50 protein-coding genes, 2 tRNA genes and 1 pseudogene (1 of these 53 running past the window's edge) are annotated in these 57,671 nt (G+C 42.0%); 42 read left to right on the top strand and 11 right to left on the bottom strand.

Features of this window, described 5'->3' with window-relative positions; genetic code table 11:
* The 10 genes and pseudogenes from nhaD to DCK90_RS05405 form a co-directional block, all read left to right on the top strand.
* Positions 1-694 carry the 3' portion of a sodium:proton antiporter NhaD gene (nhaD, locus tag DCK90_RS05455; protein WP_108245179.1) on the top strand. It extends 695 nt beyond the left edge of the window, so only the last 694 of its 1,389 coding nucleotides appear in the window; its start codon lies beyond the left edge, outside the window; its stop codon occupies positions 692-694.
* Between the two features lie 56 nt (positions 695-750).
* Positions 751-1,443: a MotA/TolQ/ExbB proton channel family protein gene (locus DCK90_RS05450; protein ID WP_108245178.1), complete on the top strand. Its 693-nt coding sequence runs from the start codon at positions 751-753 to the stop codon at positions 1,441-1,443.
* 9 nt (positions 1,444-1,452) lie between these two features.
* Positions 1,453-1,839: an ExbD/TolR family protein gene (locus DCK90_RS05445; protein WP_100816272.1), complete on the top strand. Its 387-nt coding sequence runs from the start codon at positions 1,453-1,455 to the stop codon at positions 1,837-1,839.
* The gene (locus tag DCK90_RS05440; RefSeq protein ID WP_108245177.1) at positions 1,839-2,717 is read left to right on the top strand and encodes an energy transducer TonB; all 879 of its coding nucleotides are present in this window, start codon (positions 1,839-1,841) and stop codon (positions 2,715-2,717) included. The genes DCK90_RS05445 and DCK90_RS05440 overlap by 1 nt, the downstream gene beginning before the upstream one ends.
* The gene (locus DCK90_RS05435) at positions 2,717-3,928 is read left to right on the top strand and encodes a bifunctional folylpolyglutamate synthase/dihydrofolate synthase (RefSeq protein ID WP_108245176.1); all 1,212 of its coding nucleotides are present in this window, start codon (positions 2,717-2,719) and stop codon (positions 3,926-3,928) included. Before DCK90_RS05440 ends, DCK90_RS05435 begins: the two co-directional genes overlap by 1 nt.
* A gap of 69 nt (positions 3,929-3,997) precedes the next feature.
* Positions 3,998-4,072 (top strand) — tRNA-Val (locus tag DCK90_RS05430).
* Between the two features lie 337 nt (positions 4,073-4,409).
* Positions 4,410-4,946, top strand: a complete 537-nt coding sequence (locus DCK90_RS05425) for a phage integrase SAM-like domain and Arm DNA-binding domain-containing protein (RefSeq protein WP_159075772.1) — start codon at positions 4,410-4,412, stop codon at positions 4,944-4,946.
* A 7-nt stretch (positions 4,947-4,953) separates the two neighbouring features.
* Positions 4,954-5,571, top strand: coding sequence for a site-specific integrase (locus DCK90_RS05420; RefSeq protein WP_108245174.1), 618 nt, complete (start codon positions 4,954-4,956; stop codon positions 5,569-5,571).
* A gap of 324 nt (positions 5,572-5,895) precedes the next feature.
* Positions 5,896-6,480 (top strand): annotated as a pseudogene (locus DCK90_RS17165) (BfmA/BtgA family mobilization protein).
* Between the two features lie 5 nt (positions 6,481-6,485).
* Positions 6,486-7,022: a DUF5712 family protein gene (locus tag DCK90_RS05405; protein WP_199912651.1), complete on the top strand. Its 537-nt coding sequence runs from the start codon at positions 6,486-6,488 to the stop codon at positions 7,020-7,022.
* 190 nt (positions 7,023-7,212) lie between these two features.
* Here DCK90_RS05405 and DCK90_RS05400 read toward each other — a convergent pair whose 3' ends face one another.
* From DCK90_RS05400 to DCK90_RS05390, 3 genes are read right to left on the bottom strand one after another with little or no spacing between them, the layout of a single operon-like run.
* A complete protein-coding gene (locus DCK90_RS05400) occupies positions 7,213-7,947 on the bottom strand; it encodes an MIP/aquaporin family protein (protein WP_108245171.1) in 735 nt (244 codons plus the stop codon).
* Positions 7,948-7,958: 11 nt separating this feature from the next.
* The gene (glpK, locus tag DCK90_RS05395; RefSeq protein WP_108245170.1) at positions 7,959-9,452 is read right to left on the bottom strand and encodes a glycerol kinase GlpK; all 1,494 of its coding nucleotides are present in this window, start codon (positions 9,450-9,452) and stop codon (positions 7,959-7,961) included.
* 20 nt (positions 9,453-9,472) lie between these two features.
* The gene (locus DCK90_RS05390; RefSeq protein WP_108245169.1) at positions 9,473-11,110 is read right to left on the bottom strand and encodes a glycerol-3-phosphate dehydrogenase/oxidase; all 1,638 of its coding nucleotides are present in this window, start codon (positions 11,108-11,110) and stop codon (positions 9,473-9,475) included.
* Between the two features lie 183 nt (positions 11,111-11,293).
* Here DCK90_RS05390 and DCK90_RS05385 point away from each other — a divergent pair, with 183 nt between their 5' ends.
* The 5 genes from DCK90_RS05385 to DCK90_RS05365 are packed head-to-tail and all read left to right on the top strand — an operon-like array spanning position 11,294 to position 20,297.
* Entirely contained in the window at positions 11,294-14,596 is a 3,303-nt protein-coding gene (locus DCK90_RS05385; RefSeq protein ID WP_108245168.1) for a SusC/RagA family TonB-linked outer membrane protein, read from the top strand.
* A 9-nt stretch (positions 14,597-14,605) separates the two neighbouring features.
* On the top strand, positions 14,606-16,171 hold the full coding sequence (locus tag DCK90_RS05380; RefSeq protein WP_108245167.1) for a SusD/RagB family nutrient-binding outer membrane lipoprotein: 1,566 nt from the start codon (positions 14,606-14,608) through the stop codon (positions 16,169-16,171).
* Positions 16,172-16,210: 39 nt separating this feature from the next.
* Positions 16,211-17,440 (top strand): BACON domain-containing protein, encoded by a 1,230-nt coding sequence (locus tag DCK90_RS05375; RefSeq protein ID WP_108245166.1) that lies wholly within the window; start codon positions 16,211-16,213, stop codon positions 17,438-17,440.
* A gap of 10 nt (positions 17,441-17,450) precedes the next feature.
* Entirely contained in the window at positions 17,451-19,439 is a 1,989-nt protein-coding gene (locus DCK90_RS05370) for a calcineurin-like phosphoesterase C-terminal domain-containing protein (protein WP_108245165.1), read from the top strand.
* A gap of 48 nt (positions 19,440-19,487) precedes the next feature.
* Positions 19,488-20,297 carry a glycerophosphodiester phosphodiesterase gene (locus DCK90_RS05365; protein WP_108245164.1) on the top strand — a complete coding sequence of 270 codons (810 nt, stop codon included), beginning with the start codon at positions 19,488-19,490 and terminating at the stop codon, positions 20,295-20,297.
* Between the two features lie 43 nt (positions 20,298-20,340).
* On the opposite strand, the gene DCK90_RS05360 is transcribed toward DCK90_RS05365, so the two are convergent.
* Positions 20,341-21,021, bottom strand: coding sequence for a GDSL-type esterase/lipase family protein (locus tag DCK90_RS05360; RefSeq protein WP_108245163.1), 681 nt, complete (start codon positions 21,019-21,021; stop codon positions 20,341-20,343).
* A gap of 114 nt (positions 21,022-21,135) precedes the next feature.
* A complete protein-coding gene (locus tag DCK90_RS05355) occupies positions 21,136-21,897 on the bottom strand; it encodes a DeoR/GlpR family DNA-binding transcription regulator (RefSeq protein ID WP_108245162.1) in 762 nt (253 codons plus the stop codon).
* 302 nt (positions 21,898-22,199) lie between these two features.
* On the opposite strand from DCK90_RS05355, the gene pafA reads away from it, so the two are divergent.
* The 6 genes from pafA to DCK90_RS05325 all read left to right on the top strand — a co-directional run bounded on the left by pafA (position 22,200) and on the right by DCK90_RS05325 (position 31,500).
* On the top strand, positions 22,200-23,852 hold the full coding sequence (gene pafA, locus DCK90_RS05350) for an alkaline phosphatase PafA (protein ID WP_108245161.1): 1,653 nt from the start codon (positions 22,200-22,202) through the stop codon (positions 23,850-23,852).
* A 464-nt stretch (positions 23,853-24,316) separates the two neighbouring features.
* Complete coding sequence (locus DCK90_RS05345) at positions 24,317-28,102, top strand: ELWxxDGT repeat protein (protein WP_108245160.1); 3,786 nt, start codon at positions 24,317-24,319, stop codon at positions 28,100-28,102.
* On the top strand, positions 28,099-28,806 hold the full coding sequence (locus tag DCK90_RS05340) for a fibronectin type III domain-containing protein (protein ID WP_108245159.1): 708 nt from the start codon (positions 28,099-28,101) through the stop codon (positions 28,804-28,806). The genes DCK90_RS05345 and DCK90_RS05340 overlap by 4 nt, the downstream gene beginning before the upstream one ends.
* Positions 28,807-28,818: 12 nt before the next feature.
* Positions 28,819-29,418: a hypothetical protein gene (locus DCK90_RS05335; protein ID WP_159075770.1), complete on the top strand. Its 600-nt coding sequence runs from the start codon at positions 28,819-28,821 to the stop codon at positions 29,416-29,418.
* Positions 29,358-30,221 carry an outer membrane protein assembly factor BamB family protein gene (locus DCK90_RS05330; RefSeq protein ID WP_108245157.1) on the top strand — a complete coding sequence of 288 codons (864 nt, stop codon included), beginning with the start codon at positions 29,358-29,360 and terminating at the stop codon, positions 30,219-30,221. Before DCK90_RS05335 ends, DCK90_RS05330 begins: the two co-directional genes overlap by 61 nt.
* Positions 30,205-31,500 carry a DUF5018 domain-containing protein gene (locus tag DCK90_RS05325; protein ID WP_108245156.1) on the top strand — a complete coding sequence of 432 codons (1,296 nt, stop codon included), beginning with the start codon at positions 30,205-30,207 and terminating at the stop codon, positions 31,498-31,500. Before DCK90_RS05330 ends, DCK90_RS05325 begins: the two co-directional genes overlap by 17 nt.
* Before the next feature lie 398 nt (positions 31,501-31,898).
* Here the strand turns inward: DCK90_RS05325 and DCK90_RS05320 are convergent, their stop codons facing one another.
* The gene (locus DCK90_RS05320) at positions 31,899-32,567 is read right to left on the bottom strand and encodes an NUDIX hydrolase (RefSeq protein ID WP_159075769.1); all 669 of its coding nucleotides are present in this window, start codon (positions 32,565-32,567) and stop codon (positions 31,899-31,901) included.
* A 130-nt stretch (positions 32,568-32,697) separates the two neighbouring features.
* Between DCK90_RS05320 and DCK90_RS05315 the strand changes: the two genes are divergently transcribed.
* The 9 genes from DCK90_RS05315 to DCK90_RS05275 are packed head-to-tail and all read left to right on the top strand — an operon-like array spanning position 32,698 to position 41,710.
* The gene (locus tag DCK90_RS05315) at positions 32,698-33,552 is read left to right on the top strand and encodes an SDR family oxidoreductase (RefSeq protein WP_108245154.1); all 855 of its coding nucleotides are present in this window, start codon (positions 32,698-32,700) and stop codon (positions 33,550-33,552) included.
* Positions 33,553-33,584: 32 nt separating this feature from the next.
* Positions 33,585-34,772 carry a mannonate dehydratase gene (gene uxuA, locus DCK90_RS05310; RefSeq protein ID WP_108245153.1) on the top strand — a complete coding sequence of 396 codons (1,188 nt, stop codon included), beginning with the start codon at positions 33,585-33,587 and terminating at the stop codon, positions 34,770-34,772.
* Complete coding sequence (locus DCK90_RS05305; RefSeq protein WP_108245152.1) at positions 34,769-35,035, top strand: beta/alpha barrel domain-containing protein; 267 nt, start codon at positions 34,769-34,771, stop codon at positions 35,033-35,035. Before uxuA ends, DCK90_RS05305 begins: the two co-directional genes overlap by 4 nt.
* Positions 35,035-36,015 carry a TRAP transporter substrate-binding protein gene (locus tag DCK90_RS05300; RefSeq protein WP_108245151.1) on the top strand — a complete coding sequence of 327 codons (981 nt, stop codon included), beginning with the start codon at positions 35,035-35,037 and terminating at the stop codon, positions 36,013-36,015. Before DCK90_RS05305 ends, DCK90_RS05300 begins: the two co-directional genes overlap by 1 nt.
* 29 nt (positions 36,016-36,044) lie before the next feature.
* Positions 36,045-36,473: a TRAP transporter small permease gene (locus DCK90_RS05295; RefSeq protein ID WP_317046401.1), complete on the top strand. Its 429-nt coding sequence runs from the start codon at positions 36,045-36,047 to the stop codon at positions 36,471-36,473.
* A gap of 5 nt (positions 36,474-36,478) precedes the next feature.
* Complete coding sequence (locus DCK90_RS05290) at positions 36,479-37,774, top strand: TRAP transporter large permease (protein WP_108245185.1); 1,296 nt, start codon at positions 36,479-36,481, stop codon at positions 37,772-37,774.
* A 41-nt stretch (positions 37,775-37,815) separates the two neighbouring features.
* Positions 37,816-39,174 (top strand): 3-keto-disaccharide hydrolase, encoded by a 1,359-nt coding sequence (locus tag DCK90_RS05285; protein WP_108245150.1) that lies wholly within the window; start codon positions 37,816-37,818, stop codon positions 39,172-39,174.
* A 10-nt stretch (positions 39,175-39,184) separates the two neighbouring features.
* Complete coding sequence (locus DCK90_RS05280; protein ID WP_108245149.1) at positions 39,185-40,525, top strand: Gfo/Idh/MocA family protein; 1,341 nt, start codon at positions 39,185-39,187, stop codon at positions 40,523-40,525.
* Positions 40,526-40,531: 6 nt separating this feature from the next.
* Positions 40,532-41,710: a Gfo/Idh/MocA family protein gene (locus tag DCK90_RS05275; RefSeq protein WP_108245184.1), complete on the top strand. Its 1,179-nt coding sequence runs from the start codon at positions 40,532-40,534 to the stop codon at positions 41,708-41,710.
* Positions 41,711-41,870: 160 nt separating this feature from the next.
* Here the strand turns inward: DCK90_RS05275 and DCK90_RS05270 are convergent, their stop codons facing one another.
* Positions 41,871-42,554, bottom strand: a complete 684-nt coding sequence (locus DCK90_RS05270; protein ID WP_108245148.1) for a metal-dependent hydrolase — start codon at positions 42,552-42,554, stop codon at positions 41,871-41,873.
* 168 nt (positions 42,555-42,722) lie between these two features.
* Here DCK90_RS05270 and DCK90_RS05265 point away from each other — a divergent pair, with 168 nt between their 5' ends.
* On the top strand, positions 42,723-43,136 hold the full coding sequence (locus DCK90_RS05265) for a 6-pyruvoyl trahydropterin synthase family protein (protein WP_108245147.1): 414 nt from the start codon (positions 42,723-42,725) through the stop codon (positions 43,134-43,136).
* Between the two features lie 27 nt (positions 43,137-43,163).
* Positions 43,164-43,238, top strand: a tRNA-Val gene (locus tag DCK90_RS05260).
* A gap of 6 nt (positions 43,239-43,244) precedes the next feature.
* On the opposite strand, the gene DCK90_RS16955 is transcribed toward DCK90_RS05260, so the two are convergent.
* The gene (locus tag DCK90_RS16955; RefSeq protein WP_159075768.1) at positions 43,245-43,406 is read right to left on the bottom strand and encodes a hypothetical protein; all 162 of its coding nucleotides are present in this window, start codon (positions 43,404-43,406) and stop codon (positions 43,245-43,247) included.
* A gap of 166 nt (positions 43,407-43,572) precedes the next feature.
* On the opposite strand from DCK90_RS16955, the gene DCK90_RS05255 reads away from it, so the two are divergent.
* Positions 43,573-43,779, top strand: a complete 207-nt coding sequence (locus DCK90_RS05255; RefSeq protein WP_108245146.1) for a helix-turn-helix transcriptional regulator — start codon at positions 43,573-43,575, stop codon at positions 43,777-43,779.
* 56 nt (positions 43,780-43,835) lie between these two features.
* Here DCK90_RS05255 and DCK90_RS05250 read toward each other — a convergent pair whose 3' ends face one another.
* Positions 43,836-45,110: a UDP-N-acetylmuramoyl-tripeptide--D-alanyl-D-alanine ligase gene (locus tag DCK90_RS05250; protein WP_199912650.1), complete on the bottom strand. Its 1,275-nt coding sequence runs from the start codon at positions 45,108-45,110 to the stop codon at positions 43,836-43,838.
* Positions 45,111-45,175: 65 nt separating this feature from the next.
* Positions 45,176-46,828 carry a gliding motility lipoprotein GldJ gene (gene gldJ, locus DCK90_RS05245; RefSeq protein ID WP_108245144.1) on the bottom strand — a complete coding sequence of 551 codons (1,653 nt, stop codon included), beginning with the start codon at positions 46,826-46,828 and terminating at the stop codon, positions 45,176-45,178.
* A 394-nt stretch (positions 46,829-47,222) separates the two neighbouring features.
* Here gldJ and porV point away from each other — a divergent pair, with 394 nt between their 5' ends.
* From porV to DCK90_RS05215, 6 genes are all read left to right on the top strand, one after another.
* A complete protein-coding gene (gene porV / locus DCK90_RS05240; RefSeq protein ID WP_108245143.1) occupies positions 47,223-48,371 on the top strand; it encodes a type IX secretion system outer membrane channel protein PorV in 1,149 nt (382 codons plus the stop codon).
* Positions 48,372-48,449: 78 nt separating this feature from the next.
* On the top strand, positions 48,450-48,941 hold the full coding sequence (cdd, locus tag DCK90_RS05235; RefSeq protein ID WP_108245142.1) for a cytidine deaminase: 492 nt from the start codon (positions 48,450-48,452) through the stop codon (positions 48,939-48,941).
* An 80-nt stretch (positions 48,942-49,021) separates the two neighbouring features.
* Entirely contained in the window at positions 49,022-50,020 is a 999-nt protein-coding gene (gene pdhA, locus DCK90_RS05230) for a pyruvate dehydrogenase (acetyl-transferring) E1 component subunit alpha (RefSeq protein ID WP_108245141.1), read from the top strand.
* A gap of 4 nt (positions 50,021-50,024) precedes the next feature.
* The gene (locus DCK90_RS05225; RefSeq protein ID WP_108245140.1) at positions 50,025-51,662 is read left to right on the top strand and encodes a pyruvate dehydrogenase complex dihydrolipoamide acetyltransferase; all 1,638 of its coding nucleotides are present in this window, start codon (positions 50,025-50,027) and stop codon (positions 51,660-51,662) included.
* A gap of 95 nt (positions 51,663-51,757) precedes the next feature.
* Positions 51,758-52,735 carry a M28 family metallopeptidase gene (locus DCK90_RS05220; RefSeq protein WP_108245139.1) on the top strand — a complete coding sequence of 326 codons (978 nt, stop codon included), beginning with the start codon at positions 51,758-51,760 and terminating at the stop codon, positions 52,733-52,735.
* A 41-nt stretch (positions 52,736-52,776) separates the two neighbouring features.
* Positions 52,777-53,454: an SDR family NAD(P)-dependent oxidoreductase gene (locus DCK90_RS05215; protein ID WP_108245138.1), complete on the top strand. Its 678-nt coding sequence runs from the start codon at positions 52,777-52,779 to the stop codon at positions 53,452-53,454.
* A gap of 18 nt (positions 53,455-53,472) precedes the next feature.
* On the opposite strand, the gene DCK90_RS05210 is transcribed toward DCK90_RS05215, so the two are convergent.
* Positions 53,473-54,375 carry a hypothetical protein gene (locus DCK90_RS05210; protein WP_108245137.1) on the bottom strand — a complete coding sequence of 301 codons (903 nt, stop codon included), beginning with the start codon at positions 54,373-54,375 and terminating at the stop codon, positions 53,473-53,475.
* An 84-nt stretch (positions 54,376-54,459) separates the two neighbouring features.
* Between DCK90_RS05210 and DCK90_RS05205 the strand changes: the two genes are divergently transcribed.
* The 3 genes from DCK90_RS05205 to DCK90_RS05195 are packed head-to-tail and all read left to right on the top strand — an operon-like array spanning position 54,460 to position 57,642.
* Positions 54,460-55,071, top strand: coding sequence for a SprT-like domain-containing protein (locus DCK90_RS05205; protein ID WP_108245183.1), 612 nt, complete (start codon positions 54,460-54,462; stop codon positions 55,069-55,071).
* A gap of 27 nt (positions 55,072-55,098) precedes the next feature.
* Positions 55,099-56,178, top strand: coding sequence for a mannose-1-phosphate guanylyltransferase (locus DCK90_RS05200; RefSeq protein WP_108245136.1), 1,080 nt, complete (start codon positions 55,099-55,101; stop codon positions 56,176-56,178).
* 3 nt (positions 56,179-56,181) lie between these two features.
* Complete coding sequence (locus tag DCK90_RS05195; protein ID WP_108245135.1) at positions 56,182-57,642, top strand: DUF389 domain-containing protein; 1,461 nt, start codon at positions 56,182-56,184, stop codon at positions 57,640-57,642.
* Positions 57,643-57,671: the final 29 nt, after the last annotated feature.

The raw sequence follows: 57,671 nt of genomic DNA, 5'->3' as shown, positions 1-57,671 counted from the left end.
AGATGAGGATGATAGCGGTTCCAAATCTAAATATGGACCCATTATGCTTTACTTGGGGCTTGGGGCGATTGTTTTTGTTCCTATTTTCAAGACAGTCACACATTTGCCACCATATGTAGGTATGATGTTGTCCTTGGCCGTTGTGGCGACTTTTGCTGAAATTTACAGTAACAAAAAGATTGCTATATCATCCGTCGATCAAGAAAGTGATGCCCATTCCCACCATAGCCCGGTGCATAGTGCATTGACAAAGATTGAATTACCAAGTATTTTGTTCTTCTTGGGTATTTTAATGGCCGTTGCTGCACTGGAATCATTGGGGCTATTGTTTAACTTCGCCGAAGGACTAAAACAAGGAATGCCATTGATCGGTACAGAGATGGCCGGTACCCGTGTGTCCGATTTGGTTGTAGTACTCTTAGGTGTAGGTTCAGCCGTTATAGACAACGTGCCGTTGGTTGCTGCAAGTTTAGGAATGTTCTCCGAGCCATTGGATGACCAATTGTGGCACTTTATCGCTTATTCTGCAGGAACAGGAGGTAGTATGCTGATTATTGGTTCCGCAGCAGGAGTTGTTGCGATGGGAATGGAGAAAATAGACTTCTTCTGGTATCTTAAAAAGATATCTTGGTTAGCCTTTGTAGGCTTCATTGCCGGTGCAATTGTATTTATGGTAATGCGATATTTGTTCTAAAAAATACTTTAGTTCAAAAATCTCCGTTATTATTGCAAATAAATTGGGGATTTTATATGAATATTTTACAAGAAGTAACGGAAGGCGCTGAGGCAACTGCCTCAATTTCCGAAGAAAAGACCTTATCCGTAATCGATCTTATTGTCAATGGAGGAACAGGAAGTGTCATCATAATTGTGGTGCTTTTTGTTCTTCTTTTTGTAGCTATGTATATTTATTTTGAACGCATTTTCGCTATAAAGGCAGCGTCCAAGATAGATAAGAACTTCATGAACCAGATTCGTGATCACATCAGCAATGGTAAATTGGAAGCTGCAAAATTATTATGCGCACAAACGGATTCTCCTGTAGCGCGACTTACCGAAAAAGGGGTTGCCCGTATTGGAAAACCTTTGGATGACATCAATACCGCCATCGAGAATGCAGGTACGTTAGAAGTTTACAAACTGGAAAAGAACGTTAGTGTTTTGGCCACCGTTGCAGGTGCCGCTCCAATGATTGGTTTCTTGGGAACAGTAATTGGTATGATTTTGGCGTTCCACGAGATGGCAAGTAGCGGAGGACAGGCAGAAATGGGTTCTTTGGCATCTGGTATCTATACCGCCATGACCACGACCGTAGCTGGTTTGGTAGTTGGTATTATCGCGTATATCGGTTACAACCATTTGGTGAACAGAACCGATAAAGTAGTGCATCAAATGGAGGCCAATGCCGTTGAGTTTTTGGACCTTTTGAACGAACCAGTATAACCCTTAGCTATGAAACTGAAGGGAAGAAACAAAATAAGCCCGGAGTTTAGCATGTCATCAATGACGGATATTGTGTTCCTATTATTGGTGTTTTTTATGCTGACTTCCAATGCGCCAAATGCACTGGATTTGCTTTTGCCAAAGGCAAAGGGTAAATCTACGAACACACAAAATGTTTCGGTGACCATAGACAAGAACCTGAAATATTTTGTGAACAACGAGCAGATCAACAAAGAATACATTGAAATTGAATTAAAAAAGGCACTTGAAGGTCAAGAAAAGCCAACAATCATCCTCAGAGCAGAAGAAAACGTGGCCATTAAAGAAGCGGTCAACGTAATGGATATTGCAAACAGGAACAGTTACAAGGTTATCTTGGCGGTGCGGCCAAAATAATGTCCTTTTTAGATACGAGACACAAGAAAAAATCCTTTACGCTCACAACACTTTTGTTGAGCGCACTCCTTCTATTGCTTTTTTATATTGGATTGACCTATCTCGACCCACCTATTGAAAATGGCATAGCCGTTAATTTTGGGACCATGGAATTTGGGAGCGGGGAAGTTCAGCCAACGGAACCAGTGCGTTCCGAACCTAGGGAGGTCGTAAGTCAACCTGAACCACAAGAAGTTGCCGAGCCTACAGAGCCTAAGGAAACGGTTGTTGAGGAAGCTCCGGTTGAAGAGGTTTTAACAAGTAATGATGAGGAAACCATTAAACTGAGGCAACAGCAAGAAGCCAAACGAAAAGCTGAGGAAGAGGCCGAAAAGGCCAAAGCTGAGGCTGAACGCATCGCTAGAGAAAAAAGGGAAGCTGAAGAGCGTAAACGCCAGGAACAGGAAGCCAAGAAAAAAAGTGTAGATGCCCTTATCGGAGGTATTGGAAAATCTGATGGTACCACTACAGGCAGTGAAGGTGACGATGATCGCGCTGGCGACAAGGGACAACCTGATGGTGACCCTTATGCCTCATCCTACTACGGTTCCCCAGGGAGCGGTACAGGTGGTTATGGATTAAGTGGAAGGTCTTTGGCCAACAAAGGAAAAGTTCAGCAAGAATGTAATGAAGAAGGTAGGGTTGTTGTTAGAATTACCGTTGACAGGTCCGGAAAAGTTGTTAAGGCGGAACCTGGCGTAAAAGGCACTACAAACAATGCTCCATGTCTATTGGAGCCTGCCCGTAAAACTGCGATGCTTCATAAATGGAATTCAGATTCGAATGCTCCGGCACAACAGATAGGTTTTGTGGTTGTCAATTTTAAACTAGGGCAGTAGTGACCTACCAAGAAACGTTGGACTGGATGTTCGGACAGCTTCCGATGTACCAGCAAAAGGGCGTAGCTGCCATGAACGCAAAACTGGACAACATCGTCAGCTTTTGCAATGTGCTTGGCAATCCTGAAAAAAAATTCAGAAGTATACATGTTGCAGGAACCAATGGTAAAGGGTCCAGTAGCCATATGCTGGCATCAATTCTTCAAGAGGCTGGTTATAAGGTTGGACTATATACTTCGCCCCACCTAAAGGATTTTAGGGAACGTATTAAAATAAACGGAAAGGTGGTAAGTGAAGATTTTGTGGTGAATTTTATTGAGCAACACAAGCCCTTTTTGGAATATCAAAAGCTTTCTTTTTTTGAAATGACCGTAGGCATGGCTTTCAGTTACTTTGCAGAGGAAGATGTGGATATTGCCATTGTTGAAGTTGGGCTTGGTGGACGTCTCGATTCAACCAATATTATAACTCCTGTAGTGTCCCTGATTACCAATATAGGAATGGATCATACGCAGTTTTTGGGAGATACTTTGGAGAAAATAGCATTGGAAAAGGCTGGAATCATAAAACCTAAGGTGCCTGTTGTGATCAGTGAGACACAGCCTGAAACAAAAATGATATTCAACCTGATTGCGCATCAGCTAAAATCAGTAATTGTTTTCGCTGATGATCAACCAGCAAAGGGATATACAACTGATTTGCTTGGGGAGTATCAAAAGAAGAATATCAATGGGGTGGTAGCGGCCATTTCACAATTAAAAGGTTTTGATGTTCCTGAGGAATCTATATCTAAAGGGTTGGCGAATGTTATTAAAAATACTGGACTTTTAGGTAGGTGGCAGATATTGCAACAAAACCCGTTGGTAGTTTGTGATACGGCCCATAATAAGGAAGGACTACAATTAGTTTTGAATCAAGTGCAAAAACAAACCTATTATCAATTACATATTGTTTTAGGTTTTGTTAGCGATAAGGATGTAAAATCTGTCCTTCAACTTTTTCCAAAGGAGGCACATTATTATTTTGTAAGACCGAGCATTCCTCGCGGGTTGGATGTCGGGACTCTTGAGGAAATAGCTAAGGAACAAGGTCTTATGGGAGAGAAATATATGTCGGTACAACAAGGTTTTCAAAAAGCGTTGGATAACGCCGATGACGAGGATATGATTTATGTTGGAGGAAGTACTTTTGTTGTTGCTGAAGTTGTGTAATTTTTTTCATTTTTTTGTTTTATAAATCAAAAACAGTCTTATATTTGCACTCCCATTACGGAAAATAATGGGCGCTTAGCTCAGTTGGTTCAGAGCACCTCGTTTACACCGAGGGGGTCGGGGGTTCGAATCCCTCAGCGCCCACTTTAAGAATTCAAAACTAAACCTTGTAAATCTATCTGATTTGCAAGGTTTTGACGTTTTAAGACGTTCATTTGAATTGGTTTGATTTGATATGTTTTGGTTTGCAATTCGGTTAGTAAATATTTTTATCAAAAATGTTAACCGAATAAGTATGTAAACAACTATATTACAATCACTTAGTATTTGACTTTCGTAGGTAATTTTCGTTCAAATTAACACTAAACCTATGAGAACCCGGTCTACATTTTCAATCAGTTTTTGGATAAGCACTGCCCGTCGGAATGACGGTTCCGCTAAGATATACGCTCGTATCACTATTGACTCACAACGAGTTAACATGAGCTTGAAGTATACCATCCCAACGGAAAACTGGGACCGAAAGGGATCGAGGGTTCTGGGGCGCACGAAGGAAGCACAGGAAATCAACACTTATCTAATGGAGGTTGAAACAGCACTTTTCCAATGCTATCGGGAACTTCGCTCCAAGTCGTCCCTTATCACCCCACAGATGGTCAAGGCGAAGTATTTCGGGGAAGATGAAAATCAGGTGACCTTAACGGAACTATTTGAACACCACAACCTTCATGGTGCCCATAACCTTTGTAAAGCTACCTTAAGCCATTATAAGACCACCCAGAAGTATTTGTTGGCCTATTTGAAAAAGCAGTATAAATCAGATGATTTTAGGTTGTCTCAGCTCAACCATCAGTTTGTTGTGGGTTTCGAGACCTACTTGCGAAAACTACACCCTATTCACCATCATGGTATACTTTCGAACAACGGAGTAATGAAACATATCCAACGTTTGAGAAAGATGGTCAGAATGGCTGTAAACAATGAATGGATAGAAAAAATATCCTTTTCAAAAATTTAAGATTAGGATGGAGAAAAAGGAAAGGGATTTTTTGACCTTGGAAGAATTACGAAAAATTCAGGGTTTCCAAACCAAGATTGAACGGTTACGAATTGTAAATGACTTATTTGTTTTTAGTTGCTACACGGGCATTGCCTATTGTGATATAATGAACCTTAATGAGGACAATCTCGTATTGGCTATCGATGGAAAGCACTGGATAAGTACAAAAAGACAAAAGACCAAGAACAGCTTCAAGTTACCTTTAATGGGACCGGCATTGTCGATTGTTAAGCGATATCACTATCATCCGAAAAGGGGTACAGATAAATTATTCCCTAAGATTTCCAATCAAAAATTAAATAGCTATCTGAAAGAGATTGCGGATTCATGCCATATCAATAAACACATAACTTTCTATATGGCAAGACATACGTTCGCTACTACCATTACTTTAAGCAATGGGGTTCCTATCGAAACTGTTTCCAAAATATTGGGACATTCAGAATTGGCCACGACCCAAATTTATGCGCGGGTCTTGGATAAAAAAATCAGTGAGGATATGAGTGACTTGGAAACGAAACTGGATTCTAAGTTTTCAGATTCAGATGCGGACAAGAGAAAATTTGGAAACCGTGATTTTTAAGGTGGAATTTGGAAAAGCTATTCATCAAATAAAAACATTAATAGGACAGCTGATTTTCAAATCAGCTTGTATTCATTCAGTCCCGCTTGCGGGACGTAGGAATAGCAAGAGGGTGATGAGCAGATTGCGCCATCACGGTCGTTTTAGGGTCTTCAACAAGTTGAAAACCAGTTAATTGAAATGATTTTGGAATGCTGTGCAAAATCAGGGGCTACAGTAGACTTTTCCAAAATCTACAGTAAACCCTTTGGGAAGCCTTGTAAACACTGGAAATTTTTGACGAAAAATTGACGCATTTTCACTAAAAAGCAAAATCACAGCTCTATGGAAAAGCAAAAAATAAATGACAGAACAAAGAATGGGACAGGGGGTTATTCCAACATCACGGTAAAGAAAGAAACGGCCATACGTTTTCGCAGCTATTCCAAAAAGTTCAACAAATCCCATAGTGAGGTTTTGGATGGAATGGTACAATACTTCAAGGAGAACAACCTTGACCCTTTTGGAGAGGGAACAAAGATTATCCTTGAAAGTATCAAAAAGTTGTAGCGTCAGATGATGAAAAAAATCGATAGGCTCATCGCCATTATCAAGAACATGGAAAAGACCAGTATCCGGCCCACCTATGAAATGGTATTGATACTTTATGATGCCTATGTAAGAGATGGAAGGAAACCCAGACCTGAGCCAGTCAAAATACAGCAAGAGCGAATGGATTTTTTGGAACCTAGAAACACCGTTCCAAAAACAGAGCACGATAGAATGCTGCAAGAATTCAAAGATTATAAAAAGGGTTGCAATGAAATCCTCCATAATGTGGAGAAGGTTGAACCTATGATGGGAAAGCCCTATATCAAGATCAACATGGGCATCGGGGATTTTGAAAGCTTGAAATATCAATTAAAATAACCGCAATGTACCTAACCATCTCAGCACAGAAAATGGGCAGTACCTACAACTCCAGTGTGGGAAACTACGTGGACTATCTGGAAAAGGAAAACAAGGACAGATTGCCCGAACAAAGGGAGGAATTCTTTGACCAAGAGAACGACAGCGTAAGTCCTGAAAAGGTCGTTGAAGAAATCGATGCCAATACGGCCAAACAGAGGCAGAAAGACCCGAAATTCTATTCCATAGTGGTCAGTCCCAACCAAAGGGAGCTTAAGGCCATAGGCAATGACCCAAATCTGCTAAGGGAATATACAAGGAAACTCATGGAGGACTATGCCAAGAGTTTCCATCGCAACCAAGAGGTCAAGGCCCCCAGTATACCGACAAATAAAGTACAGATGGCGGCCAAGATCATCAAAGCCCTTGGAAGAGGTATCAATAAAGCAAGAGGGCAAGAGGCACAGGTGAGGACATGGGGTACTGAAATCCAAAAAGTAGGTTGCGCCATACCGGGTTTTTGCTTCACGCTTATCTACCGGAACACTACAAAAAACCGTTAGGATCCATGCGTAAAAGTTGGGGTAAGAATTTGGGACGCTTGCGGCGCGAAACATGGTTTCGCTCGTGTGTATATCACCTTTAAAAGAGCAAATTCTTTATTTTTCTATGAGATTATCCGATTCGTACTTTATACAACATATCTAAAGCAGTGTGAGAAAATATTTCAATTCTTTATTGTATTTGAACTTTTCAAGATAAGATAAGGTGAGATAGAGCAGCAAGAATGCTCCCGATAACGGGGCCTATTATGGGAATCCAGGAATAACCCCAATCGCTCCCACCTTTCCTCCTAATAGGGAGTAGGGTGTGCATTATTCTTGGGCCAAGATCACGTGCCGGATTTATGGCATAACCGGTAGTGCCGCCAAGGGCAAGACCTATCACAAACACTAGGAGGGATACCGGTACGGCACCCAAAGACCCCATACCTATTGGAGCTTGAATGTCACCTTCACCCAAAAGGGGATCACTAAAGTAAAAAATGACAAAAATGAGGGAAAATGTACCTACTACTTCACTCAATAAATTTAATGGCCAATCCCTAATGGCTGGATCAGTACAGAAAGTAGCTCTTTTGGCATCTGCGTCATCCGTTTTCCGATAATGGTTGCGGTACAATGCCCAAACAAAAAAGCTGCCCAACATGGCACCGATCATTTGTGCCATTGTATATGAGGGCACAAGCTCCCATGAGAATTTTCCCGCCATGGCCAAGCCAATGGAAACAGCGGGATTAAGGTGGGCCCCGCTATATGGGCCGGCAATGACCACACCTATAAATACCGCTAAGGCCCAACCGGTAGTAATCACGATCCACCCACTGTTGTTTCCTTTAGTTTCCTGAAGGACCACATTGGCCACTACACCGTTTCCCATGAGAATGAGAAAAAACGTTCCGATAATCTCTGCTATAAATGCTGTCATTTGGATATGGTTTATTTATGGTTGGACCAATAATTGGTGGTATTAATGGCTTTGTGCCATCGTCCAACGGCTTCTTTCACCCGAAAATTGGTGTTTGGTTTATATTTAGTTTTTACTTTCCATTGTCTCTTAATCTCCTCTACATCGTCCCATAGGCCAATACCCAATCCTGCTAAGTATGCCGCTCCCAATGCCGTAATCTCAGTTGTTTCCGGTTTAATGATACCGGATTGCAGCACATCAGATTGGAACTGCATTAAAAAACGGTTGGCTGTGGCACCTCCATCAACTCTTAATTCCTTGATTTTTATGCCGGCATCTGCCTCCATGGCCTTTAGAACATCGTAGGTCTGAAAAGCAATGCTTTCCAAAGCTGCCCTAGCAATGTGCCCAGATGTGGTTCCTCGGGTTATTCCCACAATTGTTCCGCGAGCATGTTGGTTCCAATGAGGCGCTCCCAACCCTGTAAATGCCGGAACAAAACTGACCCCGCCATTATCATCGGTTTCATTTATAAGGTCTTCAACCTCAGGGGCCGAGTGGATAATGCCCAGCCCATCTCGCAACCACTGTACGACTGCACCAGCAATAAAGATGCTTCCTTCGAGGGCGTATACAACCTCGTCGCCGATTTTCCATGCAAGCGTAGTTAGGAGTTTGTTCTTGGAAATTATAGGTGTGTTTCCTATGTTCATCAGCATGAAGCAACCTGTGCCATACGTGTTCTTAACCATCCCTGGCTCTGTACACATTTGCCCAAATAAAGCGGCGTGTTGATCACCAGCGATTCCCGTGATGGGAATTTTCTTTGCAAATATTGCTCCCGAAGTTGCTGCCAAAGCACCACTTGAATCACAAACCTGTGGCAACATTTCTTTTGGAATGCCGAAAAGGCTCAATAATTCATCATCCCAAGAGAGTGTATGAATATTATATAGGAGGTATCTTGATGCATTGGTACTGTCTGTAATATGTTTTTCACCTTCGGTAAGATTCCATACCAACCAAGAATCTACCGTTCCAAGAGCCAACTGCCCTGCTTCAGCTTTTTCACGGGCCCCTTCTACATTGTCCAAGATCCAACGCACTTTGGTTGCAACGAAATAAGCATCGATGACAAGTCCTGTTTTTTCGCGAATCATTGATTCATGCCCTTGGGCAATCAATTCATCGCAATAGTCAGAGGTACGCCTATCCTGCCAAACAATGGCATTGTAGATGGGCTCACCTGTTGCTCTATCCCAAACAACCGTGGTTTCCCTTTGGTTTGTGATGCCTATTGCGGCTATATCTTCTGATTTTAGTTTGGACATTGAAACCGCTTCAGCGGCCACACCTATTTGGGACGATAAAACCTCATTGGCATCATGCTCTACCCATCCCGGTTTGGGAAATATCTGTCTAAACTCTTTTTGAGCTATGTTGATAGCTTTCCCGTTTTGGTCGAAGATCAAAGCACGTGAACTTGTGGTGCCCTGGTCAAGAGCGAGAATATATTTTGGCATTTTATTTATTTTATGTTCTACTATACCTTGTACAATCTACTTGAAATGATTATCTCACCAACAGTCGGATCGACAAGATAATTTTTTGCAATATTCTGAAAACCCTTTATTTGATTGTCCACCCATTCTTGGTTTTTACCTAATTCCTCTGCCATAATTACTGCTACTTTTGGAGCAAGTTCTATAGCTGCTCTGGCATTTAGGAACAGAATGCGCAATCGGCGGGCCAGTACGTCATCAACCGTTCGGGCCATTTCATGGCGAACCGCCCAAATTACCTCTGCGGCGGTAAACGAGAATTTGGGATGGAGGGGATGGTTCAAATCTGGGTTTTCCTTTTTGAGCTTTGCAATCCCAATTGCATCTGTCCCATAAAAATTTAATGAGTCATCTGGTATCGACTCCTTGGAATATCCATGTATTTTCAATCGTTGTGTTTGGCACGGACCAGTCGATAAATCACCTAATTCTATCGCTTGGTCCACTGTGTCCTCGGCCATTTTTCTATAAGTGGTCCATTTGCCACCGGTGATGGTGATTAATTTAGAAGCGGTGACCTTTAGTTTGTGATCTCTGGATATTTCTTTGGTGCCCACTTCTTTGTTCTCTGGAAGTACCAAGGGTCTAAGCCCCACAAACACACTGAGCACATCTTTTTCCGTAGGAGGTTCTTTCAGATAATCCTTGAGTGTATCCAAAATGAAATTTATCTCTTCTTTTAGGGGTTTAGGCTCCAACTGATGTCGATTTAAAGGCGTATCGGTGGTGCCTACAACAAGATGTTTGTGCCACGGAACGGCAAAAAGTACTCGGCCATCTGTTGTCGCGGGTATCATTAGGGCATGTTCGCTATCGAGAAAGGACTTAGGCAGTACCAAATGAATTCCTTGACTTACTTTTAATAGCGGATTAGCATCCGGACTGTCCATTTTAAGGATATCGTCCACAAAAACACCCGTAGCGTTTATTACAACTTTGGCCCGTACACTATAGGTTTTTCCTGTTTCTGTATCAGTAACCTGAACCCCACTAACCTTACCCTTGGAATCCTTGTCCAATCGATCGACCTTCATATAGTTAAGCAAAATCCCTCCTTGCTCAATAGCGGTTTGAGCCAGGTTGATGGCCAAACGGGCATCATCGAACTGTCCATCAAAATACTGTACGCCGCCATTGAGTTTCTTGGGGTTTAAATTGCCCATCTGTCTAAGTACTGTAACACGTTTGAGCAGAGATGTATTTCCCATCCTGAATTTTTGAGCCATCCAGTCGTAAATTTTCAACCCGATACCATAAAAATATTTTTCCCACCAACGATAACTAGGAATGATAAAGGAAAGTGGATTGACCAAATGAGGTGCGTTCTTTAGCATCAGCCCTCTTTCCCGCAATGCCTCAAAAACCAGTTTAATGTTTCCTTGAGCCAAATAGCGTACACCGCCATGTGCCAACTTGGTACTGCGGCTAGAGGTTCCCTTGGCAAAATCGGACTGTTCAAAGAGTACGGTATTCAAGCCTCGTGAACTAGCATCCAGTGCTACGCCGAGCCCTGTGGCTCCTCCGCCAATAACCAGAATATCCCAACTTTCCTGTTCCGTTTCTATTTTGTGCAATAATTGTTCGCGGTCAAAAAAGGTTTTCTTTTGTTCTTTTTTCATGTATAATTGGAAATAAAACGAAGCAAATATAACATAAATACAACACTGAAATAACATAAAGACAAAAAAAAGTTCTACAAAATGATAAAATGGTATTTGTTTTTATTTTTTTTTGTTACTTTCGTAATCGTTAACACTGTGTGTTTTTAAAACCAACTACTAAAACTAAATTTTAGGAATCCAATGAAAAAAAGTTATGTGTATTTGCTCTTATGCATTTTGCTCTCCTTTACTGCTTGGTCGCAGGATAATTTGATTAGGGGAACGGTCGTTGATCAAACCGGTGTACCCCTTCCGGGGGCGTCAATCGTTGAAAAGGGAACTTCTAATGGTGTTGTTTCCGATTTTGATGGAAAATTTAGCCTAACTCCTTCCAAGGATGTGGTCGTACTTGAAATTTCTTATGTGGGATATACAACATCGGAAATCTCTGCTAGGCTAGGTTCTTTTCATGAAATTACTTTGGAAGAGGATGCTAGCGAACTTGATGAGGTGGTTGTCACGGCCCTTAATATTACCCGTGAGGAAAAATCCTTGGGCTATGCCGTTGCCAAAGTTGAAGGTGAGGAGGTCACTAAATCTGTGTCGGGAAACTGGTTGAACAGTATGTCAGGAAAAGTTCCAGGGCTCTTTTTTGCCCAAGCGGGATCTGGACCCAGTGGTTCCATCCGTGTAACGCTCAGGGGCGATCAGTCACTTAATTATGGTAGCAACGAGGCGCTAATAGTTGTCGATGGTGTTCCCATAAGTTCAGGTATGACCGCTACACGTGCAGTGAGCAACTATGCCCAGGCCGATGCACCAGTGGATTATGGTGATGGTCTGAGTGACATCAACCCAGAGGATATTGAATCTGTATCTGTACTAAAGGGACCTGCAGCAGCAGCACTTTATGGTTCCAGGGCAGCAAACGGGGCTATTATGATTACAACTAAATCCGGCAAAAAAGGAAAGGGACTGGGTATTACCGTAAATTCGACCGTGAGTTTTGAACAGGCTGGTTTTTTTCCCGATTTCCAAACAGAATATGGAAATGGTTCCGATATGGGGGAACAGCCATATTCCCTTTGGGAATTGACAGAGGATATGGCTCCCGACGGTGTAGCAACAAATAGACATTATTCTAGGTACACTTTTGGTGAGCGGTTCGACCCAAACAAGATGCGTTACCTATATGCTTCCAAAAACTGGGAAACGGGCACATTTGCCAAATTGCCATGGGTGTATCAGGACGATTGGTACACTGGTCTATTCCGTACGGGCGTCACTACCATCAATTCGGTGAGTATCAATGGAAACAACGGGGAGGGAACTTCCAGCCGACTTTCTATCACCGATTTTAAAAATGATTGGATCATGCCCAACACAGGGTTCGACCGTCAATCGGTATCCTTGGCGTTCAATACCCCCATCAATGACTGGATTTCCTTGAACTCCAAGGTCAACTACTATCGAAAAAGAAGCGACAACATGCCAGGGGGAGGCTACGATGAGTCCAACCCCATGTATGCCTTGATCTGGGGCTTCAATGTAAACAGCATGGACGACTGGAAGAACGAATATTTTGACGGCCGTTACAATTTCTTGAATTGGTCTGCACAAGGTGAAAACGGACAGGGACTGGTGTTCCCTTCCGCAAATTCATATAACCCATATCGCACTTTGTACGAAGCCCTAAGTGCTCATGACAAGAACAGGGTGTTTGGAAACATTGGGCTGAACTTTGACCTAGGAAGCGGGTTCTCTTTAGACCTGCGCTCAGGTCTGGACTGGTCCACGGAGTTTAGAACACAACGAAGACCCTTCTACACAACGGACTACCAAAATGGTTTTTATAGGGAACAGACCGTACGTTATTTGGAGAACAACAACGACTTCATGTTGCGCTACGAAAACAACGACATAGCCGATGGAAAGTTCACACTCTCAGCTTTTGTGGGCGGAAACAATAGGGTGAACGAATATTACAACAGCAGGATTACCTTGGAACAATTGGGAGAGGAAGGAATCTACCATACCACCAACCTGCCCACAGGAGTCAATCCGGACAATTATAATTACAGGAGCAAAAAGGTCGTGAACAGTTTTTATGGCATGTTGTCATTGGGCTGGGACGACACTTATTTTTTGGATGTTACCGCACGTAATGATTGGTCCAGTACCTTGTCCCCGGGAAATTGGTCCTTCTTTTACCCGTCTGTGGCGGCCAGTGTTCTACTTGACAAAGTATTCGACTTTCAGACCAATGCTTCATGGGTCGACTTTACAAAATTGCGCTTTTCGTGGGCCAACGTAGGTAATGATACAGGGGCTTATTCCTTGTCCCAGCCCTATGGGAACACCTCTTTTCCAGGAGGGTATGTACTGCCTGGTACTATCAGAAATCCATTGATTAAGCCTGAAAACATTGAAAGCTGGGAAGTAGGTCTTGAGGCCAAGTTCTTCAAAAATCGATTGTCCTTTGATATTACCAAGTACTATTCCTCGACCACGAATCAAATCGTCTCGGTGAATGTTGATCAAATTACAGGGGCAACGGGTAGGATAATCAATGCTGGAGAAATCACCAATGAAGGTATTGAGATTGCTGCTGGGTTTGTTCCAATCCGGACCAAGGATTTTGAATGGTCATTTGATGCCAATTGGTCCAAGAACAATAATACTTTGGTTAGCTTGCAAGAAGGCTGGGATCCAGAGGAGCCTCTGCAGACCGATATGGGTACGACCATAGGAGGGAGAGTTTATGTTTACTCCTATTTGGGCGGGGAGATGCACAATATTTATGGACGTGGATTCCAAAGAGCCCCTGAGGGTGCCACCTATATCGATGAAAATGGAGAAACTGTTGATGCCTCCGGTATGCATATTGTAAACTCCCAAGGGTATCCAGTTTTGGATGAGTCCCCTGATAGAGAGATTGCAAAAGTGAACCCGGATTGGAGAGGGGGCATGACACAGCGTTTTAGATACAAAAACCTCTCCCTGTCCGCATCATTTTCAGCTCAAATGGGCGGAAGTGCCTATTCTGTAACCAATTTTGCACTTTCCTACCAAGGAAAGCTTAAAAACTCCTTGGAGGGGCGTTATGATGGATTGGTCCACGAAGGAGTAAATGTAGTAGAAAACACGGATGGTACCGTTTCCTATACCAAGAATACAACGGTAACGGAAAACATCCAAACCTACTACAATGCCTATATGTGGAATAGGAACAATACCGAAATGAATACTTTCAGTACGGATTTCTTGAAGTTGAGGGAGCTACGCCTGGACTACCAGATGCCTCGCAAGATAATGGAAAGCATGGGCATTTTTCAAGACATGAGTTTTGGGATATTTGCCACTAATGTATTCTGTTTGACGGACTTCCCGCAGTATGATCCGGAAACCGGAATGTTGAACGGTTCAAACATCATGATGGGTATTGAATCCGTGACTTTTCCAATGACCCGTACCTACGGTCTAAATGTTAAACTTTCATTCTAACCATAAAGCATGAAAACGTTGAAAAAAACAGCACTTATTATAGGAGTTTTGGTACTTGCTTGGGCATGTACCGACAATTTTGAAGAAACTAACACAGATCCCAACAGAACCATAGTGGGCGACATACAGGCCAGTGGCATGTTTGAGCCGCTCTTGTACAACGGTGCCAACGCATGGCAATACTACACCTGGTTCTGGAACAATGAGCTTATTCAGTTTACGGCGTTCACGGGAGGTACCACCCGCCAGGAGCACCGCTACTTTATCAGTGATGCCAACTGGCAGAGCGTATGGAACTTTTATGCAAGATATGCCAATAACGCCCTGCACATGCACGATTTGAGTATTGAGCAGGAAGACCCGTCTTTGGAGGCCATTTCTATCACATTGAAAATCCTTTATTTATCAAACCTCACGGATATGTTCGGGGACATTCCCTATTCCGAGGCCTTTCTGGCCCTTTCGGAGGAAGGAGTCGTCAAGCCGAAGTTTGATTCCCAGGAAGAAGTGTACAGACAAATGTTCGCTGAACTGGAGGAAGCCAATGATATCTATGCCACCAACCCTACTTTTATAAAGCCTGCCTTGGACGGCATGTACGGTGGTTCCATGGACCAGTGGCGTAAGTTCAATAATTCCCTTTACCTGCGCTTATTGAACAGGGTAAGCGGAAGAAGTTCCATGAACTCAGGGAGCAAAATGACCGAGATTTTGAACAACCCATCAAAATATCCTGTCTTCACATCAAATGATGACAATGCCACTGTGGTATTCTCGGGCAATGATCCATATCGCAGTGAATTTAACAACACCAATGAGGGAAGCTTTACCAGTTCAGGTAGAAAACTCACGGAGCAACTCATCAAGATGACCGTTCTGACCAACGAAAGTGACGAACAAATCTATGAAGATCCCCGATTGGCCATATACGGAAAGAAAAACCCAAATACAGACCCAAACTTACCATTCGTATGGAAAGGTACTGTTGCTGGTTGTACCGAGTCTGAACAAAGTGATGTGGACAGAGGGACTTCTTGGCTCAATGCGGCCGTTTTCTGCCGTGCCGATGCCCCCGGTTTCTTTATGGACTTCGCCGAAGTACAGTTTATCTTTGCCGAAGCAGCCCTTAAAGGCCTGATTCCGGGAGGGGAATCCGCTGCCCGTCAATATTATGAATCTGCCATTGCTGCTTCCATTGAAAAATGGGCTCCTTTAGGACAGTATAGTGAAACACCCGTGACTATTTCCAATGAGGATATCACCGCTTTCTTAGCCTCGGACCTAGCTGCATGGGACAGTTTGGATAATAAGGAAGAACTCATCGGCAACCAAAAATTCCTTGCCCTCTTCTGGGTGGGAATGGAGGCATACCATGAATATAGACGTACTGGTTATCCTGAACTTACCATCGGCGACGGGGCCATATATAACGACTTTATATTGCCCACCCGATTCGCCTACCCGAACACGACCATGGCCACCAATGGAGAGAATGCCCAGGAAGCGATCAGCCGTATGAACGGGGAAAACAACATGAAGACTCCTGTATGGTGGAGCAAGGAAGCCATTGAATAAAGAAAAGCCAAACCAAACATTTTGATAAATCTCAAGATTATGTACAGCAAAGGTATTTTTACAATAAAATCGTTCCCAAAGTTCTTTTGGGCATTGATTATTTCCTGCTTCGTCGCGGTATCCTGTGACGACGACAACGGGGAGGGGAGCATCGGAGACCCTTATTTTATGATCGAGGAAGACCCTACCTCTCTTTCTGTGAGCGTGGAGGGCATCAGCCAAAAATATATCGTGCGTTCCAACCGGGATTGGAAGGTCGTGGCCCAGTCGAACATCGATTGGGCAAAAGCCTTTCCGGACGAAGGGGACGAAGACGGTATTTTTAGTTTCAATGTGGAGCCCAATGACTCTTTTGAAAGCCGGACAGCCAATTTTGCATTCGTGGTCGGTGGAGAAGAACAGCCGGTTCTTTTTCGAATCGATCAAGAGGCCAATGTGCCTTATATAACCATCATCGATGGTGAGAATGGTATTTCCGTACCATCGGCCGAAGGAACCGTGAACATTTCGTTGGAGACCAATGTTGAATGGACTTATGTATTGGCAGACGAGAGCTGGATAACCGGGGTAGAGCAAACAGATAACTCTTTGGTCTTGAACGCCGAAAAAAATACTGGATTGGAACGAAGCACTACCCTGATCATCCAATCAACTACCAATGGGCTCACCGAAGAGGTCGAGATCATACAGTCCGCAGGCAATGTTATCCTTGAGGAAGATTTTAGTTGGCTTACCTACGGCAGTACCATTTTCTACACAACTTCTGGTGAAACACGAATGGATAGCTGGACAGAAGAAGAAATGGCCCGTGGTTGGACGAGTACCGAGAACACCTTCAGCAGCAACCAAAAAGTGGTCTATGCACGACCAGGGTTTGTAAAATTGGGCAAGACCAATTATGGTGGAGACCTCATCTCCCCACCATTGGCCGAACTTGATGGGCCTACCGAGGTTCAGGTTACCTTCAAGGCCGTTCCTTATGAGACTGCAGGCGGAACCCAAGACGACAATAATCTCGTAGTAGGTGTTGTAGGTCCAGGGACCACCAGTGTTCCTTCCTTTACAGTGAACAACTATCCCGATTATGATACGGATCCCGATTGTGTTCTGATATGGGAAGATGAAAGCAGTACTTACACTTTTACCATCACAGGGGCCACAGCAGAGACACAGTTGCGTTTTCTTGGAGGAGCCTTTGATCTGAATGGCGTAGGAGCGGGCAAGAACAGGATCTTTATCGACGACATTAAAGTAGAAATCATCAATTAGGCAGATATACATGAAACATACCCGTAGAAAGTTTGTAAAAACAGGGATTGGTGGCCTTGCCTCGATCACTAGTTTCAATATACCATTTTTTGGGCTGATTGCCTGTAGTTCTGATAGTACTGAAGTTCCCTCGAACAATAGCCTGGGCATCATCGGGGTCTCCGTGCCCCCGGTGATCAATGCCTCGGCGGGCAGCGAGGTCGTCCTTACAGGAAAAGGATTCAAGGTTGGTGATCAAATCGAATGGATTTCCACTTCGGATGATTCCAAAAGATTCAGCTCTTCCATAGGATCTGCCACGGAAGCATCGGCCGCTTTGATATTGCCCACTGACATTCTCTCTGGTGGATATCGCTTGGTACTCTCCCGAGATGGAGAAACCTTGATGCTGGGATCTGTACAATTGAACATCGTTGCCGATTCGGACATTCCTGACATTGAGGGGATGACTGTTAAGGGAATCGTGTTCAGTAATGGAGTTGGCGTGGCCGGCGTGGTCGTTTCCGATGGTCATGAAGTTGCCATGACCAACGAAGAAGGTGTCTATTACCTACCTTCCAATAAAGAATCGGGATTCGTATTCATTTCCGTGCCAGGGAACTACGAAGTTCCTGCCAATGGAAATGCGCCCCAATTCTTCAAGCGGCTAACTACCAGTGCCGCAACAGTAGAACAGCATGATTTCTCATTGATAGAGACCGACAATGCAGAGCACGTGGTATTGACCATGGCCGATTGGCACTTGGCCAATCGAAACAACGATCTGGAACAGTTTCAAAATATGGTGCTGCCCGATGTGAATGCCATGATTGATTCATATTCTGCAGCAGGTAAAAAAGTATATGTGCTCACCCTAGGAGACATGACCTGGGATCTCTATTGGTACAGTAATGGTTTTGGTCTCAATGATTATATTCCATACATGAACCAATTACATTCCCCAGTATTCAATGTAATAGGCAACCACGACTATGATCCTTATTTCGCCAACGATCGTTTGGCAGAAGACCCATACAGGAATATTTTGGGACCTACTTACTATTCATTTAATCTGGGTCAAATCCATTATGTGGTGCTCGATGATGTGGAATATTTAAACACGGGCGGTTCACAAGGAACCGTTGGAAGTCGTAATTATAGAGAGCGTTTAGCGGCTGAACAACTGGAATGGTTGAAAAAAGACCTGGCCATGATCACTGATAAGAACACCCCTGTTGTTATAGCAACGCACACCCCGATTTATAAAAACCCATCATTGGACGAGATGGGAAATCAAGTCAATTCCTATAAATTGGACAATGCACCAGAACTCATGGCTTGCCTACAGGAGTTTTCAACAGTACACATCCTTACCGGTCATACACATATAAACTACACTGTTGAGGAAGAACTTGGCATCATTGAGCATAATACTGCGGCCATTTGTGCCACTTGGTGGTGGACTGGCCGTGAAGGCTATGCCGGGAACCATATCTGTAAGGATGGTAGCCCAGGAGGATATGGAATCTGGGAAATCAATGGCGATCAAATGCAGTGGCAATACAAAAGTATTGGTTTTGATACCGATTATCAGTTCCGTGCATACGATTTGAACACGGTACATATTACAGCTGCAAAGTTTGCCCCGAATGCTTCTGAAGGAGAGGTGGAGCAATATGCCGGGCCATATGCCCAGCCCAATCTTAACAATGAGGTCTTGATCAATATATGGGGCTACGATGACCAATGGCAGATTGAAGTAAGCGAGAACGGACGGTCCTTGGATGTCTCTAGGGTCAAAATGATGGATCCTTTGCACATCATTTCCTATGATGCACTTAGACTAAATGTTGGTGCTCAACCCACCGGAGCTTTTGCCACCAGTGAAACTGGCCACCTGTTCAAGGTTCAGGCATCGGCACCCAACTCTACATTGGAAATCAAGGTAACCGACCGATTTGGAAGGGTGTATGCCCAGAGCATGGAGCGACCGAAAGCTTTTTCAACGTCCATAACCTAATTTTGTTCATTATCATTAACAAAAATCACCAACATTTCTATAATCACTATGAATTTTACAATTATTTGTTCTCAATTGGTGAGACGGGGAGTATTTTTAATACTCCCCATCCTGTTCTCAAACATCTCCTGTTCAGAAAATGTGGACATCAACCCCCGTGTTATTGCACACCGTGGAGCATGGAAAACACAGGGCCTTCCTGAAAACTCAATTGCCGCATTGAAACATGCCATCGAGTTGGGTTGCTATGGGGCCGAGTTCGATGTACATATGACCTTGGACAGTGTTCCCGTGGTAAATCACGACCCAGATTTTATGGGAATGGACATTGAGCGCACCAATTATGCCGATTTATTATCGGCCTCTCTCCCGAACGGAGAAAAAATACCTACTCTGGAAGCCTACCTCAAGGAAGGGTTCAACCAAGAGAAGACCAAGTTGATACTTGAAATCAAAAAAGCGCCCTCGGGCAAGGAACATACTTTGCTATTGACCAAAAAGGCCGTCGCCCTGGTACAGCAACTTGGTGGCGAGGCCCAAGTGGAGTACATAACTTTTGATTTTGATGCCGGGGTTTTGGTCAGTGAATTGACACCTGGATCCGAAGTGGCGTACCTCAATGGGGACAAAGCGCCTTCCGAAGCCAAGAAGTCTGGATATACTAGCATCGATTACAACATCAAAGTCTATAGAGATCATCCCGAATGGATCGAAGAGGCACACAGGGAAAACATGACCGTCAACGTATGGACGGTAAATACAGAGGAAGACATGATGGATATGATCAAAAAAAAGGTCGATTTCATCACTACCAATGAACCAGAGAGGCTCTTTTCCCTTTTGGTATCACAAAAATAATTTGCAATTCTGATTTTTGATTCAGGGTAGGATTCCGATGTTCTTATTGAAAATAAGGACGTAGGATTTCTGCCCAATGCAAATATCCCTTTTCATTTAGGTGCAGGCCTTCATCTGTATATTCGGCTTTCAAACTGCCCGAATCGTCCAAGAACAAGGGGTGTAGGTCTATCAATGTCAAGCCATGCGTTTCGGCCAACTGCTTGATTCCTGCATTTACTTTAGCAATGTGTTCATCCTTGTTGTAATGTCTTTCATATTCCCCAAAACTGCTGTTAACGGGAAGTATGGTCTGTACTACTAATCTGGTTTTTGGCGATTCCTTTTGTATGCGGGCGATGATGGTCTCATAGTTCTGGATAATTTCCTGATCAGGGAAATTCCGTGAAATATCGTTGATCCCGATCAATAGGAAAATTTGGGCGGGTTGTCCCTCGGTCACTTCATGTAGGCGCTCTAAGATACCGAAAGTGGTATCTCCTGAAATTCCCCGGTTCCTGGCCTGGGGAAGTTGTAGGAGCTCGTTCCAATGAGCCCGTGCTGTAATGCTGTTGCCCAAAAATATGATATCGTCGGAAGTATTGGGATAGATTTTGAACTGGCGTACTTGGACATCATAGGTGCGGGGACGGTAATCCCTGTTAATTTTATTAGTCTGAGCTATTACGCTCGTGGCACCAAATAAAGCTGTATAAAAAATCGCTTGGAAAACAGAAAATCTCATTTTTAGATCAAATTATAGAAAGCAATCGAAATATAAGGAAATTTATCGAAACATAACAAAAGGATTTTTATGAATTTAAAAATCCGGTCATTAGCTTTTATAATAGGAAAAAGTTTAAACTATGGTTACTTTTATCCCGTACTCTTCCAGGGCATTTTGGGTGAATTTTGAGATTCCTTGATCGGTGATGATTTCATCAATGTGCTCAAAGCCACAGATGCGGCCAAAACCTCGCTTGCTGAATTTGGTGGAGTCGGCCAAGACAATGGTTTTTTGGGAAACCTTGATCATTTCCCTGTTTAGGTGGGCCTCCATTACATTGGCAGTGGTAAGTCCAAAATCAAGGTCGATACCATCCACACCCAGATAAAATTTACTACATGAGAAGTCTGGTAAAATAGACTCTGCATACAGTCCAGTTACGGAAGAGGATCGTTTTCGAAGTACTCCTCCCAATTGTATCACTTCTATTTCTAAATGATTGTTCAATTCCAATGCTACATTTAGTGCTGATGTAATGACCGTAAGATGTTCTTGTGGCACTATTTTCTTGGCAAGGGCCAAAACGGTAGTTCCCGAAGCAATCAGAATGGAATCGTTGGGGGTGATTAATTTTGCGGCAGCGGCTCCAATTTTGGTTTTTTTATCATAATGGATTTTTTCCTTTTCATTAACGTGCTTGTCAATGGTGTATGGATTGATCAATGTTGCCCCGCCGTGTACTCGGTACACGAGTCCTTTTTCCTCTAAAAACTTGAGGTCCTTTCTTGCCGTTACCGGTGAAATATCCATGGTCTCACAAATGTATTGAACCTTGATCTGTCCTTCTTGTTGAATTTTTTCGAGGATATGTTTGTGCCGTTCTACCGTATTCATTCAATAATGATTAGTTAGTGTTGTCCTGTATGGGACAGAATCCCTTAAAGGTATAAATTCTGGATCAATTGCTGAGACATTCCCAATCGGCCCCATAATCATTTTTTAGGACAAGCGTTTCATATTCAGCTATTCAAAAAAGTACCAGGTTTTTCCCTGATTGTTGTTGTCGTTAGTAAAAATAATAAAAAGAAACAAAAGGATATTGTTTGAAAGCGATGTTCATAGTATATTAGCACATATATAACATGTATTAAATCCCTTTAGCCACCCCATTTTTTATTTTAATAAAACCCAAGTAAATGAAATCTTTTTTCAGAATGGTTAATTTATCCAAAACATTCATCTTATCCATATGCTTTCTGAGCATGGCATCTGCCCAACAAGAGCCAAGGCCAAAATTGGTGGTGGGCATAGTCGTGGATCAAATGAGAGCTGAGTACCTATACCGTTTTCAGGAAAATTATACTGAGGATGGTTTCAAACGGTTGATGAGCGAAGGCTTTAATATAAAGAACATGCACTACAACTATGTGCCCACTACCACCGGGGCAGGGCACTCTTCCATCTATACAGGGACAACACCTGCCCATCATGGCATTGTCAATAATAACTGGTACGATCGGGAAGAAAATAGAATTGTTTATTGTGCGGAGGATATGGGAGTATCCCTTATAGACGACCCAAGTTCCATGGACCGTAACAAAAAGGAAAACTATTCAAGGTCGCCCAAGAACCTTATGGCCAATACCATTACCGATGAACTGAAACTGGTCACCAATGGACGCTCGAAAGTCGTGGGAGTTTCCCTGAAAGATCGGTCTGCTATTTTTCCCTCTGGCCATATGGCCGATCATGCCTATTGGTACCATTCGGGAAACGGCAATTTCATTAGCAGTTCGTATTATGCAGCGAACTTACCGGATTGGCTTGTGAAATTTAACAAAAGAAAGCTGTCCGATTCCCTGATGAACCAGACATGGACTCCCTTTTTAACCATGGAACGCTACAGCAACAGTAACCCTGATGACTCCCCTTTGGAAAAAATATATAAGGGCAATAAGAAAAGTACTTTTCCCTATGACTTAAAGAAACTGAGAAAACAGAATGGCGATTTTGCTATGCTTGCCGAGGTGCCTTTCGGAAATACAATTGTAACTGAAATGGCCATGGCCACGATCGATGGAGAAGGATTGGGAAAAGGCAAGGATATGGATTTTCTTGCATTAAGCTACTCCAGCACTGACTATGTGGGCCATTATTTTGGGATTCGCTCCAAAGAACTAGAGGATACTTATGTGCGTTTGGACAGGGAACTGGCCAAGCTACTGACCCATTTGGACAAAACTGTGGGCAAAGGGAATTATTTAGTTTTCCTTACCGCCGACCATGCCGCGAGCGACCACCCTGGGTTCTTGGAACAAAAAGGGCTTCCAGGCAATAGTTATGATCCCCAAAAGATAGGCCAAGGATTGAACGAATACCTATCCAAGGAATCCGGTGTCGAAAACTGTGTTTTGTTTATCGATAACACCCAGGTCTATTTGGCTTCGGAAATAAGGGACAATAGAGAACTTCTTGAAAAAGCTGCCATATATCTGCAAGGTGCAAACAGTATCAAAGAGGTTTTTGTACCTACCTTGCACAGTTGGAATATGGAGAACAGTACCATTGGCGAATTCGTACGCAATGCATACAATTCCAAAAATTCCGGGGATATTATCCTGCACTCCTTTCCTGGCTGGATGGACCAAAGGGATTACGGAACCACACATGGAACAGCCTATGCCACCGACACGCACGTACCTATGCTCTGGTATGGGTGGGGAGTGAAGAAGGGTTTGAGCGTTTCTCCGCACACTATAACGCAAATAGCGCCAACATTATCGATGCTCTTGAATATACCCTTGCCCGATGCTTCGGATAGGAAGCCTATTGAGGAATTGTTTAAATAATTAAGTCAAATCTTTAATTTTTCAAACTAATTTTCAAAAGATTTTTATTTCTTCTAAAATCAATATCAAACCTTCACATGTTTACGAGTTCGGTAATTTCAGTTTATTATAGAATGCTCATATGGATGTTTATGTCAACGTTACAACTCTTGATTACAATGAAAATGGAGATCAGGAATTAGGTTATATTTAATATTGCGATAAGCAAATCGGCCGCAAAAGTCTACAAATCGTCAACATTTAGAAATAAAAAAGGGAAAACCCTTATGGAAATAGTGCTCTGAGAAAAGTTTGATTCTTGACGGATTTTGTAATCAAAAAACTTATTTAAAGGACAAGGAGTGGCATTTTAGAATCATACAGTTTACATCGTTATTATTGGTCGTATATCTTAATTAAAATAAAAAAAAGTATTATTGTTAGAAGTATCCTTAAATTGCTGATGCTGAAAACCAAACAGTTAAATGACCAATAAACTACTACTTGTCATTCTATTGCTTTTCTCATTGAATGCTGTAATAGGCCAAACACTTGACACAGAATTATTGGAATTGAAATTCTCAAATGATGGTTATCCTGAGAGATTTACCAAAGCAGGCAATGGATTTTACTTTACCGTCGATGATACAGAATTGTGGTATACGGATGGAACCGTGGAAGGAACGCATTTTTTTTCTAAATCGACAAACTCAGGAGATATAAGCCTAATATTACCTCGAGAAATTGGTGTTTTTTTCATTGCGGAAAAAGATTACCGAACAGATGAGTTGTGGGTAAGTGATGGTACAGAGGAAGGAACTGTTAAGCTTACGGAAAGAAGCGTGGGCTATAATCAAGGTGGAGCCATTCGCAATCTTATTGTTTTTAATAATAAGGTTTATTTCAGTGCATTTGATGAAACTTTGGGAACTGAGCTATGGGTCAGTGATGGCACTGTTGGGGGCACAAATGTACTAAAGGATATTAATGGTGGTGAGGAAGGCAGTGACCCTTTTAATTTTTTCAGCTTTAACGGATATCTTTTTTTTAAAGCTTACACAGAAGAATTGGGTATTGAATTATGGCAATCGGACGGAACTCCTGAGGGGACCCTTCTATTCAAGGATATTAACCCAGGAACTAAGAGTTCGGTGGCAGGTTCTATTAATTACGCTCGATTGGGAGACAGTTTTTATTTTTTCGCCAACAACGGTACTACGGGTTCGGAACTTTGGAAAAGTGACGGAACCCCTGAAGGTACAATTCTTTTGAAGGATATCAATCAAACGTTTACCTATGGTTCGAGCAATACACAAATGTTTGGTGGTGCTGTCAATGGCAACCTTGTTTTTTTGGCAAATGATGGCGTAACAGGAAATGAACTTTGGATCAGTGATGGTACGGAAGAGGGAACAAAGATCTTAAAGGATATTGCTCCGGGAATCGGTTCGGGAATATTTTCATACGATACCAAGATTGCTTTTTCGCAATCTAAAGTATTTTTTTATGGAAACGATGGTGAAATAGGGGGGCTTTGGGTCAGTGATGGGACATCTGAAGGAACAAAGCTGTTGAAACAGACCTATGTATCAAACTTAACGTTTGACGATTTAGGAAACTTTCTCACATTTTTTGGAGGAGGTTCTATTTACAATGGCGGTTTGTGGAAAAGTGATGGTACTGTTAATGGCACCCAAATGGTTTCTGAAAAAGCTAGCGAGACCAACATTAGCTCTCATGAAAATGACATAATCATAATCGATGGGCAAATTTTTTTCGCTGCGGAAACAGAACGAAACGGAATCGAATTATGGAAATCGGATGGAACGGATGAGGGGACTGACTTGTTTTATGATTTTAACAAATCCGATGGAGTCATACCTTCTTTGTTGACTGCAGTGGGGGACCAACTATTCTTTAGAGGTAATGAATATGGGTACTATGGTCTTTGTACTTCTGATGGAACAATCGAAGGCACAAAATATATTGACATTAATTTGGATGGGCAAAGCATAAGTGACGATTCAGAATTTATTGATTTTAACGGTAAACTATTCGTTAGTGCAAATGATGGAGTGCATGGATTTGAACTGTGGACGAGTGATGGAACACAACAGGGAACTAAAATGGTAAAAGATATAAATCCAGGTAGTGCCAGTAGCATGTACAATTCTAGTTATGTAAAAACATTCACCGTCATCAATGAAAGATTATATTTTATTGCAGATGACGGTACATACGGAGCGGAATTGTGGGTAACAGATGGATCGGAAGCCGGTACTTATAGAATCACGGACATTTCCCCTGGATCAGGAAGCAGTTATCCTGAAAATTTGGTTTGGTACAAAGGTGTCATTTATTTTTCAGCTAGAAATGCACTTTACAGAACTGATGGTACCCCATCAGGGACTGCTAAAGTTATAGGTATGCATGGTTTATCATCAGTAAAAGTAGTTAATAATAGGTTGGTGATGGTGGCGAATGACCCCGAGAACACCTACGGCTCAAATCAAATATGGTTCTCTGATGGAACAGCTGAAGGAACTTATTTTTTTGATTCATATGGTGGCGGTATTGATAGTGGCATACAGTATTTGACCACTTTAGACGATGCATTATATTTTGTTGCATTCTATCCTAATAAGGGATATAATCCTTATCCGGAGTTTCATGGAAAATCCGTTTTTAAAACCGATGGAACACCTGAGGGGACAACGGCCCTTTTCATCGGGAGCGAACATCGGTTTAGCAATGTAGATATTGATGTACTATTGACCTGTGGTGATTATGTTTATTTTGGGGTTCGAGAAGGTTTTTCTTCAGACAAAGAACTTTGGAGAACGAATGGTACGGTTGAGGGTACTATTTCTATTGTGACAGAAGAAGAAGGGGTCTTCAACCATATAAGTGAATTGGAATGCTTTAATGGAAATTTGCTTTTCAAACAAAGTGTTGATTCTAAAAAAATATTTCTGGCGACGGGAGAGACAGATGAAGTATACGATTTAGACATCAATGTTACTAATAACTCATCCTCTCCCAATTACAATTACAATCTAACCAAAGTCGGTAATAGGCTTTTTTTTGACGGTTCAACAGAAGAGAATGGAAGTGAGATATATGTAGCCTATCCTTTAAACATTAAAGCAGACAGTAATTTAAGCGACAGTGATAATGATGGTGTAATAGATTTGTTTGATGAATGTCCAGATACACCAACGGGCGAGGAAATCGATGAAGTAGGTTGCGCACAAAGTCAATTGGACGACGATAACGACGGTGTGACGAATGATTTAGATCAATGTCCATACACCTTGCCGGATGACGTGGTTGATGGGAATGGATGCTCAGAGTCGGATTTACTTGATTCAGATATGGATGGTGTAAACGATACCCTCGATTTATGTCCGAGTACGCCAACAGGTGAGTCTGTGGACGAAAATGGTTGTGGACAAAGTCAACTGGATGATGATAAAGATGGAGTGATGAACGATAGGGATTCGTGCCCTGAAACGCTACCTATTTATAATGTCGATGCCAATGGATGTCCTATCATTTTTGACTTACCGTCCAACAATTTCAATATTGAGAGCATCGGGGTTACCTGTGTGGGCAAGAACAATGGTCAATTGTTGATTACTGCAAATGAGGGCTATAACTATATTGCACGTATCAATAATGATGAGTATAGCTTTACTTCTGAACTAATAGTTCAAAATTTATATGCAGGAAGATATGACCTTTGCATAACCATTCCCGATCAACCCGATTTTATTAAATGTTTTGGTTTTGAAATAGCAGATGCTTCTGAAGTTTCTGGGAAATCCAGCTCCACGGTTTCTAATCAGAAATTGGTGGAAACCATAGAAATTTCTTCGGGTACCGCACCTTATACCGTGTTTGTGAACAATAATGAAAAACTGGTTACCATGGCATCTTCATTTTCGATTGAAGTGGATCATGGGGATATAATCAAGGTAGTCTCTAAGTTCCCTTGCGAAGGTGTCTATGAAACAACACCTAGCCTTGGCGTTGGAATTAGCTTTGCTCCCAATCCAACTGATGACGACGTATTTGTACATTTGCCTTATGCCGAGATTTCCAATGTACAGGTAAGTTTGTACAATTCGAACATGCAATTGGTAAAATCCGAGGTCTCGGATTTGGAAAATTATAGCCTGAAAGTTTCATTACAAGGTTTACCAACAGGAATTTACTATGTTAAGTTGACTATGGATAAGCCTATCGTGTTTAAAATCGTCAAAAGATGAAAAAGATTTTTATAATTTTCATGATATTGGCAATACAGTCCTGCAGTAAATCTGGCGGTGATGAACCTGATATTGTTCAAGATCCCGATTCAGTACCTGATGTTGAGAATACAGCACCGACCATACCTTCTAAAGTCTTCCCGACAGATGGGCTTCTATGCACGGAAAATCCTTTAGAAATTAGATGGGATTCCTCTACGGACAAAGAAGGTGACGCCATTAGTTATGAGGTAGAGCTGTCCCAAGACAATACTTTCAATAATATTATTGAAAAGAAAACGGTTTCAGGGACCAGTACTACCCTCGCCCTTGAAAAAGGAATCCAAGTTCATTGGAGGATAAGGTCCAAGGACAGTAAGGGAGAATACAGTAATTATTCTTCTACTTGGAACTTTTATACAGAAGGGGAAGGGATGGTAAATTACTTGCCGTTTTCCCCAACGTTGATATATCCAACAGCATTTTCCAAGATAGAAGGAAGCAATGTGGTACTAGAGTGGGAATCCAGCGATGTAGATGGAGATCCACTTTCTTACGATATCTATTTTGGAGAAACCACACCTCCAGCATTGTTGAAAGAAAATAGCTTAGGGTCAACATGGGAGGTCTTCATAAATCCAAATAAAACCTATTATTGGAAAATTACTGTAAAAGATGATAATGGAGGTGAAAGTATTGGAGACATTTGGGTCTTTAAAAGTTAAAAAACTGTTCAAATGTCAATGAAACATATCGGTATCATTTCTGTCCTTATATTGTTTTCTTGCAGTACTGATACAGAGCCTATAACCGTTGTTGAACAAGAAGGTCCACCAAAACCCAATGTAAATCCCGGGATTTTCAGTATTACCGATGTCTCTTTTGAAGGTAAATCCGCAATAATTGACTGGGAAGATGTAATAGATGCAGACGGCGATCAAATTTATTATAAACTCTATGTTGATAATGTTCTAATGGGTGAGTATACAGAATCCATTGCAAATGTTCAACTGCAATACAATACCAATTATATGGCCAGGGTCATTGCCACTGATAAAAAAGGAGGGACTGTAGAGACCAGTTTTGAGTTTGATTCACCAAAAAGTAAAATATTATTTTATTCAGAATTCAATGGAATGCTCACAGCATTTGATCTGTATACTCAAAAAGCTCTTTGGACAGAGCGAACTTCTTATATCGAAACACATACTATCTACGAGAATCTTATCTATTCAGGCATCAATGGGATAAATGGACTGGACATTTTAACGGGGAAATGGTATATACAAGTACACCAAGTGTTCATAATAATGCTGAATATAGAAATATTATTGTAGATCAAGGCAATGTTTATGCCTTCGACAGCGATTCAAATTTACATTGCGTAAATCGCATAACAGGTGAAAAGCTATGGGAGAAAAGTTTTTTGGGTTATTATGCCCCCCTTACAATTGACTCAGAAAGGGTGTTTGTTAGTAGCAGAAACAATGATAATATATATGCCATCAATAAATCAACTGGAGGCATTGATTGGAGTAGAGAGGTTGATTTCAATCCAACTGGTGCGGCGCCCCGAATTAACACTAATCCGTTAATTTATGGACAAAACATCTACTATGGGGATAATATTGGACGTTTTTATTCGGTGAATAAAAGCACAGGTGATATGAATTGGGTCATCAGTGGAAAGGGTAGGTTTTATCCTTCGCCAACAATTTTTGAAGAACAGATTATAGTTGGAACATATGATACGCTCTATTCCTTTGACAGTGACACTGGAACCCAAAACTGGGCATATACTCCTTCAGGCTCACTACAAACATCCCCCTTTGTTTACAATGACCGAATATATATAGGCGTTACTGGTAATGGTGATGGGGAACTGGTATGTTTGGGAGCAAAAGGCGGTCAATTAATTTGGAAGTTTGATCTGGAAAATCAGACAACATCTTCCCCAATAGTTTATGAAAATGTTGTGTACATAGGGGATTGGAATAAAAAAATATATGCCATAAAGGCTGATACAGGGGTTGTTGACTGGGAGATGAACACGGACGAGACCATAGTTAAATCTTTCACTTTGGTCGAGGGAATCGGGGCCAAGGTAATATATCCTTCTGTACATGGGTCAAGAAATTAACGGATTTTATTGTATGATAAAACCTAAGCATATCTGCCTTTTATGGATTCTCTTCATTTTTTGTTCTTGCAATAAGGATGAATCCGAAATAATTACGGTTGTGGAACCTTATGTTTCAGAGCCTCTGAGCACTGAGAATTTAATAACGTCTTTTGTTTTAGTACTAAATGGCAATGAGGAACTGGGTGTTATAGATCAGGCTACAAGATTGATTTCTTTCACGACAGCCGGGGCAGATATTCTTGAACTACAACCAAAGATTGAATACTCCGATAAGGCAACTATTTCCCCCTTGCCAAATGTTGAACAGAATTTTGAAAAGGAAGTGGCTTATACTGTTTTAGCCGAGAATGGGGATCCAAATATTTATAGGGTCAAGGTCGATAATAGACCATTGAGCGATGCCAATGACATATTGTCTTTCAAAGTTACTTTGAACAATCAGATTATTGAAGCAAATATTGATAATGAATTAAAAGAGATAAGCTTTAATACGGGAGCAATAGATATAAGTAATATCTCACCTATAATTGAAATTTCCGAACATGCCAAAATATTTCCAGAAAGTGAGGTTTCCCAGAATTTTAATGAGTTGAACAAATATACCGTTACAGCAGAGAATGGGGAAAAGTTAGAATATAAGCTTGTAATTAATAAACCTAAAATTACAAGCTTTCGCACAGCAGTTGGTATTTTTAGCAATAATCCGATGCTGCTTTATACCGGAGCGGACATGGTAGTAAATGGAGAATTTCTTGATATGGATAAAGAGGGTTCTGAAATTTACTTGTTTGATGGTCAAAATAAATTTCCTCTTACTATTACCGATATTCAAAAAACTGACCAAGAGTTCGTCACATTTCATTCATTAAGTTTCCAAATACCTCGTAGTATTCCTTCAAATCCTAATTATAAAATTGTTTATGAAGCTAGTGGTCTAAAAGCAGAATCAGAAGGTTTAATTGATTTAATTTCCGAAAATGCTCCTAATCCAATTTCCTTAAATCAAACTTTGTATCAAAAGGATGACATACTGGAGTTAACAGGGGAAAACCTTCCAGAAATGATAGCTATACCATCAAATGGTTCTCTTTATCTTATTGCCCATTCGGGCAACTATGATTTAATAATAAATGAAGAGAGAACGTTATTGACTCTTACTTTGGACAATTATTTTTTATTTCTTTCCTATTACGGAAGAGATGATGAAGAAAAAAGCATTATTTTATTGGGACCGAATAGAAGAGCTGGAGCTACAATAAAAGCAGTATTTGATTGAGTAATTTATCGGACAAGTTTGAAAGTAGCCAAAATAACAAGTTTTTAGGATGGCTTTACATATTATTTTTATTAAGAGCACCCATAAGCTTACCCCTGAATGTACTATTTTATAGACAGTTTAGCGTTTGGTTAATCATATTTAGAATACAGTATAAGGTGTTGACTTTAAGTTGGTTGGAAATACTGCTTTCTCCCAGTCATCCCAACGCATTTTAGTTTTTGGGAAAGCTGTTGACATAGTTTGATGGCTTGCGTATCCAAGCCATGGAAGCCATTGGGTTCAACCATTTTCAATATGATAAATGAGGGTTGCGATTGAATGGAATCAATCTTTCATTTTGTATATCAGATTACAGGATTTGGGAATTGTATTTGCGATTAAAATTCAAATGGACATTACTTTAACCTGTATAGATATGGACCTCCTTTTACTCCCTGTTTTTTCTTTCCGGTGTTCTCCAAAACATCCATTTGGAATATACGTTTTCTGAAATTTCTTCTATCCAGCTCAACATCCAAGATATCCTCATACAGGTTCTGCAGTTCTTGTAGGGTAAACTCTTTGGGAAGAAGTTCGCCAACAATAAGTTTGTGCCGTAAGTTGTTCTGTACAAATGAGTAGGCTTCGTGAATCAGCTTTTCATGGTCAAAACCAAGATTTTCGGGAATAGCGTCCACATCGAACCAATCAATGCTCGTAATGTTGTCCTTTAACGTCAGCGGATGGTTCTCTGGTTTCACTAATGCATAAAAACAGATAGTAATGACTCTTTTCAAAGGATGCCTGTCCAATGCAGTATAGGTCTTTACCTGTTCAAAGTGTATGTTCCTAAATCCAGTAAGGGAAAAAAGGACCTTTGCGGCACAGTCCTCAATGGTTTCATGTTCCTCCATTACCCCTCCAGGGACATGCCATTGGTTTTTAAAATGTCCCAAAGATCTTTTTATAAGAAGGACTTTTAGTTTCCCGTCTACATATCCAAAAACCGTTATGTCCGCAGTGATGGAACATTCAAATGAATCTGGTTTTACTTGGATACCTTGAAGTTTTTCCTGAGTTATCATTTTTTTGTGTGAATTTTTGCTTTTTTCTTCACGAGAGCAAGTAAAATTTATATATTTAAAACCATGTAAAAAGTACACAGAATATTTTTTACCTAGTCCAATACTTTGTTCAAAGAAAAAAATAATAGCAATGGATAATCCCAAATATAAAGAATTGAAGGGCAAAGTTGTGGGAATAACCGGTGGTGGCGGTATTTTGTGCAGCACCTTGGCCCATGCTTTTGCCAATCAAGGAGCAAAGGTCTGTGTCATGGATTTGAATAGGGAAGCGGCTCAGACCGTTTCAGAAAAAATAAATAATGCGGGTGGGAGTGCAATGTGTATCAAAGTTGATGTGCTTGACAGGGAAAGTCTTGAAGAGGCCAAAAAAGCCATTGCTGAAAGGTTTGGCCCCTGTGATATCCTCATCAATGGAGCAGGGGGGAACCATCCGTTGGGAACGACCAGTAACCCTTATTTGACCAAGGAGGACTTACTTGAAACAGCAAAGGATTTCAAGACATTCTTCGACTTGGATACGGAAGGAATTCAATTTGTGTTCAACTTGAATTTCATTGGAACCCTGTTGCCTACACAGGTTTTCTCAAAAGACATGGTAGGTCGCGAAGGATGCAATGTTTTGAACATTTCCTCGATGAATGCCTTTACACCGCTTACTAAAATACCCGCATACAGCGGGGCAAAAGCCGCTATTTCGAATTTTACCCAATGGCTAGCCGTCCATTTTTCCAAAGTGGAAATTCGTGTGAATGCCTTGGCTCCTGGTTTTTTTCTGACCGACCAAAACAGAAGCTTGTTGACCAATCCCGAAGGAGGACTTACTCCTAGGGGAACCATAATAATCGATCAAACCCCTATGGGCCGTTTCGGTGAACCGGAGGATTTGGTGGGAACAACCTTGTGGTTATGCAGCGAACAATCAAAATTCGTTACGGGTATAGTAGTTCCCATCGATGGGGGTTTCAGTGCTTTTAGCGGCGTTTAATTAAATTAGGGAACGATGAAAATTCAATATCAATGGGTTTAGAACAAACATGGCGATGGTACGGACCAAATGACCCCGTTTCCCTTACCGACATTAGGCAGGCCGGGGCAACCGGTATTGTAACGGCATTGCACCACATTCCAAACGGTGATGCTTGGTCCATATCGGACATAAACAAAAGAAAAAAGGACGTGGAGGCCTATGGTCTTACTTGGTCGGTGGTGGAGAGCATACCCGTTCACGAGGACATTAAAAAACGAACAGGGAAGTATAAGGAATATATCGCCAATTACAAACAGAGCATTGAAAACCTAGGTTTGTGTGGAATTGACACAGTATGTTACAATTTTATGCCCATTTTGGACTGGACCCGAACGGATCTTTCCTATAAAATGTCCGATGATTCCTTAGCACTCCGTTTTGATGCCATTGAATTTGCGGCTTTTGAACTCTTTATGTTGAATCGTGAAGAAGCCTTTGACTACTACGCCAAGGAAACCATAGAAATGGCTAAAACAGCATTCGAAAGCATGGACGATGAAGCCAAGAAGCGTTTGGTCCAAAACATTATTGCCGGTCTACCGGGAGCAGAGGAAGGATACACCGTGAAACAGTTCCAAAAGGCTTTGGATATGTATCAGGACATAGGCGAGGAGGAACTTAGAAGTAATCTGTACGATTTTATCAAGGAAATCGGCCCAATGGCAGAAAAGTCGGGTGTCTTTTTGGCAATCCATCCTGATGATCCTCCATACCCTATTTTGGGCCTTCCAAGAGTGGTGAGTACGGAAATGGATGCAAATAAACTCCTTGCAGCCTACGATAGCCCCTATAACGGCCTGTGTTTTTGTACGGGCTCCTACGGGGTTAGGGAAGACAATGATTTGGTGGGTATGGCCCATCGCTTATCGGAAAGAATCAATTTTATACACCTTAGAAGTACAAAAAGAGATTCGCTCGGCAATTTTTATGAAGCGGACCATTTGGATGGTGATGTGGATATGTATGGAGTCATGTACGAATTGCTAAAAGAACAACTTGGGCGCAGCAAAAAAAATGCAAAGAACCGTCGCATGCCGATGCGGCCTGACCATGGACATCAAATGTTGGATGACATCCTTAAGAAAACCAACCCGGGGTATTCGGCAATAGGACGTCTTAGGGGCCTTGCTGAATTAAGGGGGCTCATGTACGGTATAGAAAAATCCTTGCTTCAATGACATTTATAGAAAATTTTTTGCTGGAGACCCCACAATCGGAAGAATTGTACCGTGGCTATTTCAAGGAAATGCCCATTATGGATTACTGTAACCGTTATAAGTGGAGTGCAGTGCAGGCTTGGTTCGATGCAGGAGCAACCTATGTAAACGTCGGCTCCAAATTGATTTGCAAAGGGGTTTTGGGACAAAATGATTTTGAAGGGCTGCAGAAAAAAGTGGGGGGCACCTTAAAATTGACAGAAAAAATCGGAGAAAAAGAATAATGAAACAGTTCGTAGCCATTCTTTTGTTGTGTACGTTGTTCTTCGTCCTTGGTTGCGAAGAGGTCGGTGGTGTCAGAACTATAAGATTGGCTCATGGTTTGGATATCAACCATTCGGTGCACAGGGCCATGGTGAAAATGGGAGAAGACCTTGATAGTGTTTCCAAAGGAAAGCTTCGAATCGAGGTCTACCCCAATCAACAATTGGGCACTGAACGTGAAATTCTGGAGTTGATTCAATTGGGAAGCCTTGATATGACCAAAGTGTCGGTCGCCACTCTGGAGAATTTTGCCCCGAAGACCAGAATATTGGGGCTGCCCTATCTTTTTGAGAGCCGGGAACACGCATTTGAGGTGTTGGATGGTCCAATTGGACAATCATTGTTGGACAATGCCAAACAATTTCGATTAAAAGGTTTGGGCTATTACGATGCCGGATTTCGAAGCTTTTATACCGAGCATGCACCTGTAACCGCTCCGGACGATTTAAAGGGGCTCAAGATTCGGGTCATGGAGAGTATTACCGCAATGGACATGGTCAAAAGTCTGGGAGGTTCCCCAACACCCATTTCATGGGGGGAGCTCTACACGTCACTGCAACAGGGCGTAGTGGATGGAGCGGAGAACAATCTCCCCAGTTTTTACCTTTCCAAACATTACGAAGTTTGTCCCTATTATTCGTTGGATGAGCATACTTTCTCCCCCGATGTATTAATTGTTGGCACCCAATTTTGGGATATGCTCTCTGATCAGGAAAGGGCTTGGATAAGTGAGGCTGTGAAAAAATCACTGGAGCATCAACGGAAATTGTGGGCGGAATCGGAATCGGAAGCTTTGAAAAAAATTCAAGAGAAAGGTGTGCAGATTTCGTATCCGAATAAGGAACCGTTTATCGAAATGACAAGGGAAATGTACCGAGCCTATGAAGATGATGAAGAATTGAACAACATGATACAACAAATAAAAACATTGGCGAATTGATAGGGTTCAAGAAAAGACTTGAAAATATTTTGGCACGTTTGCTTGTTGTGCTGATGAGCCTTATGGTGCTTAACGTGCTTTGGCAAGTGTTCAGCAGATATGTTCTGGACGAACCAAGTCCATTTACTGATGAACTAGCCCGCTTCCTTATGATCTGGTTAGGATTGTTGGGTGCCGCCTATGTTTCAGGCAAAAACGGTCATGTGGCCATAGATGTATTGGCTAAACGGGCCAATGCCAAAAATCAAAAAGTATTAAAAAGAACAGTGTCCGGTTTTATCATCCTTTTCTGTCTAGCGGCAATGGTGACAGGTGGCGGATGGTTGGTGTACACTACGTATGAACTCAAACAGCACTCCCCGGCATTGGGGTTGCCCTTGGCGTATGTATATGTCGTGATTCCCTTGAGCGGATTGATAGTTACCTATAACAAAGTCGTGGATATAATAACGGATTGAACCTTATGGAATATATACCCTTGCTAGTTTTGATCATAAGTTTTGTGGGTCTTTTGGCCATTGGCACCCCTGTAGCTTGGAGCATAGCCATTTCATCTATGCTGACCCTACTGGTCAGTTTGCCCATGCTGCCCGCATTCGCGACCATATCTCAGCGAATGGCCACGGGCTTGGATAGTTTCGCCCTGTTGGCGATTCCATTTTTTATATTGTCTGGGGAACTGATGAACCACGGTGGAATTGCCCACCGTTTGATAGCTTTTGCCAAAAGCTTGGTAGGGGCATTGCCCGGAGGGCTTGCCCTGATCAATATTATATCGGCAATGTTCATGGGCGCCATTGCAGGTTCGGCCATGGCCTCGGCCTCGGCCATGGGAAGTATTCTGGGACCGGAAATGGAAAAAGAAGGATATGATAAGGGTTTTTCGGTATCCGTCAACATTACCTCGGCCACGACAGGATTGGTAATTCCTCCAAGCAATGTATTGATTGTGTATTCCTTGGCAAGTGGAGGTGCATCCATTGCCGCTCTTTTCTTGGCCGGATACATCCCAGGGCTAATCACTGGCCTGCTCTTGATGGTCGTCGCCATGTTCTGGGCCAAGAAGAAAGGCTACGGCAAGGGACAACGAAGCTCATTAAAACAGGTTTTTAAAACGTTTGTAGATGCCGTTCCAAGCCTGTTCCTGTTGGTTTTGGTCATTGGGGGAATCGTGGCCGGTGTGTTTACCGCCACCGAAGCTTCCGCCATTGCAGTACTCTACAGTATGATACTGGGCTTTGTCTATAAAGAGATAACGTTAAAAAAACTACCCGATATCTTTTTGAATGCTTCGGCCACCACCGCTGTTGTGATGCTTTTGATAGCGGCCTCCATGAGCATGTCATGGGCACTTTCCTTTGAGCATATACCGCAGGAAATCAGTTCTGGACTATTGTCTGTTACCGACAACAAAATTGCCCTATTGCTCATTATAAATATAATCTTGCTGATAGTGGGTATCTTTATGGACATTACCCCGGCCGTTCTCATATTTACCCCGATATTTTTGCCTATCGTGACAAAATTGGGAATAGATCCGGTGCATTTTGGTATCATCATGATCTTGAACCTCTGTATTGGACTATGTACACCTCCGGTGGGCTCGGTACTCTTTGTGGGGGTGGGTGTGGCAAAAACATCCATTGAAAAAGTGATAAGACCACTATTGCCGTTGTTTGCGGCCATGATACTGGCACTTTTTCTGATTACCTATATTCCAGAGTTGGCCTTGTGGCTACCGGGTCTATTTGGCCTATAAATCGAATTGTAAAGTATAATTTTTAACTCATGACACATAAAATGAACAAACTAAAACTAGGCTTCTTGGCATTGCTACTGTGTTGGGCATGTGCCGATGCTCCCAAAGATGATACTCCGTGGATCGAATTGTCAGACGGAACCCTTAACGGATGGAACCAAAAAGGAGGAAATGCCAATTATGAGGTAAAGGAGGATGCCATCGTTGGATCCACGGTCCATGATACACCCAATTCCTTTTTGACCACGGATAAGATGTACGACGATTTTATTCTGGAGCTGGATTACAAAGTGGATTCCACCATGAATTCGGGAATCCAAATACGAAGCAATAGCTTTCCCCATTATCAAAATGGGAGGGTGCATGGCTATCAGATTGAGATAGATCCATCGGACCGGGCGTGGAGTGCCGGAATCTACGATGAAGGGCGAAGAGGTTGGCTCGTAACCTTGGAAGATAATCCCGAGGCACAAAAGGCCTTCAAACAAAATGATTGGAACCATTATCGCATCGAGGCCATTGGAGATACGATCCAAACCTGGATCAACGGAGTTCCAGCGGTACATTTGATCGATGACAAAACAGCAAGCGGCTTTATTGCCCTTCAAGTGCATAGCATTGGCAAAGATCAGAAGGCGGGAACGGAGATAGCGTGGAAAAATGTCAAAATCTTGACGGACAGTCTTTCAAAATACAACAAAGAAATGCCCTTGGCCCCGGTCGCGACCAAGAATCAGCTGACCATTGATGAGGAGAAAAACGGATGGCAGTTGTTATGGGATGGCGAGACTACTGTAGGTTGGCGCGGTGCACGCTTGGATGATTTTCCAGATAAAGGATGGGAAATCAATGACGGTGTGTTGACCGTTCTGTCTTCAGGGGGTGAAGAATCTGCCGCTGGTGGTGATATTGTGACTACTGAGTTGTACGGGGACTTTGAATTGAAAGTGGATTTCAAATTGACGGAAGGTGCCAATAGTGGTATAAAATATTATGTGGACACGGATTTGAACAAGGGGCCCGGCTCCTCAATTGGTTTGGAATATCAAATCTTGGACGATGAAAGGCATCCCGATGCAAAATTGGGGAATCATGAAGGTAGTCGCACCGTAGCATCTTTGTACGATTTGATTCAAGCTGATATCAATAAGCCCATCAATCCGATCGGGGAATGGAACACTGCCCATATCATTTCAAAGGACAACCATGTAGAACATTGGCTCAATGGTACTAAGGTTTTGGAGTACGAGCGAAAAAGCGATGCGTATCGAAAACTAGTCTCCGAAAGTAAGTATGAGAAATGGCCCAACTTTGGCGAAGCCGATAAAGGTCACATATTATTACAGGACCATGGGGACCGTGTAAGTTTTAAGAACATCAAAATAAAACCACTAGATTAAACAAGGATTTATGGGAGCACGAAGAGATTTTATAAAGAAAACAACGGTCGCTGCCATTGGCATGGGACTACCCGGTAGTATCAATGCCATGACGGCCAAGAGTTATAACAATATTTTAGGGGCAAATGACAGGATTCATGTTGCCCTTCAGGGATTGGGAAGGCGCTATGGTGCCTATATTCCTTCCATAGCGGCCAAGCAGAACAATGTGCGCTTGGATTATTTATGCGATGTTCGGGGTAGCCAATTGGAAAAAGCGGTACAATATGTATCTGAACAAATAACTTATAACCCCAAACAGGAAAAGGATATTAGAAAGATTCTGGAAGACAAGGATGTGGATGCGATTTTTATGGCTACCCCTGACCATTGGCACACACCAGGGGCTTGTATGGCCATGGAGGCAGGCAAGCATGTTTATTTGGAAAAGCCATGTAGCCATAACCCTCATGAGAATGAAATAGTGGTCGCATTCCAAAAAAAGTATGATAAGGTGGTCCAAATGGGCAATCAGCAGCGATCGTCCCCACAGAGTATCGAAATCATCAACGATATCCATAATGGCATTATAGGCAAGGCCTACAAGGCAATAGCTTTCTACACCAATGGTAGGGGGGAAGTCCCGCTTCCGCTACAGACTGCACCACCAGAGGATTTGGACTGGGAACTGTTCCAAGGACCAGCTCCAAGAAAAGCATACGAACACGATACCTGGGACTATAACTGGCATTGGTACGGTTGGGATTATGGAACCGCTGAAATGGGGAATAATGCGACACATGAACTGGATATAGCCCGGTGGGCATTGGATGTGAAATATCCGGAATATGTGGAGGTGATCGCTGGAAAGGAGCAATTCATGGATGACGGATGGGAAATGTACGATACCATGGAAGCGACCTATGCGTTTGCCGATGATAAAATCATTCAATGGGATGGAAGCAGTAGGAACGGCTATTCCAAATACGGTCGTGGTCGGGGTACCCTTATTTATGGCTCTGAAGGTTCGGTAATGGTGGACCGTGACGGATATGAACTGTACGACCTCAAGGGACAATTGATCAAGGAAAATAAATCTGACGGTAACGAAGGAGGAACCGCCCTTGGAGGTGGAGGAGATCTGTCAACGAGGCATGCAGTGAATTTCTTTAATGCCATTCGTGGAAAAGAAGCATTGACATCACATATTGAAGTGGGGGCCATTTCGCAAATGTTAACGCACTACGCCAATATAGCCTATCGAATCGATAAAGGGTTCAATGTGGATGGAAACACGGGAAGGATTTTTGACAGGGAAGCCATGGAACTTTGGAAACGAACGTATGAACCTGGATGGGAACCAAAACTTTAAATGGATATGAAGCGACGAGATTTTGTCATAAAAAGTAGTTTGGCCAGTTCTGCAGTCCTATATGCCCCAACGGTACTTGCGTACGGAACCCCCAGTGCGAACGAAACCATCAATGTAGGTGTTATAGGAACAGGGGACCGGGGTGGTGGACTCATTCCATTTATCAATCAGATTCCCAACATGCAAGTAGTGGCCTGTTGTGATATTATCCCCTTTAGACTTAGCTCGGGACTTTCAAAAGTAGCAGGAAAGGCCAAAGGCTATTCTGATTACAAAAAATTATTGGAAGACAAGGATGTGGACGCCGTTTTGGTGGCTACCCCGTTCAGCACACATTCCAAGATAGCTATCGATGCCCTAAAGGCAGGAAAACATGTGTACGGGGAAAAGACGATGGCAAAAGGGTACGAAGGTATAGCTGAATTGGTCTCAGCAGCAGACGCATCCAATGGCATATTCCAAACAGGCCACCAATACCATAGTTCCCGTTTGTATTCGCATGTTGTTGATGAAGTGAGAAACGGTAAAATAGGAAAAATAACAGCTTTTGAATGCCAATGGAACCGTAATGGAAATTGGCGTCGCCCTGTACCTGACCCAAAATGGGAGCGTATGATCAACTGGCGTATGTACCGGGAATTTTCAGGCGGTCTTTTGGCCGAACTTTGTTCCCACCAATTGGATTTTGCCAACTGGGTAATGGGTGCCATGCCCGAAAAGGTGATGGGCGTAGGAGGCATTGATTATTGGAAAGATGGCAGGGAAACTTATGACAATATACATCTTATCTACAGCTATCCAGAAGGGGTAAGAGCATCATTTACCTGCCTTACCAGCAACGCCATGGGCGATTATAAGGTCAAGGTAATGGGGGACAAGGGAACCTATATTTTGGACTATGCAAAGGCTTGGTTTTATCCAGAAGGAAGCTACGAAAAGAAAATCGGTGAAGTTGACGGTGTTTCCGGGGCCACCCTGAACTGGGACCAAGGCAGGGGCATTCCTATTAAGTTTGACCATGAAGACCCAAGCAAACAAGCCTTAATCGACTTTAGGGACAATATTGTAAACAATACATTGCCTGTTTCCAATGCCAGAACAGGTGCTATGGCAGCTACTTGTGTACAAATGGGCTTGGATGCCATGTATAATGATAAAATTATTGCCAAAACACAGAAAGGGTGATTGTGAAGGCCTAATCCAAAATACAGTATCATTGATTTTGTCGGCCATGGATTGAACGAGTACTTAATCCATAAAATAAGCTTTGTGGATAGTTGGATTTTCATGGAAGGTTTTCTAGAAAACCTTCCATGATTTTAGCATCTCTATGGAAGTACTTTTTTTATAAGTCAATGGATTCGCCAATATCCGGTAAAATCAATTTCTTTCCTTTTTTCTCAAAATATTCAACAGCTTTGGTTTTGTCCAATTTTATAGGCGGAAAAGTATCGTAATGGCAACCGATTATCTGGTCGCATTCCACAAAATCGCTTGCTATAGTGGCATCTTCATAGCCCATCGTAAAATTGTCGCCAATGGGCAAAACCGCTACGTCAAGTTTTGGGCAGGTCATTGGAATCAGCTCCATGTCCTTGGTCAGTGCAGTATCTCCGGCTAGGTAAACGCATTTGGAGTCGTCCCATAACACAAACCCTCCCGGATTTCCTCCATTGCTCCCATCGGGCAGCATACTGGAATGAATGGCAGTTACGTATTTGACCGTTCCAAAATCAAAGGTATATTTCCCTCCATGATTCATGCCGTGTCCGTCAATACCCTTGTTTCCAAACCAGCTTACCACTTCAAAATTGGAAACCAATAAAGCATCCGGATTGTTCTTGGCAATGGCCTCTACATCCAGAACATGATCTTGATGACCATGGGTCAGAAAAATGTAATCAACGTTAAGGTCGTCAATGTTAACATCGGATGCCATCTCGTTGCCGGTGATAAAAGGGTCGACCAAAATATGTTTTCCGTTCATTTCAATCAAGAAAGAAGCGTGTCCTAGAAAGGTAATTTTCATAGTATATTATTTTTATTTCATTTGATATTTTGAAGGCAATTCGCCCATTGTATAAAGTTAACAAGAACAAGATTGAATTTCAATTCCATTCGGAAACGTTCGGACCCTTTTGCACTTTTTTTTAAAGCAATAAAATAGGATTGCAGAAAAAGAACTTAACTTTGCAGCATGATTGCCACGATTTGTAGAAAAGCACATTTTAACGCCGCACACAGGCTCCATAACCCAAAATGGAGCAAGGAAAAGAATATTGAGGTGTTCGGTAAATGCAACAGTCCTAGCTTTCACGGTCATAATTTTGACCTTGAGGTACGGATAAAGGGCGAAGTCGACCCGGATACAGGTTTTGTAATGGACTTGGCAGTACTGGGTACATTGATAAAGGATGAGGTAGAGGAACGCTTTGACCACAAAAATTTGAACGAGGATTGTCCGGAGTTCGAAAATCTGCTTCCTACAACGGAGTATTTCGTGAAAGTTATCTATGATATCCTAAAACCAAAGCTTAAAAAGGGGCAATTACTGCATATTACCTTGCACGAGACATCAAAGAACTCTGCGGAGTATGGAGATTGGGATTAATTTCCGATATTGCACCCCGTTTTCAAAGGGATATTAGCTCAGTTGGTTTAGAGCGCTGCCTTGACAGGGCAGAGGTCACTGGTTCGAATCCAGTATATCCCACTTTTTCTACTCATATTCAGAAATCCTTTTTCTTAATTTTTGGTTACTGCGCTCCAAGCTTTCGTTTTGGTTACGTAAACTGCCCAATACCTTTTGCATGGCTTGTAGGCTTTCTTGTTGTAGGCTGATGATTTGTTCTAGGTCGGATTTGGTCAATTGTTTGCTCATAATGAAATTTCTAATCTCTAATAAAAAACTTTAAAAGTCTATTTATCTCCCAAAAAAGCATTTCAAAGTTACATAAAGATTTTTAAATCTCCTAGTAAAGCATATTTCAATACTTATAACATTTATTTTTCTTAATTATTTTTAATGCTCAATCGTAGTATTTACTATGGATAAACCATTTTTTAATAGAATTAAAGCGGTGTTAGCTGAAAAGGGAAAAACCAATAATTGGCTGGCAGATGAATTGGATATGAATACAAATACTGTTTCAAAATGGTGCAGGAATGATATGCAACCAAGGGTTGAAACGCTTTTTCAAATTGCAAAAGTTTTGGATGTTGATGTCAGGGAGCTTCTCGTTTCCACAAAATGATGGTAATGTGGCACAGAAAAATTCGGATTCATGGTTTTATAAACGATAACAACCAATCATAACACCTCCAATACCCGCTCCAGAGCCATTCCCCTTGAACCTTTTATGAGCATTGATGCTTTTTCCAAAGGATTCTTTATCAAGTGTTCCTTTAGGGCATCAAACGATTTGAATTTGTTCAAAGATGTTTTGGTCGCATAGAAATTTTCACCAACCAGGTATGTTTCATCAAATTGGAGTTCGTTGGCAAAATTTGCAATGGCCTGATGCTCTTCGGCGGCCGTGCTTCCAAGCTCGAACATATCGCCAATAATCAAGGTCTTTCTTTTGGCCTTCATTAAATTGAAGTTTTCCAAAGCAGCTTTCATACTGGTCGGATTGGCATTGTAGGCATCGAGAATAATGTCGAACCCATTCTTTGAAAGTAATTGGGACCTGTTGTTCTCTGGTCGGTAACCTTCAATGGCCGATTTGATATCTTCAATAGCTACATTAAAATATTTTCCCATCAATATAGCCGCGCAACAATTCGGGAAGTTGTATTTGCCGACCAATTGTGTCTGTATTTCTATTCCCTCTACCTCCAGTGAGACATAAGGGTCGGCCCCAAGGAACTTTATATTGTAAAATTGATGGTCACTGGTGCTGAAGCCCATTTTTTTGGTGTAGTTCGCTAACTTTTCCTTCTGAATGTCGTCGTCGGCATTCAAGAAAACATATTTGTCGTGGCCGATTAAATAATCGTAGAGTTCGCTTTTTCCTTGAATTACCCCTTCCACACCTCCAAAACCTTCCAAATGGGCCTTTCCAAAATTCGTGATATATCCAAAGTCTGGTTGTGCAATGCTGCACAGAAACTCAATCTCTTTTTTGTGGTTGGCACCCATTTCCACAATCGCAATCTCTGTATCCTCTTTTATGGACAACAAGGTCAAAGGAACCCCGATATGGTTGTTAAGGTTGCCCCTGGTGGCTATAGTGCTATATTTTTTAGAGAGAACAGCGTTGATAAGTTCTTTGGTAGTGGTCTTTCCGTTACTTCCCGTTAGCGATACAATTCTGGCCCTTGAATAATTTCTATGGAACGTTGCCAACTGTTGCAAAGTGGTCAAAACATCTTCAAACAGAAGAAACCTGTCGGAAGTCTTGAATTCCTCTTCATCAATAATGGCGTATGCAGCACCTTTGTCCAATGCATCTTTTGCAAAAGCATTGCCATTAAAATTTGGGCCTTTTAAGGCAAAGAACAGACAGTTTTCGGTAATTTTCCTCGTGTCCGTACATATATGGGGATGCTCTAAAAATAGAGCGTGCAATTCTTTCATCGTCATAAATCGAAGATAAAAAAAAGCCCCGACCTTTTTGGCCGGGGCTTTTAAAATACTCAAGAAGTTTTTTATCTCGCTTTTTTGTGACGTACGGTCTTTTTAGATCTGGATTTAGATCCAACTCTGGACATGGCACATCTAAAGCCGATATCGTCTGTTGCCATATATTGTGGCAAATATCTACGCTGTGCAGGGTCCAACCAGTAAGCGCGGTCTCTCCATGATCCACCTTTATATACGCGGACCTCGTTGTTGATCAAAGATGTTCTGTAATTGGATTCGTCATATTGGCGAACAATCTCACCATCCTCGTTGCGCTCAACCTGGTGCTTTGGAGAATCGTACATTTTTTGGGTATCTCCATCCTCTTCGCTAAAGCGGTTAAAGAATCTTGACGACCCTGGGTCTCCATCTCTAAATCCTCTGTTATCACTTTTATCGAAGTTTGTTCTTAGGTAGGTTTCTTCCTCTGTCACTGCAACTTCTTTGATTTCTCCAGGAAGGTTGATGGCTACGATTTTACCGTTTGGCAAGGTGTCGTATACAATTTCATCTCTCAATACTTCAACTTTTCCATCCTCACCGATAGCTTTTTTCATGAAAACGTTTCCACGGTAATAGTTGAAGTCACTGATTTCATCATCAACTATTGGGCGATACACATCGGCAACCCATTCGTTTACGTTACCGGCCATGTCGTAAAGACCAAAGTCGTTAGGTTTGTATGACTTTACTTGACCTGTGATGTCGGCACCATCATCGGACCATCCGGCGATACCACCATAATCTCCTTTTCCTTGCTTAAAGTTGGCCAATTGGTCTCCTCTACCCACACGCTGACCGTTACGGGTATAGTCACCTTCCCAAGGATATTTTTTTCTACCTCTGTAGTTGTTATATTCTCTGGTTCCAACAAGTGCCTGAGCAGCATATTCCCATTCAGTTTCCGTAGGGAGTCTGTATTCCGGCATAATTACCCCGCTACTTCTTTTGGCAAAGGAATTGATGGAATCTTTCTTTTGTTTTCCTTGAAGTGAATCAATTTCACCTCCATAAACAGATTCTGGATTGTTTAAGTAGGCCTCAGTACTAAAGGTGCCATCAAGTTCTCCGTTCAATACCTTGTATTTGGTATCGTCGGCAAGGTAGCCCTCCCTTTCGAGCATTACCTCATTCACCCTGTCGGTTCTCCATTCGGCATATTGCGTAGCCTGTACCCAGTTGACACCTACCACGGGATACTCGGCATATGCAGGGTGCCTTAGGTAGTTATTGGTCATTGTTTCGTTAAAGCCCAATCGGTTTCTCCAAACCAAGGTGTCTGGTAGGGCACCTTCGTATATGTTGGCGTATTTTGGGTCATCTGGAGGGTATACCGCCTTTAGATAATCCAAATACTCTAGGTACATCACGTTGGTTACTTCGGTCTCATCCATGTAGAATGACTGGACGTGCTGCTGTGTTGGAGTATTGTTCCAATCGTGCATAATATCGTCCTGGACTTTACCTTTGGTAAAAGTTCCACCCTCTACAAATACGGTTCCTGGAGGAGTTTCCTGTTCTTTAAAATCCGAATTGTATTGGAAGCCTCCTTCTTTGGCATTGATTTTCCAACCTGTGGCTCTGGAGACGTTCTTTGATGAGGAAGAGTTTTTACAACTGGAAAAACTTCCCATCACTACGGCGCAAGAAAGTACAACTTTGATTAAGTGTTTTTTCATAATTTGGGCTTGAGTACTTTAAAACTCAGGGTTTTTACCCTCAGTATCTTCGACTTGTTTTGATTTTTTAAATCTTTCGATGGCATTAGAACGGTGTTTTTACCATTATATTTTGTGCTCATCAAATATTTACGACATGCAAAAATTGTAGCATGCCACATTTCACTAACGGAGAAGGTTCCAAAATAGTATGAAGCAATCGGTTTTTAACGGTCGGGAAAGTAAGTATGCATATTTTTTTTGTCTTTTAATCAAAAATGAATGTGATTTGAACATTCGATAATTAGAAATATGTACTTCTATATAAGAATTTCCTCAAAAGACCGTTAATGTGTAATAAGTCCAAAGGAATTATTTTGGATTCAATAACTTTACTAAACGCTAAATACTTAGAATGAGAAAGTTACTCGTATTGGTGTTGCTGGTCATCGTAGGTGCTACATCGATGAGCGCACAACAAGAAAGGGCGATTACTACAGCAGTTCCGTTTTTGACCATTGCAGCCGATGCTCGGGCATCTGGTATGGGGGATATGGGTGTCGCTACTTCTTTTGATGCGTATTCCCAGCAGTGGAACCCTGCCAAATATGCTTTTGCCAATAAAAAATCAGGGGTTGGGATAAGTTATACCCCGTACTTGGAAACTATTGTTAACGATGTCTCCTTGTTAAATGCCAATTATTACAACAAGCTTAACGACCAAAGTGCTTTTGCATTCGGATTGCGTTATTTTGGATTGGGTGAAATAGAATTAAGGCAAACCATAGATCAAGATCCAACTTTGGTAAAACCCAATGAGTTTGCTTTGGATGGTTCTTATTCCCTAAAACTGAGCCCAACATTTTCCATGGCCGTAGGGGGTAGGTTTATAAGTTCAAATCTAAGATTCCAGGATGGCGTGCAAGATTCACAGGCGGCCAATGCATTTGCTGTGGATGTTGCAGGTTTTTATAGGTCCAGGGAAATCGCATACAGCAACTATGATGGACGTTGGAGAGCTGGATTCAACATCTCCAATTTGGGAGGTTCGCTTCAATATGATGAGGGAGGACAAGAAAACTTTTTGCCGACCAACCTGAAATTGGGCGGTGGTTTCGATTTCATTTTTGATCAAGATAATATTTTGGCCATCAATACAGAATTCAACAAACTATTGGTCCCAACACCAAGAGATTTTAATGGGGACGGTCAGATTACCACGGAAGACAACGATGAATATCAGAATATAAGTTTCTTTAACGGAGTCTTTGAATCTTTTGGAGATGCGCCAGATGGTTTCAGTGAGGAATTGAAAGAGGTGACTTGGGCGCTTGGCGCAGAGTACAGATTTAGAGAAGCCTTTATGTTGCGAAGCGGTTACTTTAACGAAAGCGAGGAAAAAGGTTCCCGTAAGTTCTTTACATTGGGAGCAGGCTTCAAATTCAAATCGGCCCAAATAGACCTATCTTATTTATTCTCGACCTCCCAGGTCAGAAATCCATTGGAAAACACATTACGTTTCTCGCTTAGCTTTGATTTTGGAGAGGAATTCTTCAACGATTAAAGCAGATGAAAATATATAATTGAAAACCTGTCCGTTGGGGGCAGGTTTTTTTATTTTTGAGTATATCCTGAAGATTACATGGAAAAAAAGAAAATTGGTTTCGAATTGCTCATTTTTAATGAGGCATCAGAGTTGTCACAAAACGAACAAAAATTGTTATATGAAGCTTCCAAGGCTAGGGAGAATGCCTATGCTCCTTACTCCAAGTTTAGAGTAGGTGCCGCGGTATTGCTGGAAAATGGAGAGGTTATTATTGGTAGCAATCAAGAAAATGCATCTTATCCTGCCGGTCTTTGTGCAGAGCGTGTGGCCATTTTTCATGCGGGAGCAAAATATCCCGGTATAGCCGTAAAAACTATTGCTATTTCTGCTTCATCGTCCAAGGATGGGGTAAGTTCGCCCGCAGCACCATGTGGTAACTGTAGGCAGTCCATCATAGAATATGAACAAAAACAGCAATCACCAATATCACTATTGTTAAGTTCGGAATCTGGCCCCGTTTATAAATGCAATTCAATGGCCGATATTCTGCCATTGGCATTCAATAGCTCATTTTTGGGCGATTCTTAATTCAATTCTTTTTCCAAAACAGATATATATGTATTTTTGCTCTTCCCTACGCAAGGGAAATTCATTTAATACAACAGTAGATGAAAAAAATCACCAAAGAAGTTTACCTTAAATGGTACGAGGACATGTATTTCTGGAGAAAGTTCGAGGATAAACTGGCCGCCGTATATATTCAACAAAAAGTTAGAGGTTTCTTGCACCTGTACAATGGTCAAGAAGCGGTGCTTGCCGGCGCATTGCACGCTATGGACCTCGAAAAGGACAGGATGATCACCGCTTACCGAAATCACGTTCAGCCGATTGGAATGGGGGTTGACCCTAGACGGGTTATGGCCGAGCTTTACGGCAAGGTCACCGGAACCTCGAAAGGTATGGGTGGTTCCATGCATATTTTCTCTAAAGAACACCGTTTTTATGGTGGACACGGAATCGTAGGGGGACAAATTCCATTGGGTGCCGGGTTGGCATTTGGCGACAAGTACTTTAAAAGAGATTCTGTAACCCTTTGTTATATGGGTGATGGTGCCGTAAGACAAGGTTCGCTTCACGAGGCCTTCAATTTGGCCATGTTGTGGCAATTACCGGTGGTTTTTATTTGTGAGAACAACGGTTATGCCATGGGAACCTCTGTGGCGCGTACTTCGCATTCCACGGAAATCTGGAAATTGGGTCTTGGTTACGAAATGCCTTGTAGCCCTGTTGACGGAATGGACCCTGCCATAGTTGCAAAGGAAATGGACAAGGCGATTGAGCGCGCCCGTACAGGAGGAGGACCAACTTTCTTGGAGATGAAAACATACAGATACCGTGGACACTCCATGTCAGATGCGCAGCATTATCGAACTAAAGAAGAAGTTGAAGAGTATAAAAAGATAGATCCGATCACTCAGGTCAAAGATGTGATTCTTGAAAAAGGATATGCATCCGAGGACGATTTAAAACAAATCGATAAAAAGGTGAAGGACCTTGTGAAAGAGTGCGAGAAATTTGCGGAGGAATCTGATTTCCCACCAAAAGAGCAATTGTACGACACCGTTTACGAGCAAGAAGACTATCCATTTTTACAACATAAATTATAATTAGATGGCAGAAGTAATCAACATGCCTAGATTGAGCGATACCATGGAAGAAGGAACCGTGGCAAAATGGCTCAAGAAAGTAGGGGACAAGGTAGAAGAAGGAGATATTTTGGCTGAAATCGAAACGGACAAAGCCACCATGGAATTCGAATCTTTTCATGAAGGAACTTTGCTCCACATAGGAATCGAGGAAGGTGATGGTGCTCCGGTTGATTCACTTTTGGCCATAATCGGTGAAGAAGGTGAGGACATTTCCGGTCTATTGAACGGCTCGGGAAGCTCATCGGAAGCTCCAAAAGAGGAAAGTTCATCAGAACCAGAAGAAGATGCTACATCAGAAACTGAAACTAGTGAGCCGGCAGATATTCCCGAAGGAGTGGAAATCGTGACCATGCCCCGATTGAGTGATACCATGGAGGAAGGAACGGTTGCCAGCTGGTTGAAGAGTGTTGGGGATAAAGTGGAAGAAGGAGATATCTTGGCCGAAATCGAAACGGATAAGGCCACTATGGAATTCGAATCGTTCTACTCGGGAACTTTGCTGCATATCGGTATCCAAGAAGGCGAAGGAGCTCCTGTGGATTCCCTTTTGGCCATTATTGGCCCAGAAGGAACGGATGTTGATGCTGTTTTGAATGCGAAATCATCAGGTGGTTCATCTAAGAGCGCACCTAAAAAAGAAGCATCCAAAGATGAAGCTCCGAAAAAAGAGGAATCATCCAAGAAAGAAGAAACAGCTCCTGCTACACAAGATGGTCAGCGCATATTCGCTTCTCCATTGGCCAAAAAGATTGCCGATGAAAAAGGCATCAATTTGGCAGATGTAAAGGGAACCGGTGATAACGGAAGAATTGTTAAGAAGGACATAGAAAACTTTAAACCATCATCACAAGCAGCTCCTGCTGCAGAAAAAACCGAAGCTACACCTGCAGTGGCACCGGTTGCACTTCCAGTTGGTGAAGAAAGTGTGGAAGAAGTGAAAAACTCTACAATGCGCAAGGTGATTGCCAAGCGTTTGGGAGAATCCAAATTTACTGCACCACATTATTACCTGACCATTGAGGTGGATATGGACAATGCCAAGGCATCCCGTGCACAAATCAACAGTTTGCCGGATACCAAAGTATCTTTCAACGATATGGTTTTGAAAGCATGTGCAATGGCCCTTAAAAAACATCCGCAGGTAAATACATCGTGGAATGGTGATTCCATGATATACAAGCATCACATACACATGGGTGTTGCCGTTGCCGTAGATGAAGGTCTTGTGGTTCCCGTAATCAAATTTGCTAATCAGATGAGTTTGACCCAATTGGGTACAGCGGTAAAAGATTTGGCCGGAAGAGCAAGAAACAAGAAAATCAAGCCGGATGAAATGGAAGGAAGTACCTTTACGGTTTCCAACTTGGGAATGTTCGGTATTCAAGAGTTTACCTCCATTATCAATCAGCCTAACTCTGCCATTTTATCCGTAGGGGCAATCGTTGATAAGCCTGTGGTTAAAAATGGCGAGATTGTAGCTGGAAGCACCATGAAGGTAACTTTGGCCTGTGATCACAGAACGGTTGATGGAGCCACTGGTGCCCAGTTTTTACAGACTTTGAGGGCTTACTTGGAGAATCCAGTGACTATGTTGGCATAGATTTGTCGACATACATTCGATAATACATTAATTTAAAAGCATCCTTTTATCGGGATGCTTTTTTTATCTTTAAAAAAAATCAAAAAACAACAAAAATGAGAGTACTATTATATGTTGTCGTTTCACTTTTTGTGATGGGCTGTGGTTCTACAAAAATTGTTCAAACCACTGATGTTAATCCTCAAACAACAAAATCAAGCGAAACTTTTACCGATGCCGAGCGCATAGGTGAAATGATGAATTATTTAGCAAGCGATGACCTTAAGGGAAGGGAGGCCGGAGGCGAAGGCATTGAAATTGCGGCTAGGTATATTGAGAATTATTTTAAGTCCTACGGACTCAAGCCCTATTTTGAAACGTACCGCGACACACTTTCAAATTTTAAAAAACCTGCTTACAATATTGTGGGTGTAGTGGAGGGCAACGACCCTGATTTAAAAGATGAATTTATTTTGATAGGTGCCCATTACGACCATATTGGGGCCATTGAGCCTGAAAATGGAGATTATATTGCCAACGGCGCCAACGATAATGCATCGGGTACTACATCAGTTTTGGAAATGGCACGGTATTTTGGAACAAACAAAACGAACAAGCGTAGTATTATTTTTGCACTGTTCAGTGCAGAGGAGAAGGGCTTGTTGGGTTCCAAGCATCTGGCCAAAAAGTTAAAAGAGCAGGATTTGAATCTGTATACCATGCTCAATTTTGAAATGACGGGTGTTCCTTTGCAGGGGAAGGACTATTTTGTATACATCACGGGCTACGATATGTCCAACTTGGCAGAGGTCAGCAATAGGTATGCTAAAGAAAACTGGGTAGGATTTTTACCAACGGCCAAGGAATTTAACTTGTATCAAAGGTCGGACAATTATCCGTTCCATGAAGAATTTGGCGTGCCGTCGCATACGTTCTGTACGTTTGACTTTACCAACTTTAATCATTATCATAAGGTGGGTGATGAGAACAGTTTAATGGATTTTGGTCATATGGCCACATTGGTAAACAAGGCAATTCCCGTGATTGAAGGTATCGCCAATGCTCCATCACAAGAAATACGATTAACAAAGTAATTTAAAACTGTCATCTCGAGCGCAGTCGAGAGATTTCACTTATGGCAAACATAATAATTACAGGCACAAGTAGGGGAATAGGATTTGAGTTGGTGAAACTTTTTGCGAGGGAAGGACATCAGGTTTTGGCACTTTCACGAAATAGTGAGCCTGTGCAAAGCCTGAATTTGCCCAATGTACAAACGTTGTCCTTTGATTTGGGCAACCCTGCCGATTTTGAAAAACTCAATGAATTTTTGAATCAATGGCATGTAGTGGATGTACTCATTAATAATGCAGGTCGGTTTTTGGGCAAACCATTTTCGGAAACCACGACGGAGGAATTTGAGAGCGTCTACAAAGTAAACGTGTTCGGAGTAGCTGAAATTACAAAAACAGTACTTCCCATGATGGGGCAGGAAGGTCATGTAGTGACCATAAGTTCCATGGGAGGAGTGCAGGGCAGTATGAAGTTTCCAGGACTCTCTGCGTATAGTTCAAGCAAGGGTGCTGTGATTACCTTGACCGAGCTATTGGCCGAAGAGTATAAAGAAACCGGCCCAAGTTTTAATGTATTGGCCTTGGGTGCCGTACAGACCGAGATGCTCGAAGAAGCCTTTCCAGGGTACAAAGCTCCCGTAACTGCATTGGAGATGGCCACATATATTAAAGAGTTTGCTTTGACAGGTCAAAAACTCTACAATGGAAAAATGTTGCAGGTGAGTAATAGTACGCCGTAAGGATTGACCTACGTATTCTCAGCAAATAGGTATCCAGAATTCATGTTCCAGTATAAACTCTTTAAATGTCATGGTCTTGGGCCCATCACTTTTTGATTTTACTTCGAATCGTGCTTTTTCCTTGTTCCATTGCATCAGAATGGACATAAAATCTAGCTGGGAGTAAATGTCATAAGCATTTTTTAATATGCTCAATTTTTCTGAGAGCTCGTCAAAAGATTCAAAATTCTCCCATGAGTCTGGCCCGATTATTTTTGTTTCAATAAATTTTCTGTCGACCACATGAATACTTTCATAGTCTTTTTTCAATAAGTGGGTCAAGGTATTGTCATCGATGATTGTGCGGGCCATGTATTCTATTTCTTTTATGTAATGGACCGATGTGTTTTCATATTCTTGTGAGTAGTCATAGGAAATCACGGAGCCATTCAGTTCTTGGAAAATCCCAAAAGGAATAAATCGCAATGCGACTTTGGTATCAGTTCCAAATCTGGGTATCTCAACATCTAAGAAAAAAACAACATACTTGGAGTTTATGTTTAGCTCTTTTTTAGAAAAAGTGTGTATACCGAAGTTCTCGGGTAGAATCTTATCCAAATCTTTGTTGGATGATATTGAGTTTTTATCCTCACATAAGAATTCTTCCTTTTGCAAGAGCGTATAATTGCCATCTATATCTTTATATGCTCCAACTGTTGAGATGCATTTGCACCCACAAGTTGGGAACCTCCCCCAAACTTTTAAATATCCATTTTTGGAATCATCAATTTTATTATATTCTAGGATACCATCTTCGTTGGGCTCAAACAAAGAGTAGCAACTTTGAACCCTTTCCCATAGTGTTTTTTCAAGAGAAGTTTTGTTTTGACCTATGCCTATATACGGCAGAATGATAATCAATAGTAAAATGGTAGCTCTCATGACTTATTGTTTTGTGAAAAGTAAAAAACATTTTAAGCATTGGATGAGGTTAATTGACGAATGCCTATTTTCGTTTGACGAATGATGGAAACTACCCTACAAAAATACCTTCCTGAGCTTGCAGTAGCTCCTTGCTTTGAGCTTATCAAAACGCATGGGGTGCATTTAAAAATTGTGAACCATCGTGTTACCCGCCATGGTGATTACCGCAGATTGCCGAACGGATTGCATTTGATAACCGTAAATGCATCACTCAACAAATACCGATTCCTGATTACACTCGTCCACGAAATAGCGCATTTGGTGGCCTTTGAAACGTATGGTCGTCGAATAAAACCGCATGGAGTGGAATGGAAGCGTACCTTTCAACACTTAATGGTTCCATTTATTCGGCCAGAGGTGTTTCCAACGCAACTGTTGCCCATAATTGCAAATCACTTTAAAAATCCAAAAGCCAGTAGTAGCACAGATGCCAGATTGTCCATTGCGCTAAAAGCTTTTGATGAGGAAGAACGACTGCTTAGTTATGTCTACGAATTGCCTACGGGCAGTGTTTTTAGACTGTACAATGGCAAGTTGTTCAAAAAAGGAAATAAGAAAGTAAAACGGTACGAATGTGTGGAGTTATCAACCGGGAGATTATATTTGTTTCAACCAAACGCGGAGGTTGAGTTGGTTCAAGATGTATCAGGATAACCGGCATTCTAATTAAAAAACAGCAAAATGAACAAGAATTATTACGCAGTTTTAATGGCAGGAGGAGTTGGTTCAAGATTTTGGCCGGTGAGTACATCATCCAATCCCAAACAGTTTCACGATATGTTGGGGACCGGTAAGACCCTGATTCAAAAAACGTTTGATCGTCTGAACAAGTTTGTTCCCACTGAAAATATTCTGATTCTGACTAATGAGCAGTATAACGACTTAGTGTTGGAACAATTGCCCATGGTAAAACAAGACCAAGTGGTTCTGGAACCCGCTATGAGGAATACGGCACCCTGTATTTTGTATGCTTCCCTTAAGATTCAGAAAATGAATCCCGATGCGGTAATGATTGTAGCGCCCAGTGATCATTGGATTGAGGACGAAGCTGCATTTGAAAAGGATGTGACAACTTGTTTCAGTAAATGTGAAGAAGAAAATGCACTTTGCACTTTGGGTATCCAGCCCACTTTTCCCAATACGGGATTCGGTTACATCGAATTTGAAAAAGGTAGTGACGCGCAATTAAAAAAGGTGTCCCAATTCAGGGAAAAACCGGATTATGAAACCGCAAAGGAATTTTTGGCTCAAGGCAACTTTTTATGGAACGCGGGCATTTTTATGTGGAGCGTGGAAACCATAGTGGAAGCCTTCAAAAAATATCAGCCTGGTCAATATGAACTTTTTGGACAAGGCATATCTTGTTACAATACGGGAGATGAAAGAGCCTTTATTCAAGAAAACTATGCCAAGGCAGAAAACATATCCATTGATTATGCTATCTTGGAACAATCCAAATCCATTTACACCCTGCCAGCTACTTTTGATTGGAATGATTTAGGTACGTGGGGCGCTCTTTACGATAAATTGGAGAAGGACAAAAACGAGAACGCAGTGGTAAACGCTCAAACCCTTTTGGAAGATGCAAAAGGCAATATGATACGATCTCCCAAAGGGAAGGTAGTTGTGGTTGATGGTCTGGAGGATTACATCATCGTGGATAAAGAAGAAGTGCTCCTTATTTACCCTAAGGACAAACAACAGGATATTAAAAAAGTATTGACCCAAGTGAAGGAAAAATTTGGGGATCAGTTTGCATAATATATGACCGAAGAACAGAAAAAGGAAGCAGAGACCACACCACCCAATCAAGACAGTGGAGATGAGGTAAAAAAAGATTTTAAGGGGCTTTTGGGCAGCGTGCGCAAATTCCTTTCGGATTTGTTGGAAATCCGTTCCAATACGGATGCCGCGGCCACCAAAGAATCCATCATTGCGGATATTCCCTTTAAGAACCATACCACATGGATTTTGGTGTGCTCCATTTTCATTGCATCCATTGGCCTGAACGCCAACTCAACAGCGGTGGTTATTGGTGCCATGCTTATCTCCCCACTGATGGGCCCTATTTTGGGAATGGGCATGTCATTGGCCATAAATGATATTGATACGTTGCGCAGATCGCTCAAGAATTTCACTGTAATGGTGGTTTTGAGTGTGATCACCGCATTCCTATTTTTCTACTTTTTTCCTCTTCGGGATGAATCTTCAGAACTCTTGGCACGTACCAAACCAGATATTCGGGATGTACTGATTGCTTTTTTTGGTGGATTGGCGCTGGTAATCGCCCGGGCAAAAAAGGGGACCATTGCCAGTGTTATTTTTGGTGTGGCCATTGCAACTGCTTTGATGCCGCCTCTTTGTACGGTAGGTTTCGGTTTGGCCATTGGCAAGCCGTGGTATGCCGCTGGGGCCATGTATTTGTTCATCATAAATACCATTTTTATAGGTCTGGCAACCTTCTTGGTCATCAAGTTCCTGAGGTTTCCCATGGTGCGATATGCCAATTCCCAACGTAGAAGGTTGATAGCTCGTTTGGCTTCAATCACGGGTATTTTGGTAATGATTCCGGCCGGATTTACGTTTTACAATGTATTCCAAGAGTCTCTTTTTATGAAACAAGCTCAAGAGTTTTTAAAAGGTACGGTAGAGGTATATCAGTTTGATGGTGCTGGAAGGTATGTGGACAATCTCACCAAATTGGAGTATGTGGATGATGGGACCTCAATGATTGAAGTGGTTTTTATGGGCGATGAATTGGTTCCGGAGAATATCATTAATACATGGAGAACACAGAAGAATGAATACAATAGGCTCAAGGACGCCGAACTCCATATTATTCAGGGAGGAAGGGATGATTCGGAAGAAAAGTTCAATTATGTAAGCGAACTTTATGAGAAGAATAAGGCCGAGCTGTTGAATAAGGATGAGCAAATCAGACTGCTCGAAGAAGAGCTGTCCATTCTAACAAGGAATGTGGGTAGGAGGGTCCCTTTTCAAAGTATAAGTGCAGAAGCTAAAGCCAATTATGAGAATATTGATGCCCTAGGTTTCTCTTACCAAATACGTACCGATTTTAAAAAGTTGGATACAGTGCCTGTCTTTGAGGTAAACTGGAAAAACGGATTGAGCTCAAGTCAAAAAGAAGCTGATACCAAAAAAATGTTGGCATGGTTAAAACTGAGGCTTCAGGATTCCACGTTGGTGATCAAAGAGGTAGATTAATTTATTTAGATGTCTGATGTCTGATGTCT

Source organism: Muricauda brasiliensis, assembly GCF_003057865.1.
Taxonomy (GTDB): Bacteria; Bacteroidota; Bacteroidia; order Flavobacteriales; family Flavobacteriaceae; genus Flagellimonas; species Flagellimonas chongwuensis.
The sequence above is the reverse complement of the archived record's forward strand: the minus strand, read 5'-3'. Positions and strand labels throughout refer to the sequence as shown.

What these genes read in the sequence shown, in the direction of transcription:
- DCK90_RS05450 (WP_108245178.1), top strand. Translation starts at nt 751, where the DNA reads ATGAATATTTTACAAGAAGTAACGGAAGGCGCTGAGGCAACTGCCTCA.
- DCK90_RS05445 (WP_100816272.1), top strand. Translation starts at nt 1,453, where the DNA reads ATGAAACTGAAGGGAAGAAACAAAATAAGCCCGGAGTTTAGCATGTCA.
- DCK90_RS05440 (WP_108245177.1), top strand. Translation starts at nt 1,839, where the DNA reads ATGTCCTTTTTAGATACGAGACACAAGAAAAAATCCTTTACGCTCACA.
- DCK90_RS05425 (WP_159075772.1), top strand. Translation starts at nt 4,410, where the DNA reads ATGAGCTTGAAGTATACCATCCCAACGGAAAACTGGGACCGAAAGGGA.
- DCK90_RS05420 (WP_108245174.1), top strand. Translation starts at nt 4,954, where the DNA reads ATGGAGAAAAAGGAAAGGGATTTTTTGACCTTGGAAGAATTACGAAAA.
- DCK90_RS05405 (WP_199912651.1), top strand. Translation starts at nt 6,486, where the DNA reads ATGTACCTAACCATCTCAGCACAGAAAATGGGCAGTACCTACAACTCC.
- DCK90_RS05400 (WP_108245171.1), bottom strand. Translation starts at nt 7,947, where the DNA reads ATGACAGCATTTATAGCAGAGATTATCGGAACGTTTTTTCTCATTCTC.
- glpK (WP_108245170.1), bottom strand. Translation starts at nt 9,452, where the DNA reads ATGCCAAAATATATTCTCGCTCTTGACCAGGGCACCACAAGTTCACGT.
- DCK90_RS05390 (WP_108245169.1), bottom strand. Translation starts at nt 11,110, where the DNA reads ATGAAAAAAGAACAAAAGAAAACCTTTTTTGACCGCGAACAATTATTG.
- DCK90_RS05385 (WP_108245168.1), top strand. Translation starts at nt 11,294, where the DNA reads ATGAAAAAAAGTTATGTGTATTTGCTCTTATGCATTTTGCTCTCCTTT.
- DCK90_RS05380 (WP_108245167.1), top strand. Translation starts at nt 14,606, where the DNA reads ATGAAAACGTTGAAAAAAACAGCACTTATTATAGGAGTTTTGGTACTT.
- DCK90_RS05375 (WP_108245166.1), top strand. Translation starts at nt 16,211, where the DNA reads ATGTACAGCAAAGGTATTTTTACAATAAAATCGTTCCCAAAGTTCTTT.
- DCK90_RS05370 (WP_108245165.1), top strand. Translation starts at nt 17,451, where the DNA reads ATGAAACATACCCGTAGAAAGTTTGTAAAAACAGGGATTGGTGGCCTT.
- DCK90_RS05365 (WP_108245164.1), top strand. Translation starts at nt 19,488, where the DNA reads ATGAATTTTACAATTATTTGTTCTCAATTGGTGAGACGGGGAGTATTT.
- DCK90_RS05360 (WP_108245163.1), bottom strand. Translation starts at nt 21,021, where the DNA reads ATGAGATTTTCTGTTTTCCAAGCGATTTTTTATACAGCTTTATTTGGT.
- DCK90_RS05355 (WP_108245162.1), bottom strand. Translation starts at nt 21,897, where the DNA reads ATGAATACGGTAGAACGGCACAAACATATCCTCGAAAAAATTCAACAA.
- pafA (WP_108245161.1), top strand. Translation starts at nt 22,200, where the DNA reads ATGAAATCTTTTTTCAGAATGGTTAATTTATCCAAAACATTCATCTTA.
- DCK90_RS05345 (WP_108245160.1), top strand. Translation starts at nt 24,317, where the DNA reads ATGACCAATAAACTACTACTTGTCATTCTATTGCTTTTCTCATTGAAT.
- DCK90_RS05340 (WP_108245159.1), top strand. Translation starts at nt 28,099, where the DNA reads ATGAAAAAGATTTTTATAATTTTCATGATATTGGCAATACAGTCCTGC.
- DCK90_RS05335 (WP_159075770.1), top strand. Translation starts at nt 28,819, where the DNA reads ATGTCAATGAAACATATCGGTATCATTTCTGTCCTTATATTGTTTTCT.
- DCK90_RS05330 (WP_108245157.1), top strand. Translation starts at nt 29,358, where the DNA reads ATGGTATATACAAGTACACCAAGTGTTCATAATAATGCTGAATATAGA.
- DCK90_RS05325 (WP_108245156.1), top strand. Translation starts at nt 30,205, where the DNA reads ATGGGTCAAGAAATTAACGGATTTTATTGTATGATAAAACCTAAGCAT.
- DCK90_RS05320 (WP_159075769.1), bottom strand. Translation starts at nt 32,567, where the DNA reads ATGATAACTCAGGAAAAACTTCAAGGTATCCAAGTAAAACCAGATTCA.
- DCK90_RS05315 (WP_108245154.1), top strand. Translation starts at nt 32,698, where the DNA reads ATGGATAATCCCAAATATAAAGAATTGAAGGGCAAAGTTGTGGGAATA.
- uxuA (WP_108245153.1), top strand. Translation starts at nt 33,585, where the DNA reads ATGGGTTTAGAACAAACATGGCGATGGTACGGACCAAATGACCCCGTT.
- DCK90_RS05305 (WP_108245152.1), top strand. Translation starts at nt 34,769, where the DNA reads ATGACATTTATAGAAAATTTTTTGCTGGAGACCCCACAATCGGAAGAA.
- DCK90_RS05300 (WP_108245151.1), top strand. Translation starts at nt 35,035, where the DNA reads ATGAAACAGTTCGTAGCCATTCTTTTGTTGTGTACGTTGTTCTTCGTC.
- DCK90_RS05290 (WP_108245185.1), top strand. Translation starts at nt 36,479, where the DNA reads ATGGAATATATACCCTTGCTAGTTTTGATCATAAGTTTTGTGGGTCTT.
- DCK90_RS05285 (WP_108245150.1), top strand. Translation starts at nt 37,816, where the DNA reads ATGAACAAACTAAAACTAGGCTTCTTGGCATTGCTACTGTGTTGGGCA.
- DCK90_RS05280 (WP_108245149.1), top strand. Translation starts at nt 39,185, where the DNA reads ATGGGAGCACGAAGAGATTTTATAAAGAAAACAACGGTCGCTGCCATT.
- DCK90_RS05275 (WP_108245184.1), top strand. Translation starts at nt 40,532, where the DNA reads ATGAAGCGACGAGATTTTGTCATAAAAAGTAGTTTGGCCAGTTCTGCA.
- DCK90_RS05270 (WP_108245148.1), bottom strand. Translation starts at nt 42,554, where the DNA reads ATGAAAATTACCTTTCTAGGACACGCTTCTTTCTTGATTGAAATGAAC.
- DCK90_RS05265 (WP_108245147.1), top strand. Translation starts at nt 42,723, where the DNA reads ATGATTGCCACGATTTGTAGAAAAGCACATTTTAACGCCGCACACAGG.
- DCK90_RS16955 (WP_159075768.1), bottom strand. Translation starts at nt 43,406, where the DNA reads ATGAGCAAACAATTGACCAAATCCGACCTAGAACAAATCATCAGCCTA.
- DCK90_RS05255 (WP_108245146.1), top strand. Translation starts at nt 43,573, where the DNA reads ATGGATAAACCATTTTTTAATAGAATTAAAGCGGTGTTAGCTGAAAAG.
- DCK90_RS05250 (WP_199912650.1), bottom strand. Translation starts at nt 45,110, where the DNA reads ATGACGATGAAAGAATTGCACGCTCTATTTTTAGAGCATCCCCATATA.
- gldJ (WP_108245144.1), bottom strand. Translation starts at nt 46,828, where the DNA reads ATGAAAAAACACTTAATCAAAGTTGTACTTTCTTGCGCCGTAGTGATG.
- porV (WP_108245143.1), top strand. Translation starts at nt 47,223, where the DNA reads ATGAGAAAGTTACTCGTATTGGTGTTGCTGGTCATCGTAGGTGCTACA.
- cdd (WP_108245142.1), top strand. Translation starts at nt 48,450, where the DNA reads ATGGAAAAAAAGAAAATTGGTTTCGAATTGCTCATTTTTAATGAGGCA.
- pdhA (WP_108245141.1), top strand. Translation starts at nt 49,022, where the DNA reads ATGAAAAAAATCACCAAAGAAGTTTACCTTAAATGGTACGAGGACATG.
- DCK90_RS05225 (WP_108245140.1), top strand. Translation starts at nt 50,025, where the DNA reads ATGGCAGAAGTAATCAACATGCCTAGATTGAGCGATACCATGGAAGAA.
- DCK90_RS05220 (WP_108245139.1), top strand. Translation starts at nt 51,758, where the DNA reads ATGAGAGTACTATTATATGTTGTCGTTTCACTTTTTGTGATGGGCTGT.
- DCK90_RS05215 (WP_108245138.1), top strand. Translation starts at nt 52,777, where the DNA reads ATGGCAAACATAATAATTACAGGCACAAGTAGGGGAATAGGATTTGAG.
- DCK90_RS05210 (WP_108245137.1), bottom strand. Translation starts at nt 54,375, where the DNA reads ATGAGAGCTACCATTTTACTATTGATTATCATTCTGCCGTATATAGGC.
- DCK90_RS05205 (WP_108245183.1), top strand. Translation starts at nt 54,460, where the DNA reads ATGGAAACTACCCTACAAAAATACCTTCCTGAGCTTGCAGTAGCTCCT.
- DCK90_RS05200 (WP_108245136.1), top strand. Translation starts at nt 55,099, where the DNA reads ATGAACAAGAATTATTACGCAGTTTTAATGGCAGGAGGAGTTGGTTCA.
- DCK90_RS05195 (WP_108245135.1), top strand. Translation starts at nt 56,182, where the DNA reads ATGACCGAAGAACAGAAAAAGGAAGCAGAGACCACACCACCCAATCAA.